The 55,719-nt window shown below is 70.0% G+C and carries 54 protein-coding genes and 4 pseudogenes (2 of these 58 cut by a window edge); 30 read left to right on the top strand and 28 right to left on the bottom strand.

All coding sequences use genetic code 11. From position 1 onward, the window contains the following. The 3 genes from QF027_RS38445 to QF027_RS38435 form a co-directional block, all read right to left on the bottom strand. Positions 1 to 548, bottom strand: partial view of an AI-2E family transporter gene (locus tag QF027_RS38445; protein ID WP_307079930.1) — the 5' end (the start) only. Its footprint begins 553 nt before the window's first position; the window shows 548 of its 1,101 coding nt (coding positions 1-548); its start codon is at positions 546 to 548; its stop codon lies beyond the left edge, outside the window. A gap of 107 nt (positions 549 to 655) precedes the next feature. Then, complete coding sequence (locus tag QF027_RS38440) at positions 656 to 1,636, bottom strand: alpha/beta hydrolase (RefSeq protein ID WP_307079928.1); 981 nt, start codon at positions 1,634 to 1,636, stop codon at positions 656 to 658. A 40-nt stretch (positions 1,637 to 1,676) separates the two neighbouring features. Next, complete coding sequence (locus tag QF027_RS38435; RefSeq protein WP_307079926.1) at positions 1,677 to 2,360, bottom strand: TetR/AcrR family transcriptional regulator; 684 nt, start codon at positions 2,358 to 2,360, stop codon at positions 1,677 to 1,679. Positions 2,361 to 2,698: 338 nt separating this feature from the next. Here QF027_RS38435 and QF027_RS38430 point away from each other — a divergent pair, with 338 nt between their 5' ends. The 6 genes from QF027_RS38430 (at position 2,699) to QF027_RS38405 (ending at position 10,017) form a co-directional block, all read left to right on the top strand. Beyond that, positions 2,699 to 3,589, top strand: coding sequence for a helix-turn-helix transcriptional regulator (locus QF027_RS38430; RefSeq protein ID WP_307079924.1), 891 nt, complete (start codon positions 2,699 to 2,701; stop codon positions 3,587 to 3,589). A gap of 233 nt (positions 3,590 to 3,822) precedes the next feature. After that, positions 3,823 to 4,476 (top strand): (2Fe-2S)-binding protein, encoded by a 654-nt coding sequence (locus QF027_RS38425; RefSeq protein ID WP_307079922.1) that lies wholly within the window; start codon positions 3,823 to 3,825, stop codon positions 4,474 to 4,476. Positions 4,477 to 4,481: 5 nt separating this feature from the next. Next, positions 4,482 to 5,462 carry an FAD binding domain-containing protein gene (locus QF027_RS38420; protein ID WP_307079920.1) on the top strand — a complete coding sequence of 327 codons (981 nt, stop codon included), beginning with the start codon at positions 4,482 to 4,484 and terminating at the stop codon, positions 5,460 to 5,462. Continuing rightward, positions 5,459 to 7,666 carry a xanthine dehydrogenase family protein molybdopterin-binding subunit gene (locus QF027_RS38415; RefSeq protein WP_307079918.1) on the top strand — a complete coding sequence of 736 codons (2,208 nt, stop codon included), beginning with the start codon at positions 5,459 to 5,461 and terminating at the stop codon, positions 7,664 to 7,666. The genes QF027_RS38420 and QF027_RS38415 overlap by 4 nt, the downstream gene beginning before the upstream one ends. A 148-nt stretch (positions 7,667 to 7,814) precedes the next feature. Next, on the top strand, positions 7,815 to 9,014 hold the full coding sequence (locus tag QF027_RS38410; protein ID WP_307079915.1) for an XdhC family protein: 1,200 nt from the start codon (positions 7,815 to 7,817) through the stop codon (positions 9,012 to 9,014). Between the two features lie 25 nt (positions 9,015 to 9,039). Beyond that, complete coding sequence (locus QF027_RS38405) at positions 9,040 to 10,017, top strand: aldo/keto reductase (RefSeq protein ID WP_307079913.1); 978 nt, start codon at positions 9,040 to 9,042, stop codon at positions 10,015 to 10,017. 603 nt (positions 10,018 to 10,620) lie between these two features. Here the strand turns inward: QF027_RS38405 and QF027_RS38400 are convergent. From QF027_RS38400 to QF027_RS49795, 5 genes and pseudogenes are all read right to left on the bottom strand, one after another. Continuing rightward, the gene (locus QF027_RS38400) at positions 10,621 to 10,794 is read right to left on the bottom strand and encodes a hypothetical protein (RefSeq protein WP_373432018.1); all 174 of its coding nucleotides are present in this window, start codon (positions 10,792 to 10,794) and stop codon (positions 10,621 to 10,623) included. 355 nt (positions 10,795 to 11,149) lie between these two features. Further along, positions 11,150 to 11,851 (bottom strand): HAD-IA family hydrolase, encoded by a 702-nt coding sequence (locus QF027_RS38395; protein ID WP_307079911.1) that lies wholly within the window; start codon positions 11,849 to 11,851, stop codon positions 11,150 to 11,152. Positions 11,852 to 11,950: 99 nt separating this feature from the next. After that, positions 11,951 to 12,151 carry a Gfo/Idh/MocA family oxidoreductase gene (locus QF027_RS38390; RefSeq protein ID WP_307079909.1) on the bottom strand — a complete coding sequence of 67 codons (201 nt, stop codon included), beginning with the start codon at positions 12,149 to 12,151 and terminating at the stop codon, positions 11,951 to 11,953. Further along, a complete protein-coding gene (locus tag QF027_RS38385; protein WP_307079907.1) occupies positions 12,148 to 13,197 on the bottom strand; it encodes an NAD(P)-dependent oxidoreductase in 1,050 nt (349 codons plus the stop codon). Before QF027_RS38385 ends, QF027_RS38390 begins: the two co-directional genes overlap by 4 nt. 349 nt (positions 13,198 to 13,546) lie before the next feature. Further along, positions 13,547 to 14,746, bottom strand: a pseudogene (locus QF027_RS49795) (MFS transporter); the annotation flags it as partial. Positions 14,747 to 14,786: 40 nt separating this feature from the next. Here QF027_RS49795 and QF027_RS38370 point away from each other — a divergent pair. Beyond that, the gene (locus QF027_RS38370; protein WP_307079902.1) at positions 14,787 to 14,909 is read left to right on the top strand and encodes a hypothetical protein; all 123 of its coding nucleotides are present in this window, start codon (positions 14,787 to 14,789) and stop codon (positions 14,907 to 14,909) included. 52 nt (positions 14,910 to 14,961) lie between these two features. Here the strand turns inward: QF027_RS38370 and QF027_RS38365 are convergent, their stop codons facing one another. The 3 genes from QF027_RS38365 to QF027_RS38355 form a co-directional block, all read right to left on the bottom strand. Then, positions 14,962 to 15,807 (bottom strand): SDR family oxidoreductase, encoded by an 846-nt coding sequence (locus QF027_RS38365; protein WP_307079900.1) that lies wholly within the window; start codon positions 15,805 to 15,807, stop codon positions 14,962 to 14,964. 86 nt (positions 15,808 to 15,893) lie between these two features. Then, complete coding sequence (locus QF027_RS38360) at positions 15,894 to 16,658, bottom strand: SDR family NAD(P)-dependent oxidoreductase (RefSeq protein ID WP_142157773.1); 765 nt, start codon at positions 16,656 to 16,658, stop codon at positions 15,894 to 15,896. A 312-nt stretch (positions 16,659 to 16,970) separates the two neighbouring features. Further along, the gene (locus QF027_RS38355; protein ID WP_307079898.1) at positions 16,971 to 18,014 is read right to left on the bottom strand and encodes an NAD(P)-dependent alcohol dehydrogenase; all 1,044 of its coding nucleotides are present in this window, start codon (positions 18,012 to 18,014) and stop codon (positions 16,971 to 16,973) included. 250 nt (positions 18,015 to 18,264) lie between these two features. On the opposite strand from QF027_RS38355, the gene QF027_RS38350 reads away from it, so the two are divergent. Beyond that, positions 18,265 to 19,155, top strand: a complete 891-nt coding sequence (locus QF027_RS38350; protein WP_307079896.1) for a helix-turn-helix transcriptional regulator — start codon at positions 18,265 to 18,267, stop codon at positions 19,153 to 19,155. A gap of 42 nt (positions 19,156 to 19,197) precedes the next feature. Further along, entirely contained in the window at positions 19,198 to 19,614 is a 417-nt protein-coding gene (locus QF027_RS38345; protein ID WP_307079893.1) for a (R)-mandelonitrile lyase, read from the top strand. 30 nt (positions 19,615 to 19,644) lie between these two features. Here the strand turns inward: QF027_RS38345 and QF027_RS38340 are convergent, their stop codons facing one another. From QF027_RS38340 to QF027_RS38310, 7 genes are all read right to left on the bottom strand, one after another. Beyond that, entirely contained in the window at positions 19,645 to 20,301 is a 657-nt protein-coding gene (locus QF027_RS38340; protein ID WP_307079891.1) for a response regulator, read from the bottom strand. Next, on the bottom strand, positions 20,298 to 21,599 hold the full coding sequence (locus tag QF027_RS38335; protein WP_307079889.1) for a sensor histidine kinase: 1,302 nt from the start codon (positions 21,597 to 21,599) through the stop codon (positions 20,298 to 20,300). The genes QF027_RS38340 and QF027_RS38335 overlap by 4 nt, the downstream gene beginning before the upstream one ends. 260 nt (positions 21,600 to 21,859) lie before the next feature. Beyond that, positions 21,860 to 22,690: an SDR family NAD(P)-dependent oxidoreductase gene (locus tag QF027_RS38330; RefSeq protein WP_307079887.1), complete on the bottom strand. Its 831-nt coding sequence runs from the start codon at positions 22,688 to 22,690 to the stop codon at positions 21,860 to 21,862. Between the two features lie 280 nt (positions 22,691 to 22,970). Then, positions 22,971 to 24,191, bottom strand: a complete 1,221-nt coding sequence (locus QF027_RS38325) for a cytochrome P450 (protein WP_307079884.1) — start codon at positions 24,189 to 24,191, stop codon at positions 22,971 to 22,973. A 94-nt stretch (positions 24,192 to 24,285) separates the two neighbouring features. Further along, positions 24,286 to 24,480 carry a ferredoxin gene (locus QF027_RS38320; protein WP_307079882.1) on the bottom strand — a complete coding sequence of 65 codons (195 nt, stop codon included), beginning with the start codon at positions 24,478 to 24,480 and terminating at the stop codon, positions 24,286 to 24,288. Positions 24,481 to 24,779: 299 nt separating this feature from the next. Continuing rightward, positions 24,780 to 25,982, bottom strand: coding sequence for an NAD(P)/FAD-dependent oxidoreductase (locus tag QF027_RS38315; RefSeq protein WP_307079880.1), 1,203 nt, complete (start codon positions 25,980 to 25,982; stop codon positions 24,780 to 24,782). Next, positions 25,979 to 26,113 carry a hypothetical protein gene (locus QF027_RS38310; RefSeq protein ID WP_307079879.1) on the bottom strand — a complete coding sequence of 45 codons (135 nt, stop codon included), beginning with the start codon at positions 26,111 to 26,113 and terminating at the stop codon, positions 25,979 to 25,981. Before QF027_RS38310 ends, QF027_RS38315 begins: the two co-directional genes overlap by 4 nt. A 440-nt stretch (positions 26,114 to 26,553) precedes the next feature. Between QF027_RS38310 and QF027_RS38305 the strand changes: the two genes are divergently transcribed. From QF027_RS38305 to QF027_RS38295, 3 genes are all read left to right on the top strand, one after another. Then, a complete protein-coding gene (locus tag QF027_RS38305) occupies positions 26,554 to 27,183 on the top strand; it encodes a TetR/AcrR family transcriptional regulator (RefSeq protein WP_307079877.1) in 630 nt (209 codons plus the stop codon). A gap of 207 nt (positions 27,184 to 27,390) precedes the next feature. Continuing rightward, the gene (locus tag QF027_RS38300; RefSeq protein WP_307079875.1) at positions 27,391 to 28,317 is read left to right on the top strand and encodes an alpha/beta hydrolase; all 927 of its coding nucleotides are present in this window, start codon (positions 27,391 to 27,393) and stop codon (positions 28,315 to 28,317) included. 200 nt (positions 28,318 to 28,517) lie between these two features. Then, positions 28,518 to 30,689, top strand: a complete 2,172-nt coding sequence (locus QF027_RS38295; protein ID WP_307079872.1) for an ABC transporter permease — start codon at positions 28,518 to 28,520, stop codon at positions 30,687 to 30,689. A 340-nt stretch (positions 30,690 to 31,029) separates the two neighbouring features. On the opposite strand, the gene QF027_RS38290 is transcribed toward QF027_RS38295, so the two are convergent. The 4 genes from QF027_RS38290 to QF027_RS38275 all read right to left on the bottom strand — a co-directional run bounded on the left by QF027_RS38290 (position 31,030) and on the right by QF027_RS38275 (position 34,674). Next, complete coding sequence (locus QF027_RS38290) at positions 31,030 to 31,755, bottom strand: SDR family NAD(P)-dependent oxidoreductase (protein ID WP_307082642.1); 726 nt, start codon at positions 31,753 to 31,755, stop codon at positions 31,030 to 31,032. Beyond that, entirely contained in the window at positions 31,752 to 31,928 is a 177-nt protein-coding gene (locus QF027_RS38285; RefSeq protein ID WP_307079870.1) for a hypothetical protein, read from the bottom strand. The genes QF027_RS38290 and QF027_RS38285 overlap by 4 nt, the downstream gene beginning before the upstream one ends. A 260-nt stretch (positions 31,929 to 32,188) precedes the next feature. Further along, positions 32,189 to 33,742: a phenylacetic acid degradation bifunctional protein PaaZ gene (gene paaZ, locus QF027_RS38280; RefSeq protein WP_307079868.1), complete on the bottom strand. Its 1,554-nt coding sequence runs from the start codon at positions 33,740 to 33,742 to the stop codon at positions 32,189 to 32,191. 71 nt (positions 33,743 to 33,813) lie between these two features. After that, positions 33,814 to 34,674, bottom strand: a complete 861-nt coding sequence (locus tag QF027_RS38275) for a VOC family protein (RefSeq protein ID WP_307079865.1) — start codon at positions 34,672 to 34,674, stop codon at positions 33,814 to 33,816. 81 nt (positions 34,675 to 34,755) lie between these two features. Between QF027_RS38275 and QF027_RS38270 the strand changes: the two genes are divergently transcribed. From QF027_RS38270 to QF027_RS38215, 12 genes are all read left to right on the top strand, one after another. Beyond that, positions 34,756 to 35,346, top strand: coding sequence for a carboxymuconolactone decarboxylase family protein (locus QF027_RS38270; protein WP_307079863.1), 591 nt, complete (start codon positions 34,756 to 34,758; stop codon positions 35,344 to 35,346). Further along, the gene (locus QF027_RS38265) at positions 35,343 to 36,191 is read left to right on the top strand and encodes a fumarylacetoacetate hydrolase family protein (RefSeq protein WP_307079861.1); all 849 of its coding nucleotides are present in this window, start codon (positions 35,343 to 35,345) and stop codon (positions 36,189 to 36,191) included. Before QF027_RS38270 ends, QF027_RS38265 begins: the two co-directional genes overlap by 4 nt. A gap of 23 nt (positions 36,192 to 36,214) precedes the next feature. Further along, entirely contained in the window at positions 36,215 to 36,757 is a 543-nt protein-coding gene (locus QF027_RS38260; RefSeq protein WP_307079859.1) for a MarR family winged helix-turn-helix transcriptional regulator, read from the top strand. A gap of 123 nt (positions 36,758 to 36,880) precedes the next feature. Further along, entirely contained in the window at positions 36,881 to 37,411 is a 531-nt protein-coding gene (locus QF027_RS38255; RefSeq protein WP_307079857.1) for a cupin domain-containing protein, read from the top strand. Then, a complete protein-coding gene (locus QF027_RS38250) occupies positions 37,408 to 38,634 on the top strand; it encodes a cytochrome P450 (RefSeq protein ID WP_307079855.1) in 1,227 nt (408 codons plus the stop codon). Before QF027_RS38255 ends, QF027_RS38250 begins: the two co-directional genes overlap by 4 nt. Positions 38,635 to 38,734: 100 nt before the next feature. Continuing rightward, the gene (locus QF027_RS38245) at positions 38,735 to 39,058 is read left to right on the top strand and encodes a 2Fe-2S iron-sulfur cluster-binding protein (RefSeq protein WP_142157804.1); all 324 of its coding nucleotides are present in this window, start codon (positions 38,735 to 38,737) and stop codon (positions 39,056 to 39,058) included. Next, positions 39,055 to 40,296 carry an NAD(P)/FAD-dependent oxidoreductase gene (locus tag QF027_RS38240; RefSeq protein WP_307079852.1) on the top strand — a complete coding sequence of 414 codons (1,242 nt, stop codon included), beginning with the start codon at positions 39,055 to 39,057 and terminating at the stop codon, positions 40,294 to 40,296. The genes QF027_RS38245 and QF027_RS38240 overlap by 4 nt, the downstream gene beginning before the upstream one ends. Beyond that, entirely contained in the window at positions 40,293 to 41,744 is a 1,452-nt protein-coding gene (locus tag QF027_RS38235; protein WP_307079850.1) for a class I adenylate-forming enzyme family protein, read from the top strand. The genes QF027_RS38240 and QF027_RS38235 overlap by 4 nt, the downstream gene beginning before the upstream one ends. A 73-nt stretch (positions 41,745 to 41,817) precedes the next feature. Further along, the gene (locus QF027_RS38230; RefSeq protein WP_307079848.1) at positions 41,818 to 42,936 is read left to right on the top strand and encodes an alcohol dehydrogenase catalytic domain-containing protein; all 1,119 of its coding nucleotides are present in this window, start codon (positions 41,818 to 41,820) and stop codon (positions 42,934 to 42,936) included. 99 nt (positions 42,937 to 43,035) lie between these two features. After that, entirely contained in the window at positions 43,036 to 44,262 is a 1,227-nt protein-coding gene (locus QF027_RS38225; protein WP_307079846.1) for an acyl-CoA dehydrogenase family protein, read from the top strand. Further along, positions 44,259 to 45,152, top strand: a complete 894-nt coding sequence (locus QF027_RS38220) for a 3-hydroxybutyryl-CoA dehydrogenase (RefSeq protein WP_307079844.1) — start codon at positions 44,259 to 44,261, stop codon at positions 45,150 to 45,152. Before QF027_RS38225 ends, QF027_RS38220 begins: the two co-directional genes overlap by 4 nt. Before the next feature lie 4 nt (positions 45,153 to 45,156). Beyond that, positions 45,157 to 46,245 (top strand): S-(hydroxymethyl)mycothiol dehydrogenase, encoded by a 1,089-nt coding sequence (locus tag QF027_RS38215; RefSeq protein ID WP_307079842.1) that lies wholly within the window; start codon positions 45,157 to 45,159, stop codon positions 46,243 to 46,245. A gap of 508 nt (positions 46,246 to 46,753) precedes the next feature. Here QF027_RS38215 and QF027_RS38210 read toward each other — a convergent pair. After that, complete coding sequence (locus tag QF027_RS38210) at positions 46,754 to 47,209, bottom strand: GNAT family N-acetyltransferase (protein WP_307079840.1); 456 nt, start codon at positions 47,207 to 47,209, stop codon at positions 46,754 to 46,756. 1,084 nt (positions 47,210 to 48,293) lie between these two features. On the opposite strand from QF027_RS38210, the gene QF027_RS38205 reads away from it, so the two are divergent. Further along, on the top strand, positions 48,294 to 49,016 hold the full coding sequence (locus QF027_RS38205; protein WP_307079838.1) for a hypothetical protein: 723 nt from the start codon (positions 48,294 to 48,296) through the stop codon (positions 49,014 to 49,016). 4 nt (positions 49,017 to 49,020) lie between these two features. After that, positions 49,021 to 50,133, top strand: a complete 1,113-nt coding sequence (locus QF027_RS38200; protein WP_307079836.1) for a hypothetical protein — start codon at positions 49,021 to 49,023, stop codon at positions 50,131 to 50,133. Positions 50,134 to 50,181: 48 nt separating this feature from the next. Here the strand turns inward: QF027_RS38200 and QF027_RS38195 are convergent, their stop codons facing one another. Next, on the bottom strand, positions 50,182 to 50,445 hold the full coding sequence (locus tag QF027_RS38195) for an integrase core domain-containing protein (protein WP_307079835.1): 264 nt from the start codon (positions 50,443 to 50,445) through the stop codon (positions 50,182 to 50,184). Between the two features lie 70 nt (positions 50,446 to 50,515). On the opposite strand from QF027_RS38195, the pseudogene QF027_RS38190 reads away from it, so the two are divergent. Next, positions 50,516 to 50,641: pseudogene (locus QF027_RS38190) on the top strand (LuxR C-terminal-related transcriptional regulator); the annotation flags it as partial. 58 nt (positions 50,642 to 50,699) lie between these two features. Here QF027_RS38190 and QF027_RS38185 read toward each other — a convergent pair. The 4 genes from QF027_RS38185 to QF027_RS38170 all read right to left on the bottom strand — a co-directional run bounded on the left by QF027_RS38185 (position 50,700) and on the right by QF027_RS38170 (position 53,509). Continuing rightward, positions 50,700 to 51,524, bottom strand: coding sequence for a hypothetical protein (locus QF027_RS38185; RefSeq protein ID WP_307079834.1), 825 nt, complete (start codon positions 51,522 to 51,524; stop codon positions 50,700 to 50,702). Next, positions 51,524 to 52,063, bottom strand: a complete 540-nt coding sequence (locus QF027_RS38180) for a SigE family RNA polymerase sigma factor (protein WP_307079832.1) — start codon at positions 52,061 to 52,063, stop codon at positions 51,524 to 51,526. The genes QF027_RS38185 and QF027_RS38180 overlap by 1 nt, the downstream gene beginning before the upstream one ends. Before the next feature lie 196 nt (positions 52,064 to 52,259). After that, positions 52,260 to 53,192: an IS3 family transposase gene (locus QF027_RS38175; RefSeq protein WP_307079830.1), complete on the bottom strand. Its 933-nt coding sequence runs from the start codon at positions 53,190 to 53,192 to the stop codon at positions 52,260 to 52,262. Further along, positions 53,189 to 53,509, bottom strand: coding sequence for a transposase (locus QF027_RS38170; RefSeq protein ID WP_307079829.1), 321 nt, complete (start codon positions 53,507 to 53,509; stop codon positions 53,189 to 53,191). The genes QF027_RS38175 and QF027_RS38170 overlap by 4 nt, the downstream gene beginning before the upstream one ends. 644 nt (positions 53,510 to 54,153) lie before the next feature. On the opposite strand from QF027_RS38170, the gene QF027_RS38165 reads away from it, so the two are divergent. From QF027_RS38165 to QF027_RS38155, 3 genes and pseudogenes are all read left to right on the top strand, one after another. Continuing rightward, entirely contained in the window at positions 54,154 to 54,282 is a 129-nt protein-coding gene (locus QF027_RS38165) for a hypothetical protein (RefSeq protein WP_307079827.1), read from the top strand. Further along, positions 54,279 to 54,914: pseudogene (locus tag QF027_RS38160) on the top strand (ThuA domain-containing protein); the annotation flags it as partial. The gene QF027_RS38165 and the pseudogene QF027_RS38160, both read left to right, overlap by 4 nt. A 30-nt stretch (positions 54,915 to 54,944) precedes the next feature. Then, a pseudogene (locus QF027_RS38155) lies at positions 54,945 to 55,719 on the top strand (Gfo/Idh/MocA family protein); it runs 366 nt beyond the window's last position.

Genomic DNA, 55,719 nt, shown 5'->3' with positions numbered 1-55,719 from the left:
AGGAAGAAGAAGAGCAGCAGGATCGCGAGAAAGCCTGTCGCGATCATCTCCGTGAGCACGCTGACGCCGCTCATCACGCCGGCGGCAGCGGTACCTCCGAACTGGGACGCCAGGTCCTTGGCGTTCTTGGCGGTCTCGTCCAGGGAGGTCCCCGCCGCCTCGAACGTCCCACTGAGCGACTGCGCCGCGTCCCGCAGCGAGGAGATGATCTGGTCGCCGGTGTCGATCAGGGCGGTCACCACGATGTAGGAGGCTCCGCCCATGACCAGGACCACGGTGGTGCAGGTCAGCCCGGCGGCAAGGGACTTGTTGATCTTCATGGCGACGAGTCGCCGGTAGAGCGGGCCGAGCAGGGCCGCACCCAGCAGCGCGAGCAGTACGGGTGTGACGACGGCCTGGAACGTGATGCAGAACCAGACGATCAGGGAAACGACACCGCTCAGGAGGAGCACCAGTGCGCTGCCTGCGGCGAGGCGCCGGGCGGGCTCCGGCAGCGGGCTCTGACGGCTTTCCGCCCGGCTCCATCCCGCTTCTGCCGACTGACTCACGGATACGACCGTGGTGCGTATCACCGGTCGCGGTCGGTGCACCTGCAGGCGCCGACGGCGCGGGTGCCGCCCGCGAAGGTCTCTTCGAGGGGTTCCCCTACGGCTGTTCATGGTGTTTCTGTCTCCGCTCGCACTCGGCCGCCGAGGCGCGGCCGGCCTCGACTCTGCTGCAGCTCGCGCGCGAGCGCCTTCACCTGCTGACGCCAGAAGTCCTGGGAGACCTCGACATCGGGAAACACCGCGTCAAACCCGTGGAAAGCCCCGGGGACGACGTGAAGTTCACACGGGACCCCGCTGTCGTCCAGTCGGCGCGCGTACTCGACGTCCTCGTCGTGGAAAAGGTCGAGGGTGCCCACTCCGATCCAGGCCGGGGGGAGCTTGGTGAGGTCCTCGCGGCGGGCTGCGGCCGCGTACGGGGAGACGTCCGGGCCCGCGACGGCGTCGCCGAGGTAGGACGACCAGCCGTATCTGTTGCTCTTGGCCGTCCACAGGCGCACGTCGAGGGCGTCCAGGTCGGTTCGCGTTGTCGTGCGGTCGTCCAGCATCGGGTAGACCAGCAGTTGGAACACCGGACGGATCTCGGCACGGTCATGGGCGAGCAGCGCGAGGGCCGCGGCGATGCCGCCGCCCGCGCTGGCACCGCCGATCGCGATGCGGTCGATGTCGATGTGGAGGTGGCGCGCCTGCGCGACCAGGCCACGCAGCGCGGCGTAGGCGTCCTCCACCGCGGCGGGTGCGGGACTGTGCGACGCCAGCCGGTAGCGAACCGCGGCGACGGTGATGCCGAGTTCACGGGCGAAGGCGATGCTCGTGCGGTCGTCGTTCTGCGGGGCTCCGAAGATGAGGCCGCCTCCGTGTACCCACAGCAGGGCCGGCGCCGTCGTCTTCAGGCCGGCCGGCTGGAAGACGCGCAGAGAGACGTCCGGCGCCCCCTCGGGGCCGGGCACGACCACTTCCTGGACAGTGATGTCCGGGCCGGGAACGACCGGGCGCGCCTTCAAGCTGCGCATGATGCGTGACGACAGGGGGCCGTAGGACATCTTGGGGATGAAGCGGCCCCGCGCGAGATCGGGATGGATGTCGTTCATCGGATCCTCGTCAGCCCGCTCGGCAGGGGGAACGATGTCATCAGGTGGTCTCCTCGTCGTGCGCGTTCGGAATCGTCAGGACACCCTGCGGGCGAACGCCGGACCGGTGGGCGGTCGTTTCACCCGCACCGACCGGGAGGCCGTCACGCAGTTGTGCCAGGTCCTCGCGGACCAGGTCCGGCAGTGTGGCGCCGGTTTCGCCTCTGGCCCCGATCTCGACCGACGTCCGCAGCACTGCGGCTGCCGTGGCGGCCAGGAGTCGCGTAGCCAGGTCCCGCTCGACATCGGTGCCGGTACGGTCGGCGATGAACTCGGCGAGTCGCTGATGGGCGTCCTCGTAGGCGACAAAATGCTGGGCCCGCATCGCCGGGTTCTCGGCCACTGCGCGCATCAACACCGCGATGTCGTCGCGCTGAACGGCGAACGTCGCCGTGAAGGCCGGAAGCACCTTGACCAGGGAATCCCACACCGGTTCCTCCGCAGGCCTGGCCCGCATGGTGTCGACGAGGGTGGTGCCCCGCGAGACCAATCCGTGGAGGATCGCCTTCTCACGGCTCCCGAAGTAGTTGCGGAACGTCCGCGGGGACCCATCCGCCGCCTCGGCGACGGCCTCCGGGGTCGCCGCGTCCAGACCCTGCTCCGCCATCAATGACCACGCGGCGTGGCTCAACGCGGAGCGCGTCGCCAGCTTCTTCCGCTGCCGCAGGCTCAACTCAGACGTCACGCCGGTGATCATCCAAGATTCTTTCTATTTTGGCAATCTTTCCTTCTTGGCAAATTTTTTCCCATGGGCCCACGCTGTGCGCACGGGTCAGCAGGCGTCCATCGGAGCTGTGCATACAGCTACTCGGCGGGGCTCTGTCACACCGATGAGGAACTGTCATTTGCCAAGGCACGACGGCGTCGATGGCGCTGGCATGGGGGCGCTGTGGGTACCCGCCGTCCAGGCAACCGCCCGCGGTCCCCACGCGCCGCCGCACCGGCCACCGCACTTCCGGGGGGGGTCTGCCAGTACCCCTTTCAGGGCCCGACGGGGCGGGAGGCCGTCCTACGGTGGTTCCCATGGACCGCAGCAGCGAGATCCGTGAGTTCCTGCGCACCCGCCGGGCCCGGATCACTCCCGAGCAGGCCGGCCTCACCCCACATCCGGGGCCCCGCCGCGTGCCGGGGCTGCGCCGCGAGGAAGTCGCCCAGCTAGCCGGAGTCAGCGTCGACTACTACGTCCGCCTGGAGCGCGGCCGCACCCAGGGCGTCTCCGAGGCCGTCCTGGACGCCGTCGCCCGCGCCCTGCACCTCGACGACGTCGAACGCGCCCATTTCTTCACCCTCGCGCAGCCCAAGCCCACCGCCCGAACCCGCCGCCAGCGCCCTCTCGCCCCCCAAAGGGTCCACCCGGTCCTCTACCGCACCCTGGACGCGCTCAGCGTTCCCGCGGTGATCGAGGGGCGACGGCTGGACATCCTGGCCGCCAACAAGCTCGCCTGCGCCCTCTACACCGACTTCGAAGCCCGACCCCATCGCGAGCGCAACTTCGCCCGCTACGTCTTCCTCGACGAGGCCGCCCGCACCCTGTACACCGACTGGGACGAGGTCGCCGAGACCTGCGTGTCCAGGCTCCGCCTGTACGCCGGCCGTCACCCCGACGACCCGCAGCTCACCGAGCTGATCGGCGAGTTGTCCCTGCACAGCGACATCTTCCGCAGCTTGTGGGCCGACCACGACGTCGTCGCGCACACCACCGGTACCAAACGCCTGCACCACCCTCTCGTCGGCGACCTCACTCTCGAATTCGCGGTCCTCGCCGTCGAAGGCGACCCCGAACAGTGCCTCGTCATCTACACGCCCGAACCCTCCTCCCCCACCGCCGAAGCCCTGGGCATCCTCTCCAGCTGGACCACCACGTCCGCCACCAACCCCCACACCACCCGACAGACACGCAACCCGGCCGGCTGACACCCGCGGCGCAACCGCAGGATCACATCCCGAGCAGCGGGGCAACGACGGCCCGCGCCGGATGGAGTGCAGCGGCCCTGCCGCCACAGCCCCTCACGCACCGAGGCAGCATCCGTCATCTCAGGCGACGGGGCGGGCCGGCCGGTTGCCACACCTGGGAGACGACACCAGTTCTCCTGCAAGCGCGCCGATGAGCAAGGCCGTTGACCTTCCACCGAGTAGAAAGCGTACGCATGTCTACTGAAGTCACTGATTCAGCTGCCCCTCCGCCGACCGCACCCCCGTCGGAACCGTCCACGTCGGAACCGTCCCGGCGCACCTTCGTCGCCACGACCGCCGTCGTCGGTGGTGCTGTGATGGCGGGCGGTCTGGCGGGACCACTCGGCCTGGGCGCCGAGGAGGCGGTCGCCGCTGACGGACCACCCAGCGGCCGTGTCTCCCTGACCGTCAACGGCAAGCGGCACACCGTCACGGTCGACAACCGGACCTCGCTGCTGGATCTGCTGCGCGAGCATCTGGAGCTGACCGGCAGCAAGAAGGGCTGCAACGCAGGTGCCTGCGGGGCCTGCACGGTCCTGGTCGACGGACGGCGGGTCAACTCCTGCCTGACGCTGGCGATACGGCTGGAGGGCGCCGAGGTCACCACCATCGAGGGCCTGTCCGACGGCGACGAACTGCACCCGCTCCAGCAGGCGTTCATCGAACAGGACGCCTTCCAGTGCGGCTACTGCACCCCCGGCCAGATCATGTCCGGCGTCGGCTGCATCCAGGAGGGCCACACCGGCTCCAAGGACGAGATCCGGGAGTTCATGAGCGGCAACATCTGCCGCTGCGGCTGCTACGTCAAGATCGTGCGCGCGGTCGAGCAGACCGCGCACGGGAAGTGAGCGCCATGTACCCCTTCTCGTACACCACGGCGGAGAACACCCGCGAGGCCCTAAACGCGGGCCGGCGCGGCGGACGCTACATCGCCGGCGGCACCACCCTGGTCGACCTGATGCGCGAGACCGTCGAACGCCCCGAGACGCTGGTCGACATCACGGCTCTGCCCCTGCGGGAGGTCACGGTCACCGAGCGCGGTGGCCTGCGCATCGGCGCGCTGGTGCGGATGGCCGAGGCCGCCGCCCATCCCAAGGTGCGCACTCTCCACCCCGTGATCTCGCAGGCGCTGGAGCTGAGCGCGTCGGCCCAGCTGCGGAACATGGCAACCATCGGCGGCAACATCATGCAGCGCACCCGGTGCACGTACTTCCGTGACGTCACCGCGAACTGCAACAAGCGCGAACCCGGATCGGGCTGCGCCGCGTTGGAGGGCTTCAACCGCACCCACGCGATCCTGGGCACCTCCGAGAACTGCGTGGCCACCCATCCCTCGGACGTGGCCGTCGCCTTCGCCGCACTCGAGGCGACCGTGCACCTGCTCGGCCCGGACGGACAGCGCACCGTGCCCTTCGCCGACTTCCTGCTCCGGCCCGGCAGCACACCCAATCGCGAACAGGCCATCCGGCAGGGCGAGTTGATCAGTGCCGTGGAGATCCCGCCGCTTCCCCGCCCCCTGAAGTCCGGCTATCTGAAGGTCCGTGACCGGCAGTCCTACGAATTCGCCCTCACCTCCGCGGCCGTCGCCCTGCACATCCGCGGCGGGCGGATCCAGGAGGCCAAGGTCGCCGCCGGAGGCGTCGGCACCGTGCCATGGAAGCTGCCCGCCGTCGAGAGGCACCTCATCGGCGAACGACCGTCGGCAAGCCTGTGGGCTGCGGCGGCCGAACGCGCGGCCGACGGGGCCCGCCCCCTGGAGCACAACCGCTTCAAAGTCGAGTTGGTGAAGCGCACCGTCGAACGCCAGCTGCGCGTCGTAGGAGGTACCAAGTGAGCCCTCAGCCGCAGGCAGCCGTGGGAGCTCCGCTGTCCCGTGTGGACGGCCGGCTGAAGGTGACCGGGAAGGCGACGTACGCCGCCGAGCACGACATCGGCGGCGTGGTCCACGCGGTCGTCGTCGACAGCACGGTCGCTCGCGGCCGGATCACCGGCATCGACACCCGCGCCGCCCTCGCCCAGCCCGGCGTCCTGAAGGTGATCAACCACCTCAACGCGCCCAAGCTGGCCTACCGCGACAACCCCGCCTCGATCGACCCGCTGGAAGGCGACAGACTGCACGTCTTCCAGGACGACCAGGTCCGCTTCCACGGGCAGCCGGTCGCCGCCGTCGTCGCCACCACGCTGGAGACGGCGCAGCACGCGGCGAGCCTGGTGAAGGTCTCCTACGACGCCCGGCAGCCGTCGACCGACATGGCCGACCCGGCCGACCGCCCGGACTGGAAGCCCATCACCTACGCGCGCGGTGACGCGGACAAGGCGCTCGCCTCCGCCGCCGTACAGCTGGATGTCACGTACCATCTGGGCCGCAACCACCACAACCCGATGGAGCCGCACGCCACCATCGCCCGCTGGGACGGGGACAAGCTGACACTGTGGGACAAGACCCAGTGGGTGCCCGGGACGCAGGTCGAGCTGGCCGCCGTGTTCGGTATCCCGCAGGAGTCGATCCGGGTCGTCTCGCCGTTCGTCGGCGGCGGGTTCGGCGGCGCGATCCGCTCCTGGCCGCACGTCACGATCGCGGCCGTCGCCGCCCGTGAGACGGGCCGCCCGGTCAAACTCGTGCTCTCGCGCAAGCAGCTCTACTTCGGGGTCGGTTACCGGCCCACGTACGAGTTCCGGCTGGGCCTGGGCAGTGACCGGCGCGGGCGCCTGACCGCCATGGTCAACGACGTCACGGCCGAGACCTCGACGTACGAGAACTTCGTGGAAGAGGGCGTCCTGGCCCCCGGCAACATGTTCTACAGCACCCCCAACGTCCGCCAGGAGTACCGGACGGTGTCGCTCGACGTGAACACGCCGTGCTGGATGCGCGGGCCCGGCTACGCCACCGGCTCCTTCGCCGTCGAGTCGGCGATGGACGAACTCGCCCACGAACTCGGCATCGACCCGATCGAGCTGCGCAGGCGCAACGAGCCGGCCGAGGACGAGTCGAGCGGACTGCCGTTCTCCACCCGGCGGCTGCGCGAGTGCTACACCACTGGCGCCCGCGAGTTCGGCTGGGACCGCCGCAACCCCAAGCCCCGCTCGACCCGCGACGGGGACTGGCTGATCGGCACCGGCATGGCCGCCGGCGTCTACCACCACCTCTACTGGGCGGCCCAGGCGTCGGTCCGGCTCGACGCCGACGGCACGGCCCTGGTCGAGGCCGCGACCAGCGACATGGGCCCGGGCACCTACACCTCCCAGAGCCAGCTCGCCGCCGACGCGCTCGGTCTGACCATGCGCAACGTGACCTTCCGGCTCGGCGACTCCCGCATGCCCGTGACCCCGCCGCACGGCGGCTCCATGACCATGGCCAACGTCGGCTCCGCCGTCCAGGACGGCTGCGACAAGCTGCGCAAGCAGGCGATCGAACTCGCCGTCGGGGACGAGGACTCGCCGCTGTACGGCGCCGACGCCGACACCGTCGTCGTACGCGGCGGGCGGCTGTACGTGAAGGACAATCCCGCGCGCGGGGAGACCTACCAGCGGCTGCTGGCCCGCAACAACCGCACCCACCTCGAGGTGCTCGGCTCCTACACTCCCGAAGAGCCCCACCGGGCCTCGGTGCACTCCTACGGCGCGGTGTTCGCCGAGGTCGCCGTCGACGCCCGCCTCGGTCTCGTCCGGGTGCGGCGGATGCTCGGCGTGTACGACGTGGGCCGCGTCATCAGCCCCAAGCTCGCCGACAGCCAGGCCCTGGGCGGCATGGTCGGCGGCATCGGGCAGGCCCTGCTTGAGCACATGGTCATGGACCAGCGCGACGGCCGGATCGTGAACGCCGACCTGGCCAACTATCTCGTCCCCGTCAACGCCGACATCCCCGACCTCAAGGCCATCTACCTCGACGGGGAGGACCACGAGGCCGACCCCATCGGCGTCAAGGGCATCGGCGAAGTCGTCCAGCTCGGGGTGGCCGCCTCCCTCGCCAACGCGGTCTTCCACGCCACCGGACGCCGCATCCGCACCCTGCCCATCACGGCGGAAGCCCTGCTCTGAGCAACCGGGCCCGCCACGACCGCCCTGCGGGCCGCCCCGCCACGCAGGGCACACCAGGGCCGCCGCCGCGAACTCCGTCCCCCCGGCGGTGCGGCGGCGGCCCGTTCACCACATCCCTCGAGGAAGACCCGGTGAGGAAGACCCGTCCATGCTGAACATCGCGGAAACGCTGTACGCCTGGTGCCGGGAAGCCCGTCCCTTCGCCCTCGCCACCGTCGTCGACGTCAGCGGCAGCGCACCCCTGCCACCCGGCACCGCACTCGCCGTGAGCGCCGACGGCGACGTGATCGGCAGCGTCTCCGGCGGCTGCGTGGAGGCAGCGGTCTACGAACTGTGCCGGGAGACCCTCGAACCCGCCGGCGCTCCGGTACTGACGCGCTTCGGCTACTCGGACTCCGACGCCTTCGCCGTGGGCCTGACCTGCGGGGGCGAGATCGAGATCCTGGTACAGCGGCTGGATCCCGCGGTGCAGCCCCAACTCACCGCAGCCCTCGCCGAGATGGCGGCGGATCGGCCCGCCGCGGTGGCCCAGATCGTGAACGGCCGGGAAGAACTCCTCGGCGGCACCCTTTACGTGCCTGCCGAGGGCCCGTACGACGGAACCCTGGGCGGGCAACGCGAGGACGAGGCCGTGGCTGCGCAGGCACATGCCCTGCTGCGGGCGGGCCGCACCGGCCGGATCGAGGTCGGCGGGGACGCCGACACCTGCCCCGAGCGGTTGTCCGTGCTCGTCCATACCAGTGCCCGCCCTCCCCGCATGCTGATCTTCGGTGCCGTCGACTTCGCCGACGCGCTGAGCGAGGCGGGGCGTTTTCTGGGCTACCGGGTCACGGTCTGCGACGCCCGCCCCGTCTTCGCCACCCGCGCCCGCTTCCCGCACGCTGACGAGGTCGTGACCGACTGGCCGCACCGGTACCTGGCCGCCACCGAAGTGGACGCCCGCACCGCCGTCTGCGTCCTCACCCACGACGCCAAGTTCGACATCCCCCTCCTGCGCCTCGCGCTGAGCCTGCCGGTCGGCTACATCGGGGCCATGGGCTCGCGGCGCACCCACGAACAGCGCCTGGAACTACTGCGGGAGGCCGGCGTACCGGAGGTGGACCTCGCCCGCCTCAACTCCCCGATAGGGCTCGACCTGGGCGCCCACACACCCCAGGAAACGGCCATCTCCATCACCGCCGAGATCATCGCCCACGCCAACGAGGGCACCGGCCTGCCCCTGTCCCGCCGCACCGGCCCGATCCATGCCCCAGTCTCGGCGTCGTGGAAGGGGGCACTGGCGGACCCCCCGAAAAGCAGTACCCCATACGCGGGCCCGGTGGCGGTCGACGGCTGGTTTTCTGGATGAGGAAGCCAAAGAACGGAGCAATCTGATGCAGCACGTCTCACTCGGTGGGCTGAACGTCTCCCGGATCGGCCTGGGCGCCATGGGGATGTCCGCCTTCTACTCCGGTGCGAGCACCGATGACGCCGAGTCGATCCGCGCCATCCACCGGGCACTGGACCTGGGCGTCACCCATCTCGACACCGCCGAGATCTACGGACCCTTCATCAATGAAGAACTGGTCGGCCAGGCCCTCCGCGGCCGCCGCGACCAGGTCGTCCTGGCGACGAAGTTCGGCATGTACTCGCACGCGGGCGGCGGACCGTACGTCCTCGACAGCAGCCCGGCGAACATCCGCACCGCCGTCGAAGGCTCCCTGAAGCGGCTCGACACCGACTACATCGACCTGTACTACCAGCACCGGGTCGACCCCGACACCCCGATCGAGGAGACCGTCGGCGCCCTGGCCGAGTTGGTCGCCGAGGGCAAGATCCGGCACATCGGCCTGTCCGAGGCCGGGGCCGAGACGATCCGCCGCGCCCACGCCGTCCACCCGGTCGCCGCGCTGCAGACCGAGTACTCCCTGTGGACCCGCGATGTGGAGGCCGAACTGCTGCCACTGCTGCGCGAACTCGGCATCGGCCTGGTTCCCTACTCGCCGCTCGGCCACGGCTTCCTCACTGGCGCGTTCCGCTCCACCGAGGACATCGCCGACGACGACTGGCGCAAGACCAACCCGCGCTTCACTGGTGAGAACCTCAAGCTCAACCTGCGCATCGTCGACGAGGTCCAGGCCATCGCCACCGAGGTCGACGCCACGACGGCCCAGATCGCCCTGGCCTGGCTTCTCGCGCAGGGCGACGACGTCGCCCCGATCCCAGGCACCAAGCGCGCCGCCCGCGTCGAGGAGAACACCGCCGCCGACGGCATCAAGCTCAGCACCGACCAGATCGAGCGGCTCAACAACCTCACCCCGCCGGCCGGCGCCCGCCATGACGAGGCGAACATGGCCTCCATCGAGCACTGACCGACCACACCGGGGCATCGGCGCCCGTCCAGCGCCGAACCGCCCTCAGGCTCACGCGGCTCAGGCTCTCTGAGCTCCCACTGCTGCCCCGGCACGTCCGCCGGGGCAGCAGCTCGTTTTCCACCACGGGCGCCGAGGTCGTGCGGGAGACGTCCGAGGCGAGGGTCATATAGGTGGTCAGGCCTCGTTCAGGGCCGTGGGGGCCGGCCCGACGGTGCCCGGCGGGATGCCCCGATGGCTGAGGGCGTCTTCGACGGCCTGGACGCAGGGCCAGTGCGGTATTGCCTGGGGTGGGCCGCGTAATCCTGGCGGGTCCAGCAGCACGGGTCCCCGAGCAGCGGGAGCAGGTCAGGGGTGGGGTTAGGAGGCACGGCGGAAGACGACGGCGGGGCCGATGACCTGCGGGCCGAACTTGTCACACGAATCCGGTCGACGGCGCCTTCCGCGGCAAGGCGGGCCTCGTGGGCGTCATCGAGGGACAGCTGCCGGGCCACCTGGTCGGCGTCGAGGAGGTCGTCGCCCTTCAGGATCAGACCGGTCAGGCGGCCGCGCTGCAGGCCGGCGGCGTCCATCAACTGGTAGGCGAGCTGGCGCAGGTCGTCCTCATGGGAGGAAGGGGCCAGCGGGTCCTGTCCCAGCTGCCGCCGTCGTCTTCTTCGCCGCCGTCTTCATGGCCGGCTGCTTCTTTGCGGTCTTCTTCTTCGGCAGCTCGTGGACGTCGGCGTCCTCGCCGCGGGAGGCCTTGGCCTGCTGGCCGGACTCGGTCAGTGCGGCCATGAGATCGAGGACCTTGCCCGGCTGCTCGGGCTCCGGGGCTGGCGCGGTTGAAGCAAAAGTGTTCGCCGAGACGCACGTCGCGCGGTCGCGGCGCGGGTGTTGGTCGCCGTGGTGGTGGCGGTGAGGGTGGCCCGGCCACCTACACGTTCGTCGGACCCGGAAGGGGTGGCGGGGGGCCGGGCAGTCCGGCATTGGAAACATCAGGAACCAGCCGCCGAGGAAGACGTGGTCGTCGAACGTCCTGATGGACGTCTCGTCGGCCGGACCCAGGTCCGGGTCGGCTGCGCTCCGCGTCCACCGCAGGTTGGCTTCACCCGCGCGTGGGGTGGGCGGTGACGCGAAGCTGCGGGTTTCGTCATCGGGTCTGCGCCGCCGAGTCGGCCGGAGGGGTCCGGGCGGGTGGCGGGACCGGTCGCAGGTGGTTCTCGGCCGACAGCAGCCCCTCCCCCGACCAACGCAGCGACCGCAGGTCGGCGACCACGACGTCCGCGTCCGTCACCAGTGCCCGTTCGCCGACGCCGACGACGCCGCCCACTCCGGCTCGGCGGGCGGCCTCGATGCCGGACGTGCTGTCCTCCAGGACGACGGTGTGCTCGATCGGGGTGCCCAGCGCCTTGGCGCCGGAAAGATACCCCTCGGGATGCGGCTTGCCGTCCGTGACGTCGTCCGCGGTGACCAGTACGGACGGCACCGGGAGCCCTGAGGCTTTCAGGCGGGCGGTGGCCAGTGCCCGGGTCCCGGACGTGACCACCGCCCACGTGCCCTGCGGCAGTGACGTGAGGAGGTCGGCGGCTCCGGGGACCGCCGTGACCTGGGCAGCGTCCTCCAGTTCGAAGGCGTCGATGGCGGTAAGTGCCTCGGCGCGCAAAGCCGGCGGGATCAACAGCCGCACGGTGTCGGCGGATCGGCGGCCGTGGACGACGGCGGCTACTTCGTCGGGAGCGAGGCCGTAGGCCTGGGCCCAGCGGCTCCAGGAGGCGATGACGCTCTGGTCGGAGTCGACCAGGACGCCGTCGCAGTCGAAGAGCAGGGCTCGGGCGGGGAGGGTGACGGACATGGCGGTCCTTGGGTGTGAAGGTGGTCGGGCGGGCCGGTGCGCTCCGGGAGGGCCGGGCCTGCCCGTGAGTCGGTTACGTGCGTGTGGTGCCGCCGGTGCTCAGTTCGCGTCCGCGTGGTCGAGCGCGTCGTCGAGGGATGGGTATCCACGGTCCGCGCCGAAGGCTTCAGCCGCGGACCGCCCCTTTTCTCCGTCCGGGCGCACCGCGGCCACCAGGTGCGCCCCGGCGCCTCGGGCTGCGCGGGTATGCACGACGGCCATGAAGCCGGCACCGGCCACGGCGACTCGCATGGCACTCATGCGTTCCTCGCACCCGCCGCGGTGGTGACCGGACGGCTGCGGTAGCGGTGGACGAGCTCCCGGGCCGCCACCTGCATACGCACCGGCGGCAGGCCCGCCCTGATCTGCAAGAGGTCGTCGAGGACCATCTCCCCGATCTTCTCGAAGGCCGCGGGGATACCGCCGGCCCGGTGGGCGGACAGCACGAGTCCTTCCACCGCACGCGCCGGGTGATCGGCAGTCACCGGCTCCTCGGGCCAGACGTCCACTGCCGCGAGGAAGTGGCCCTGGCTGACGAGTTCGATCAGGGCCGTGAAGTCGGCGACCGCGGCGCGGCTGACCAGGACCAGGCGGGCACCGGGGCGCAGTCGGCGCAGCCGTGCCTCGCTGAGCAGCCGCTCGCTCTCCTCGGTGATCGTGGCCAGGACGAACAGGACCTGGCTGGTCTCCAGTACCTCGTCGAGCGAGGCCGGGATCACTCCGTGCTCCTCCAGGTGGCGCTCCGGCAGCCACGGGTCGTAGACACGGATGGTGGCCCGGAACGGCACGAGCAGCTCGTGCAGCGCGCGCCCGAGGTTGCCGAAGCCGATAAGGCCGATCTCGGCGCCGCGCAGCAGGATGGAGTCGGTGTTGGACGCGAAGGTGTACCCCTCGGCGCCGGCCCGGAAGGCGCGGTCCTCGCGGGTGATGCCCCGGGCCAGGTCGAGCGCGAGGCCGAGGGAGTACTCGGCGACGGCCTGTGCGTAAGCGGGTCCGCAGCCGAGCACGTGGACACCGCGGTCGGCGCAGGCGGCGTAGTCGACGTTGGGGAAGAAGTTGCCCTCGACGTTGCACAGGGCCCGCAGGCTCACGGCACGCTCGACGCGTTCGGCGGGCAGTTCGGGCTGGCCGACCACGGCGAAGGCTCGGGGAAGCGCCAGGTCCAGCTGCCGTTCGGCGTCGGGATCGCCTTCGAGGTCGAGCACCTCGAACTCCTCGTGCAGTCGACGCAGGGTCTCCGGGGCGAAGATCCGCTCGGTGGACTGGGGCGCGGGGTAAAGGACGACCAGTTCCTTGGGATGTGTCATCGGGCGGCTTTCTGTGGGGGCGGAGATAAGGGGGCCGGGCGCGGTGCGTTCTTCGGAGCGCAGACGGAGCATGACGTTCTCGGCCTTTGTGGGCTTGGCCGGGCCAGGGTCGCGGCAGCAGAGGCATCAAGGGACTCGAACGGGGCCGACGGGCTCGAAATCTCATACTCACGGCAGTTTGCTCGCTGAGTACGAGGAACGGCACGTGCGGACCGTCAGGGGGTGTCCCGACGTTCCCTCCCGCCGCAGTGTCGCCCCGCAGCACGACCAGGACGACAGCGGTGATCAGCAGCCCAACTGCAGTCAACGCGGCCACGGCGATCACCGCCGTCCCCATGCCGGGGAGCAGTTCCCCGGCATGGGCCCCGCCCGAGCTCGACATGATGGCGGTGACGACGGCCATCATCACGGCCCCACCGACCTGGATGAAGGTGTTGAGCAGTCCTGAGGCCAACCCCTGCTCGTCATCCGAAACGCCTGCCGTCGCCTGCGAGTTGACCGCGGGAAACAACACCGCGAATCCGATCCCGAGCAGCACCATGGTCGGGAACATGAAGTTCCAGTAGCTCATGCCCGGTGACGTACGCAGGAACAACAGATAAGCCGCTCCGAACGCCAGCAGGCCCACCCCCACCAGGACCGTGGTGTTGAACCGGTCGAGGACGCGTTCGATCTTGATCGCGGAGATCACGACGATCAGCCCGACCGGCAGGAAGGCCACCGCCATGCTGATAGGGCTCCACCCGAGCGAACCCTGGACGTAGAGCGTGGCGAGGAACTGGAAGGCGGCATAGCCGCCGAACATCACGAAGCCGGCGACGTTCGCATGCACCAGCCGCGCCGAACGCAGGATGCCCAGGCGGAGGAGCGGGTGGGGGTGGCGCAGCTCGATGACGACGAACGACACCGCGAGCAGGGTTGAGATCGCGAAGAGGGCCAGTGTCTGGGCGCTGGCCCAGCCAACCTCGGGAGCCTGTACGACGGCATACACCAGGATCAGCAGGGACGCTGTGGAGCTCAGCGCGCCGAGCAGGTCGAACTGCGCGAAGCTGAACTTCTCCCGGGCCACCCTCGGCACGACCCGCATTCCGATCACGAGCAGGAGCAGCGCGACCGGGCCGGGGAAGAGCAGGGTGGCACGCCACGAGAGCTCGGTGAGGAAACCTCCGAAGACCAGCCCGAGCGAGAACCCGGAGGCTCCGCAGGCGGAGTAGATCGAGAACGCCTTGTTGCGGGCGGGACCCTCGGCGAACGTGGTGGTGATGATCGACAGGCCGGCCGGCACGGTGAACCCGGCACTCACACCCTTGACGAAGCGCAGCGCGATGATCAGCGCGTCCAACGTCGACAGGGCACTGATGACCGAGGCGACACCGAAGACGCCGACCGCCGCGAGGAACACCCGGCGGCGACCCAGGAGGTCCGAGACCCGCCCACCGAGGAGCAGGAAACCGCCGTAGCCGAGGACGTACGCGGAGACGATCCATTGGAGGATGGCCGTGTCCATGGCCAGGTCCCTGCCGATGGAGGGGAGGGCGACTCCGACCATGGATATGTCGAGGGCGTCGAGGAAGAGTGCCCCGCACAAGGTGACCAGAAGCAGCCAGGTCCGGCTGTTCCAGCCCGTCGACGCGGAGACCGTGAAACCCTCCGGGTCACTGGTCTGGGGGACTGGTGAGGTGGTGTTGGGCAAGGAAGGCAAGGGAGTCTGATGCCCTTCGGTACAGGGAGATACTGGTGGGCCCGCCCGGTGTGTGGGGTGGTTCAGGCGTTGGTGTCGTCGTGGCCGAGGTTGCCGCCCAGTGCGCGGAAGGCTTCGACCTGGGCGAGGAGTTCGCGGGCCTTGGCCGTGACGCCCTCGATGGCGTCGGCGCCGGCGACGAAGCGCACCGGCGGCTGCTCCTGCCCGACAACGGTCAGCAGGGCGCGGGCGAGCTTGACGGGATCACCCGGCTGCTGCCCGTTGATGCTCTTCCACGCCGTGACCGTGGCAGTGGTGCGCTCGGCGTAGTCGGCGATGGTCGGCTCGGGCCAAGTGGTGGAGGCATCCACCAGCAGCTCGGTACGGAAGTAACCGGGCTCTACGATCGTGGTGCGGATGTTGTACGGCGCGATGTCCTGGTGCAGGGCCTCCATCCAGCCCTCCACGGCGAACTTGGAAGCCGCGTAGGCGGCGGTGAACTCCGTGCCCACCTGACCGGCCAGCGAGGAGATCGACACGACGTGACCGTCGCGCTGAGCACGCATCACGGGCAGGACCGCACGCGTGACGTTCATCGGGCCGAACAGGTTGGTCTCGATCTGCTGGCGCATGTGCTCCGGGGAGACCTCCTCGAAGTAGCCGGCGAAGAAGTTCCCCGCATTGTTGATCAGGACGTCGATACGGCCGAACCGCTCGACCGCCGCCTGCGCGGCCGCCTGCGCCTCCTCCAGACTGGTCACATCCAGCCTCACGGTCAGCAGGTTGTCCTGCGGCCCGCCCAGCGTCTTCTCAACCTCCGCGGGGCGCCGCCCGGTGGCCACGACCTGGTGACCGGCCGCCAGAGCCTCACGGACGATGTCCGTGCCCAGACCGCGCCCGGCACCAGTGACAAAAATGACCTTGCTCATAACGATTCCTTTCCGGGGCCGATGCGGCCCGGGTGATGGGGTGTTGATGCGTTGCCCTGGCCGGGGAGGCCGCGCGATGGAGGCGCTCAGGCTTGCTCGGTGGGCATGATCCACAGCTCGCCGACGGCGGCGTGCCGGGGACGGGTGACCATGTAGGTGACACCGTCCGCGATGTCCTCGGGCGCGAGGACCTCGGTTCCATCGAAGAAGGGGTTGATCACCTCGTCGCGGATCTCGGGCTTGTTGTGCGTGCCCAGTTCGCTCTCCACGGCACCGGGCTCGACGACACCGACGCGTACGTGGCGCTGGGTGACTTCCTGGCGCAGGGACTCGGTGAAGGCGTGCACGCCGAACTTGGTGGCGTTGTAGACACCGAACCCGCTGCTCGCCACGCGACCGGCGTAGGAGCCGATGTTGACGATGTCGGCGACCTGGCGCGGCGCCTGTTCGGCAGCCTTCAGCAGATGCGGCAGGGCGGCGCGGGTGGTGTAGAGCAGACCCTGGACGTTGACCGCGATCATGCGGTCCCACTCCTCGGCGTCCGCCCCGACGACAGGCCCGACGAGCATCAGACCGGCGTTGTTGACCAGGGTGTCCAGCCGCCCGAACCGCTCGACGACCTGCCCCACAGCCACTTCTGCCTGGTGACGGTCGGTGATGTCCGCTTCCACCGCCAGCGCGGTGCCACCGGCTTTCTCGATCTCGGCAGCAAGAGCTTCCAGTCGGTCCTTGCGGCGAGCCACGAGCGCCACCGAGGCGCCCTGCTCGGCGAGCTCGCGGGCGGTGGCGGCGCCGATCCCGCTGCTCGCGCCGGTGACGAGAGCGACGGTTCCGGTCAGTTTCGTAGCCATCGGGGGTGTCCTCATCTCTAAACGTGGGGTGAAAGGGCAGACGGCGGGGCTGCGGCGGCGACAATCTCCTGCGTGCCGTTACGGCGCGTACTGCTCGAATGATCGATGCCGTGCATCAGGCCCGCTATCCAGGCAACCACCCGCCTGCCCTGCCCGGGCCCCTGTACGGGGCACGCCTCTTCCGGGGGTCTGCCAGTACCCCCCTCGCCGGTTCCGGCGAGGGGGGCGCCGTACGGACCCCATCGACCGCCGTGGCCAGGCGCCGGGCGCCGCCGACGACCAGGTCCAAGCGGCCACGGCCTGAGGGTCGGCTCAAGCGAGCGTGGCGGTGTCGATCACGAAGCGGTAGCGCACGTCCGAGGCGAGGACGCGCTCGTAGGCGTCGTTGATCTTCGAGGCGGGGATGACCTCGATTTCGGCACCGAGGCCGTGCTCGCCACAGAAGTCGAGCATCTCCTGAGTTTCGCGGATGCCTCCGATCGCCGAGCCGGCGTAGGAGCGTCGGCCGAGGATCAACGAGAAGGCGTTGACCGACAGCGGCTCCGCCGGGGCGCCGACGTTGACCATCGTGCCGTCGATGGCCAGCAGCGAGAGATAAGCGCTGACGTCGAGCGGCGCGCTGACGGTATTGACGATCAGGTCGAAGGTGCCGGCCAGCTTCTCGAAGGTGTCCGGGTCGCTGGTGGCGTGGTAGGCGTCCGCGCCGAGGCGCAGTCCGTCGTCGATCTTCTTCAGTGACTGGGACAGGACGGTGACCTCCGCACCCATGGCGTGGGCGAGCTTGACGGCCATGTGGCCGAGTCCGCCCAGGCCGACGACGGCGACCTTCCGGCCCGGCCCGGCACCCCAGTGACGCAGCGGGGAGTAGGTGGTGATGCCTGCGCACAGCAGTGGCGCGGCCTCGTCCAGGCCCAGGGTCTGGGGAATCCTGACCACGAAGTCCTCGGTGACCACGACGTGGGTCGAGTAGCCGCCCTGGGTGATCGTGCCGTCCCGGTCGACGGAGCCGTAGGTGAGGATGTTGCCGCGCAGGCAGTACTGCTCTTCGCCCTTGAGGCAGCTCGTGCAATCACCGCAGGAGCCGACCATGCAGCCGACGCCCACCCGGTCGCCGACGGCGTGACGGGTGACCGCGGGGCCGATCTCGGTGACGATACCGGCGATCTCGTGACCGGGGACCAGCGGATACGGGACCTCGCCCCACTCGCTGCGGACGTGGTGGATGTCGGAGTGGCAGATCCCGGCGTACTTGACCTCGATCAGGACATCGTGCGGACCCAGGTCGCGGCGCTGGATCGTGGTGGGGACGAGCGGCGCGGTCGCGGAGACCGCGGCATAGGCGTTGACGGTGAGCACAGGTTCTCCTGGTCTGGCGTGTGCGGTTCCCACGGCGGTCACACCGCGGGGGCCTGACGGACGGCCGGTCGAGGTTCCCCGCGGACGGGGCGTCACATCAGGTCTTGCGGGCCGGCGTAGCGGGCCCGATATCCACGCAACCACGCGGCGGCCCCCGCCCGAGCCCCCGTAGGGGGCACTGCTCACAGGGGGGTCCGGCAGTGCCCCTTTCCAGCACCTGACGCGTCCGGAATCGCCGTACGGTGGACCCATGGACCGCAGCAGCGAGATCCGTGAGTTCCTGCGCACCCGCCGGGCTCGGATCACCCCCGAACAGGCCGGTCTCGCCCCGCACGGCGGCGCCCGCCGCGTGCAGGGCCTGCGCCGCGAAGAAGTCGCCCAGCTCGCCGGGGTCAGCGTCGACTACTACGTCCGCCTTGAGCGCGGCCGCACCCAGGGCGTCTCCGAGGCCGTCCTGGACGCCGTCGCCCGCGCCCTGCACCTCGACGACACCGAACGCGCCCATCTCTTCGACCTCACCCAGCCCAAGGCCACCACCCGGACCCGCCGCAAGCGGCATCTCGCTCCCCAAAGGGTCCACCCGGTGCTGTACCGGACTCTGGACTCCCTCAGCGTCCCCGCGATGGTCATGGGCAGACGCATGGACGTCCTGGCCGCCAACCTGCTCGCGTCCGCTCTCTACATCGACTTCCAGGACCGTCCCCACCGGGAGCGCAACTTTGCCCGTTACGTCTTCCTGGACGAGTCCGCCCGCACGCTCTACCACGACTGGGAGAAGGCCGCCGCCGACTGCGTAGCCACGCTCCACGTCTACGCCGGACGCCACCCCGACGACCCGCAACTCACCGAACTCATAGGGGAGTTGTCGGTGCTCAGTGACACCTTCCGCCGCCTGTGGGCCGACCACGACGTCCTCGTCCACACCACGGGCAGCAAGCGCCTGAACCACCCGCTCGTCGGCGACCTCAGCCTCGACTACCTGGGCCTGGCCGTCGAGGGCGACCCCGACCAGTCCCTGATCATCCTGACCCCCGAACCCGCGTCCCCCTCTGCCGAAGCCCTCAACATCCTCGCCAGCTGGACCAGCACGTCCACCACCCGCCCTCAGACCTCCGGGCAGACACACAACCCAGCCGGCTGACACCCACGGCCATACCCCAGCGCCTTCGCCAGGAGAAGCACCATGGAATTCGCCAAGCAGCAGCCCACCGTCAAGGCACCCGCCGACTGGTTCACGGGTGACGTGTGGTTCGACGTGATCCACGCCGGCCAGGAGCCGTCCCGGATGCGCGCCAACCTGGTGCGCTTCTCGCCCGGCGCGCGCACGCACTGGCACTCTCACGCCCTGGGTCAGGCCCTGTACGTCGTCTCCGGCACAGCCCTGATCGGTACCCGCGACGGCACGGTCTTCGAGGCTCACCCGGGCGAGACCGTCACCTGTCCGCCCGGCGAGGAGCACTGGCACGGCGCCGTGTCCGACCGTTTTATGGAGCACATCGCCCTCTGGGAGGGCCTCGGCGACGGCACCCCGGAGACCGAGTGGCGGGAGCCGGTCACCGACGAGCAGTACAACGGGCCGCGCACCACCAGCCGGGCCTGAACCGGCAACCGCCCTGTGAGGGGGCCGGGTTCATGCCGGCCGGACCAGTCCCACGTCGTAGGCGAAGACCACGGCCTGGACGCGGTCGCGGGCACCGGTCTTGGCGAGGACGCGGCCGACGTGGGACTTGACGGTGGTTTCGGCGACGTGGAGGTGCGCGGCGATCTCGGCGTTGCTGTAGCCGCAGGCGATGGCGTTGAGGACCTCGCGTTCGCGGTCGGTGAGGGAGGCGAGCCGACGTTCCTGATCGCGACTGCGGTGGCTGATCTTCTGGCTGAAGACGTCGATGAGTTTCCGCGTGAGGCCGGGCGCGATGACGGCGTCTCCGGCAGCCACCGCGCGGATGGCGGCGACGAGTTCACCGGGCTTGACGTCCTTCAGGAGGAACCCGCTGGCGCCCGCACGCAGGGCCGCGTAGGCGTCTTCGTCGAGGTCGAAGGTGGTCAGGACCAGGACGTGGGAGCGGCTGCCGGAGGTGACGATGCAGCGGGTGGCCTCGATGCCGTCCATGCCGGGCATGCGGATGTCCATGATGACGACGTCGGGGCGGAGTTCAGCGGCCAGCTTGACCGCTTCGGCTCCGTTGGCGGCCTCGCCGACCACGGTCAGGTCGGGGTGCTGTTCGAGGAGCATGGCGAAGCCGAATCGGTGCAGGGCCTGGTCGTCGACGACGAGGACGGTGGTCATGACGGGCAGCTTCTCGTGAACGGTGCTGGGGCGGTGAGGACGGCTCCATGCTCGTGGGCGTCCTTTCGCTGCGGGCGAGTCCGGCGGCTTGGCGGAGGTGTCGGGGGCGTGAAGGGTGCCGCGGTGGGGATGAGGAGGGCGCGGACGGTCCAGCCGCCACGGGTGTTGGGGCCGGCGGTGATGCTGCCCTGGTAGAGGGCGGCACGCTGGCGCATGCCGACCAGACCCTGGCCTCCGCCATCGCTCCGGTCGGCCCGATGTCGGAGGCGATGGGGGCCGGTGTCCTCGATGGTGACGTGGACCAGGTCGTGGCCCACGCAGACGGCGACCTGGACCGTCGGGGCGGGTGCGGCGTGCTTGAGGGTGTTGGTGAGAGCCTCTTGCACGATGCGGTAGACGACCAGTTGGAGTCCCGGGGCGAGTCCTTCCAGGTCGCCCTCGGTGTGCAGGGTGGCGCTGGGGCCCGCGGACCTGACCCGTTCCAGCAGGGCGTCAAGGTCTGCCAGACCCGGCTGGGGGGCGAGCGGGGGGACGGGCCCGGGTTCGCCGGGCTCGTCGTGGATGACGGTGAGGAGGCGGCGGAGGTCGCCCAGGGCGCCGCGCCCGCTGTCGGCGATGAGCCGCAGGGTGTCGGCGCCGCGTCTGGGTTCGTTCTCGGTGAGTCCGGCGGCGCCGCCCGCCAGGCCGACAACGACGGAGAGGGTGTGGCCGAGGATGTCGTGCATCTCGCGGGCGATGCGGGCGCGTTCGGCGGCTGCGGCGAGGCGGGCGCGCTGGTCGCGTTCCACTTCCAGGCGCACGGCACGGTCCTGCAGGGCCGTGATGTAGGAGTTCACGAGTCGGCTGATGACACCCAGTCCGGCTATCGCCACGACGTCGAGCAGCGTGATCAGGATCAGCGCGGGGGCCTGCAGGAAGTGGTCGATCTGCCCGTCGTCCGAGTAGACCACGTACGCCGCGATCCCTTGCGCGAGGCCGACGGCCAGGGCAACGACCAGTTGGCGGGCGGTTCCACGGCGGCCCACGTTGAGCAGGGCCACCAGGCGCCCGGCGTCCGCGGCCGTCAGGATTCCCAGGGGGAGTGCCGCCACGGCGGTGGCGGCGGTGATGGCGTAGACCGTCATGGGGTGCTGCCTGCGCCAGAGCAGCGGGATGGTGAGCCCGGCGATCAGCGCCAGGACCGCCGGGACGCCGGGTCCGTCGGCCGCGTCCAGGAGGGAGGGCAGGCCGAACGCGGTGCACAGGGCCGGCACGCCCCAGCGTGTGACCTGCGGATGGGCCTTTTCCGCACGATTCATCGACGCCAGCCAGCACAGCAGAGGGCGGAACGTGCGGTGTTCCGGACCACTCAGCAGGGTCCGTGGATCTACGGGATGAGCCGTCGGTGCTGGTGCGGTCACTGTCGTACATCCTTCATGGTGTGAGCGGGCCTTCCAGCGGTCCTGGCGGTGACGGCCGAGGGCAGGATTTGGAGACCGGCCGGGGCGGTTTCCCGCCCGCGCGGCCAGCGGCCCGAACCCGCGCCCGGGGTGTCGGCCGGAGCGGGGGGGGCGGCTCGTCAGACGGCGGACCAGCCGTCGTCGACGGGCAGGACAGCGCCGTTGATCATCTCGGCGGCATCGGAGGCGAGGAAGACGATGGCGGCGGCCTGCTCCTCGGGGGTGGACCGTCGGCCGGGGTTGGTGCGGAGGAAGTCGCGCATGACGGTCGGCCCGTGCGGGGCCGGCCCGCCGTCGGGCTGGGCCTCGCCCAGCATGGTGTTCACGAGGGCCGTGATCTTGGCGGGTTCCAGGGAGTTGGTGAGGTTGTTGGTCTGTGTCCCGCCAGGGGCGATGGCGTTGGTGCGGATGCCCTGCCCCCGGTACATCACGGCGAGGCTCTTGACCAGGCCCACGACGCCGTGCTTGGAGGCGGTGTAGGCGGTACCGGACGCGCTGCCGCGGAACCCGGCCTCGGACGCGGTGAAGACGATCGCGCCGTGGCCCGCTTCAAGCATGTGCGGCAACGCGGCCCGGGTCAGCAGGAAGGGCGCCGTCAGGTTGATCCGTATGACGCGTTCCCACTCGGCGTCCTCGACGTCGGCCAGAGCCGACATGCTGTCTGTGATGCCTGCGTTGTTCACCAGGACGTCCAGGCTGCCGAAGGTCCGGATGGCGGTGGCCACGACCTCGTCCACCACCTGCGGGTCGCTGAGGTCGCCGGCGACTGCGACGGCGGTGCTACCCGCCGCCTCGATCGCCTTGGCGGTCTCCTCGGCGCCGTCCTTGTTCAGGTCCGCGACCAGGACCTTGGCTCCCTCCTTGGCGAACATCAGGGCCGCGGCCCTGCCGATGCCCGAGGCCGCCCCGGTGACGATGACGCTGCGCCCTTCAAATCCCGTGCCGCTCATGGGTATTCCTCTTCTCTATGCGCGTTTCACGCCTCTGTGCGTGCGGTCTGATCCCGCCTGATGGTCGGCGGTGGTCCTCGCGTTGCGGACCGGTGTCCGCGAGCCCGGCGGCGGTGGGACATCCGCCGCCGGGCCCGGGATGCGCGCCGTACCCCCTGTCCCCACGGAGCACGGCGCGGTGGGGCCGCCGCCGCTCAGGACGGCCCCGTTCGGTGTGCCCGGGCTCAGTGAGCCGGGGCCTGTGGTGGCTGACCGCGCAGGGCGCTGTCCGCCTCGCCGGTCACCAGGCGACCGGCAGTTCGCGGACGCCGTAGACGGCCATGTCGTGCCGGAGCCGCAACTCCTCCAGCGGCACCGCCAGCCGCAGCCCGGGCAGCCTGCGCAGCAGGGTGGGCAGCGCCACCTGCAGCTCCATCCGCGCCAGGGACTGGCCCAGGCACTGGTGGGTGCCGTAGCCGAAGGCGACGTGGCCGCGGGAGTTGCGGTCGACGTCCAGGGCATCGGGCCGGTCGAGGAAGGCCCTGTCGCGGTTGCCGGCGGGCAGGTTGACGGTCACTCCCTCACCGGCCCGGATGAGCTGTCCGCCGAGGGTGAGGTCCTCGGTGGCGACGCGCCAGACGTGGTCCTGGGGGACCGTCAGGTAGCGCAGCAGTTCCTCGATCGCGTTCGCGACCACGGCCGGATCGTCGGTGTCGCGGATGCGGGCCGCCTGGTCGGGGTGGACCAGCAGGGCCAGGGTGCTCAGGGCGGTCATGTTGGCCGTGGTCTCGTGGCCGGCGATCAGCAGCATGAGGCCGTCCATCGCCACGTCTTCACGGGTGAGTTCGCCGGTGGCGACCCGCTCGCCGATCAGACGGCTGATGAGGTCGTCGCCCTGCTCGCGCTCCTTGCGCCCCACCAGCTCCAGCAGGTAGCCGAAGAGGGCGCCGCTGGCCACCCGCCTGCCCTGCTCCGTGGTGTTCGCGTCGGTCAGGGTGTTGCTGTGCTGCTGGAAGAACTCGTGGTCGGAGTAGGGCACTCCGAGCAACAGGGAGATCACCAGGGACGGGATGGGCAGCGCGTAGTCCCGGACCAGGTCCGCCGGCTGCCCCTTGGCGATCATCTGGTCGAGGAAGTCGTCCGCCATCTTCTGGACGTCCGGGCGCATCCGCTCCACCCGTTTGATCGTCAATTCCCCGGTGAGCATCATCCGCAGCCGGGCGTGCTCGGGGTCGTCCATGCGCTGGAAACTCTGGGGCAGGTCACCGGCCTTCCCGGAAGAAGCCGGGTAGCCGGGACGCCGGTCGTCCGAGCTGAGGCGCGGGTCGCTCAGAGCCGCGCGGATGTCCGCATACCGGCTCACCACCCACAGCGGCTCGCCGTGCGACACCGCCCGCTGGAGCCCTTCGGCCGCACGCCAGTCGGCGTACTCCTGGGGCGGGTCGAAGGGGCAGCGCGCGTCACGCTTGCCGGGGAAGGCGGGTAGGCCGGTCGGGTCGTTCGTGGGGGTTGATGTACTCATGGCTACTCCTGTGGGGGGACTGCTGTGGGGGTATCGGCACCACACACGGCTGGCGGTGCCCGGCGAGGTGTCGGCGGGCGACGGTCGGCAGGCGTCACTCCGCCAGGTGGATGGCGGCGGCCGGGCAGACCATGGCCGACTCGCGGACCGCCTCGTGCACCTCCGGCGCGGGCGTCTCGTCCAGCAGTACGACCATGCCGTCCTCGTCGCGCTGGTCGAACACCTCGGGCGCGATCATCACGCACTGCCCGGAGGCGACACACTTGGGAACGTCTACTTCAACCTTCATGGCATCTCCATTCGTTGGACTGCCTCCCGCCCCGACCGGGCGGGCGGCTCTGGTCAGAAACCGGTCAGGGCCTGCGGTCGGCCGGTTCGTGTCACCAGGCGGCCGGCAGCTCGTGCAGGCCGTAGGTGACCGAGTCATGCCGCAACCGCAGTTCCGCCGGCGGCACCGCCGGCCGCAGCCCGGGCAGCCTGCGCAGGGGGCGGGAAGGGCCACCTGGGGTTCGACGCGGGCCAGGGCCGGCCCAGGCACTGGTGGATGCCGTAGCAGAAGGCGACGTCGCTGAGTCGTTGAGGTCGCGGTCAGGCGGCGGCTGCGTCACTGGCGGCCGACTCCCATGCGGTGCCGGCCGCGACGAGGGCCCGCAGGGCTCGGACGGTCTTCGGCGGCAGGCCCACGGCGAGTACGCCGGCCAGCCGGTCCCCTGCCCGGTAGGCGACGAGGAGCCGTAGCCGCGCCGGGTCGTGTTCCATGACCAGCGCTTCGTCGTGGCCGCGGAGGTATCCGTACGCCTGGATCCTCATCGTGTACTGGTCGGACCAGAAGTACGGCACCGGCGCGAACGGCCGCCGCGCGACCGGGTTCAGCAGGTTGCGGGCGACGGCCATGCCCTGCTCGGCGGCGTTGGTGCGGTGCTCGATGCGCATCGCCGTACCGAAGAGCGGGTTGTGCCAGCGCGCCACGTCCCCGACCCCGTACACGCCGGGTGCGGCCGCGCTGAACTCGTCGCAGACCAGTCCGTTGTCCACGGTGAGCCCACTGCCGGCCAGCCACTCGGTGTTGGGCAGGGAGCCGATGGCGACCAGTACGTCGTCCGCCGGGAGGACGGTTCCGTCGACCAGCCCGACGCCACGGACCTCGCCGTCGGCCCCGAGGATTCCGGCGACCTGGGCTCTGGTGTGCAGCCGGACCCCGTGGTCACGGTGGATCTGGGCCAGGAACTGACCGGCCTGTTCACCGACGGCCTGCGCCAGAGGAAGGGCAGCCGCCTCCAGGAGCGTGACCTCCACCCCGAGCCTTCGGGCCACGGCGGCCGCCTCGGCACCGATGAACCCGGCGCCGACGATCACCAGTCTCCGCCCGGGCCACAGCCGCGCCTTCAACGCCAGAGCGTCCTCCAGGGTGCGCAGCGTGTGCACTCCGGCCAGCCCTTCGGTTCCGGGCAGGCCGCGGGGACGGACTCCGGTCGCGATGACCAGGGCGTCGTACGACACGCGGGTGCCGTCGGCCAGATCCACGGTCCGCCTCGCCGTGTCCAGCCCGGTCGCGGTCATGCCCAGACGTAGGTCCAGCCCCAGCGCGTCGATGTCCTCCGGCCGACGCAGTGGCAGCCGGTCCGGCTGCCACTCCCCCGTCAGGATCTGCTTCGACAACGGCGGGCGATCGTACGGCAGATGCTTCTCGCCGCCGACGAGTGTGAGCCCACACTCGTACCCCAGCCTGCGCAGCGCCTCCGCAGTGGCCAGCCCGCCCGCCGACGCGCCGACAATGACGACCCGGTTCACGACTCCGCCAGGTGGACGGCGGCGGCCGGGCAGACCATGGCCGACTCTCGGACCGCGTCGTGCAGGTGGGGCGCGATCAGCACGTACTGCCCGGAGGCAACCCACTTGGGAACATCGACCTTCTCTTTCATCTGGATCTCCTTCGTTGAATCGCCGTTCGCGTCCGGATCGCCCAGGTGCGGTGGACACCGGTTCAGGAAGTCGCCGGCCGCGACCACTACTTACGGCTTCGTGACCTCGCACCGCTCCGGCCGAGATGGGCACGGCCCGCGCCGGGCCGACAGTGGCCCTGTGCGTTCCCGAAGAAGCGCGCTGTGGCCGCAGCGCGTCGCAGACCATGACCGCGCGTCGAAATACGGCACCGTGGGGCGCGCACGGTGAGCTGCCCCAAAGGGGGGTCGGCGACCGGCTTGCCATGGCGATGACCATCGGCGGCATGGGCGTTCGAACAGCCGTGACTGGCGTTTGGTGGAGTGCCAGGCTCATAACGAGCTGCCGCCGCGGCCCACACTAGACACGTTCACCCGATCTTGCCAAGAAGGAAAACTTGCCAAGCTGGAAAAAATCCTGGATGGTGGTCGGCATGACGAAAGAGCCGAGCCTGCGCGAACGGAAGAAGCTGGCGACCCGGGCGGCATTGAGTCGTGCGGCCTGGTCCCTGATGGTCGAGCGGGGACTCGACGCGGCCACCCCGGAGGCGATCGCTGCGGCAGTGGATGTGTCGCCGCGCACGTTTCGCAACTACTTCGCCAGTCGCGAGGAGGCGATTCTCGACGGCCTGGTACGGAGCGGCACTTCCCTGCTCGACGCCATGCGCGCCAGGCCCGTGGAGGAGCCGCCGTGGGACTCCCTGACACAGGTGCTTCCGTCCTTCGCCGCGCAATACGCCGGTCAACGGGACAACATCGCGGTGCTGATGCGCGTGGTCGGCGAGCAACCGTCGATGCGGGCACAGCACCTGGTCACGTACGAGCAGGCCGATCAGCAGCTCGCGGAACTCTTCGCCGAACGCACCGGCACCGACGCCGAGCGGGACTTGACTCCCCGCCTGCTGGCCGCCGCGGCAGCTGCCGTGCTGCGGACGTCCATGGAGATGTGGGCACAAGGCCACACCGACGTCGCGCTGCCCGATCTTGTCCGAGAGGGCCTTCTGCACGTGCGCGCCGGCCTTCCCACCGGTGCCGCCGTGGCGGCTTCCTAGCCATCCCCACCTGTGTCGCTGTCCACGCGCCGGGGGACGCGTGATCTCGCAAACCCTTGATGAGGAGGAGCGCCTCATGGTCTCGATTCCATGCGCGCTGAACCGATCCGCATTCCGTCGGCAACGGCTTGCCACCGCACCGGCCGGGCGCCACCGCGCCAACGCACACCGGTCTGCCGGTGCGGCAGAAGAGAGCCCGAGAAGTCGATGAACGACATCCATCCCGATCTCGCGCGGGGCCGCTTCATCCCCAAGATGTCCTACGGACCCCTGTCGTCACGCATCATGCGCAGCTTGAAGGCGCGCCCGGTCGCCCCCGGCCCGGACATCACTGTCCAGGAAGTGGTCGTGCCCGGCCCCGAGGGGGTGCCGGATGTCTCTCTGCGCGTCTTCCAGCCGGCCGGCCTGAAGACCACGGCGCCGGCCCTGCTGTGGGTACACGGAGGCGGCCTCATCTTCGGAGCCCCGCAGAACGACGACCGCACGAGCATCGCCTTCGCCCGTGAACTCGGCATCACCGTCGCCGCGGTTCGCTACCGGCTGGCGTCGCACAGTCCCGCACCCGCCGCGGTGGAGGACGCCTACGCCGCGCTGCGTGGCCTGGTCGCGCAGGCGCGCCACCTCCACATCGACATCGACCGCATCGCGATCGGCGGTGCCAGCGCGGGCGGCGGCATCGCCGCGGCCCTCGCGCTGCTCGCCCATGACCGTGCCGAGATCCGTCCGGTGTTCCAACTGCTGGTCTACCCGATGCTGGACGACCGCACGACAACGCGAACCGACCTGGACGCCCTCGACGTGCGCCTGTGGACGGCCAAGAGCAACAGGTACGGCTGGTCGTCCTACCTCGGCGACTCCGTCGCGGGCCCGGACGTCTCCCCGTACGCGGCCGCAGCCCGCCGCGAGGACCTCACCGGGCTCCCCCCGGCCTGGATCGGAGTGGGCACCCTCGACCTTTTCCACGACGAGGACGTCGAGTACGCGCGCCGACTGGACGACAGCAAAGTCCCCTGCGAACTCCACATTGTTCCGGGCGCGTTCCACGGGTTCGACGCGGTGTTCCCCAAGGCCGACGTTTCCCAGCAGTTCTGGCGCCAGCAGGCGCGGGCGCTGGATGCCGCGCTGTACGGCTGACACACACCGGCGCGCCACTCCGCGCCACCTACGGGACGGTCCCCTCGGCCAGCACCCGCATCGCTATCGAAGTCCTTCAGATCCCCGACGACTGCACCTGCGCCAGAGCGCTGCCACTTTCGGGCTGAACACCACACCTTTGCACAGCGCGGAGAAGGCGCCTGCGCCGTGCGCCCCAGCACATCCACCAGGAGCACATCATGGAAACACCGACCCCCGTCCGCGATGCCGGCGGGCGCGAGCCGGGTTCGCCCGAGGCGGGTACATCCGACGCGGACAGGAAGATGAAGATCGTCAAGTACGTCTTCCTCTTCGTCATGCCCTTCCTCATGGTCACGATGATGTACGCGACGTACATGGGCACCATGCACTCGCCGCAGACCCGGGACATGCCGGTCGCCGTCGTCGGCTCGGGGGCCGTGGCCCAGTCCGTCGTCGACGAGTTGGAGACCGCCAAGGACGGCGCCGCCGAACCCCGGCTGGTCGCCGACCGCACGGAGGCACTCGACCAGCTCAAGGACCGTGACGTCGCCGGCGTCCTGCAGCTCCCCGCGGACGGCGCCACCGAGGCGACTCTCTACACGGCCCAGGGAGCCGGCGCCTCACAGGCATCAACGGTCAAGCAGCTCCTCGCCCCGGTGGCAGCGGGTCACGACTGGACGACCAAGACCGAGGACATCGCGCCCCTGCCCGCCGGTGACAGCGCGGGCATCGCGGTGCTGTTCGCCGCGATCGGCATGATGATGGTCGGGTACTCGCCGCTGAGCGGCATGATCGCGGCGGTGCCCCATCTGCTCGCCGTGCGCAGGTTCCTGCCGACACTGGCCGGCTGGGCGGTGGCGACCAGCTCGCTGATCTGGCTGATCCTGGGGCCGATCGTGGGCGCCATCGACGGCCACTACCTGGAGTTCGTCGGAGTCGGCCTGCTCGCGACCGGCGCGGTGGCCCTCAGCCAGCTGCTGTTCGTGAAACTCATGGGCGGGCTGGCGGTGCTGCCCGGCATGCTGCTGTGGATGGTCTTCGGGGTGCCCTCGTCCAACCTCGCCATGCCGATCCACTCGATGCCCGGCTTCTTCGGCTTCTTGCACAACGTGCTGCCCATGCCGGCCGCGGGCGAGGCGCTGCGCTCCATCGTCTACTTCGACGGCCGCGGCGTCGGCACCCACCTGCTCACCCTCGCCGTCTGGCTCGTAGCCGCCCTCGCGCTCGCCCTGCTGGTGGAGCGCCGCAAGGGGCTCACCATTCCGAACACCGAGGCGACCGAGGACCCGCACTTCCCCCGGCCCGCGATGGCCGGTGGACCGGTGCGCTCCAAGCGGCTCCGGTACTTCGCGGTGGCCGCCTTCCCGCTGACCATCCTCACCGCCGTCATCGGCCTGATGAGCGCCTCCCTGCACGAGCCGCAGGTCCGCGACATGCCCGTCGTGGTCGTCGGCGGCTCACAGGAACAGGCCACGCAGGCGGCCCGCGGTCTGCAGGACGGCCTGGGCGACCTGCTTTCCCTGACCACCAGCACCTCCCTCGACGCGGCGACGGACCAGATCCGCGAGGGCAAGACCGTCGGCGTGTACGTCCTGCCCACCTCAAGGGGCGGCGAGGCCACGCTGTACACCTCCTCGGCCGCGGGCGTGAGCCAGCACAACGCGCTGCAGTCGATGTTCCAGCAGATCTCGGCGAGCCAGAAAGCCCCGCTGGAACTGACCGACGTCCAGCCGCTGAACGGCTCCGACTCCAACGGCAGCAACAGCATGTACGCGGCCATGGCCTGGATCATGGCCGGCTTCCTGATCATGGCGGTGCTGCGCGGCGGCGCGCCCGAGATCGACCGGCTGCGACAGCTGCTGCCGATGCTGGCCGGATGGGCGGTCGGCATGGCCGTATGGCTGTGGTTCCTCTTCGACGTCCTGATCGGCGCGATCAACGGCCACGCCTGGGCGATGATCGGCTTCGGAGCACTGACGATCTTCTGCATCTCGATGTTCACCGGAGTCTTCACCCGCACCCTCGGCATCGCCGGCATCATCCCCGTGCTGGTGATCGCGATATTGGTCGGGGTCCCCGCCTCCGGCGGAGGTATCTCGCTCTACATGGTCCCCGGACTCTTCCGCGACCTGAACGACGTCCTGCCCCTGCCGGCCGCGGTCGACATCGTCCGCGCCACGGTCTACTTCGACCACTCCGGTGTCGCCGGCCACCTCGCGACCATCGCCGCCTGGGGCGCCGTGTGCCTGCTGCTGCACGTGCTGATCGACCGGGGCATCGCCCGCCGTAACCGCACGGACGGTGCGGACGGCGGCCCCGACACTCCCCAGGGCGGTCAGGAGGCCGAGAGGCCCGCCCCCGAGCCGCTCGACCGGACCGGCATCGCCTGAGGCACCCTGCGCGCTGTCGCCCCGGGTAGCAGGCGGACCACGCGCCGACGTTCCTGACCGGGGTCCCCGTCCGACGGGACAGGGACCCCACACGATGCGCCGATGCAGCAGAAGCGGCTCCGGTGCAGGTGCACCGGGCCCGCCAGGAGGTCAACGCGGGAGCGGGCTGGTGGCCGAGGCGACGGCCCGTGCCGCCGCGACCTGTCGGACACAGAACAGCCCTGACCGCCGACCTCACCCTCCCGAGCGCAGGAAGCCTCCCGGCAGATGCCGGGAGGCTTCCTCTCGGGCCCGTCACTCTCGTTGTGCCTGAGATCGTCGATCGGCCGTCCTCCACCGCTCAGAGCACGGTGCCCACCTCCTCGCTCAACGTCCGCAGGAGGTTGTCCTGGAACGCCTCGTCGTGCACTGCGCGGTGCGGCTGCTGCCGCCGGCGGTGATACCAGTAGCCGCCGGTCGTCAGGGCCTGCGGTTCGTCGCTCGACGCAAGCCACTCTTGCGTTTGACGACCGAGCTCCAGATCATCCGGTGCGTTCGGTCCGCCCATCTTCGTCGGCACCCAGCCCGGATCCACGGCGTTGCTCAGCACTCCTGGGCGCAGACGGGCCACCGCGGCCGCAAGCGTCGTGACGAACAGCTTGCTGTCGGAGTACGAGCCCGCGCTCTCGCCCCGCCAGTCGACGCCGGCGAGCGTGGGGCGCCCACCGAAATGCGAGCCGCTGCTCAGGTACACCAGCCGACGCGGCCCGCGGAGCAGGGCCGTGAGCAGGTACGGCGCGATGATGTTGACCGGCATGACCGCCGGTCCGCTCCACACGCCGGCGTTGTGGATGACCGCGTCGAGGGGCTTGGCGTCATTCAGTTCGGCGGCGATACGCCGCACGGCGTCACGGTCGGTGAAGTCGCCCACCACAAGGTGCGCCCCACGGGCGACCAGCGCGTCGAGGCCCACCGCGCGCTCCCGGTTCCGGGCGTGCACCACCACCTCGTGGCCCGCGGACAACAGTGAAGCCGCCGCAGCGCGTCCGAGGCCGTTCGCGGAACCGGTCACCAGGATGCGACTCACCATCGCACCGCCTCTCGGACGCGCGAGATCCGGGCGGGCGCCACGACGGGGAGCGTGAGCGCCGCGCGCACTGTCGCCCGCGGCACGGTCACGCCGAGGGGCGCTTGAACGGCCGGTTTGTCCCGCTCGTCGGCGCGGACGTTGTCGGCAGCGTGCATGTCCGCTCTTCGCATGGGGGTGTCTCCTTGCTTTCATGGGGCCCAGTCGCGCTTTGCTCCGGTTCGAGGATCGAGAACGTCAGGGAAGGGCGGTCTTGTTTCCGTGACCGGCATGAGCCTCGCATTCACGGACCGAGATCAACTCACTCAACGTCGGCCACGCGTGGCGGTGGTGAGTCCGTGACGACGCTCCGCTACGCACACGCAGGTTGTTTCGTCACGGCCCTCCGCTGACGGTCACACCGCATGGACCACTCGCACCGACGGCACCGCAGTCACTTGGTACGCAAGGTGTCGAGGAGCCGGGGCGATGCCTGGAGTGCCGTGCGCTGCATCAGGTCGAGGACGCCTCGGGTGCCTGCCATCTCCGATCCCCCGCCGGCCCGGCCGGGGCCTCCGTGTCGCAGGGCGGGGAGCGGTGATCCGTGGCCGGTGGTCTGCGTCATGTTCGCCGAGTCCATGAGGTGCAGCCGGCCGTGCCAGGGGGCCGCCTCCCGTACGAAGGCGGTCGTCCAGGCGAGGTCGTCGCCGACGACCGAGGCGGCGAGGCTGCCCCGGCCGCGGGCCACCAGGTCCATGGCGTGGGCGGTGTCGCGGTAGGCCAGCACGGTCGCGGCCGGTCCGAAGGGCTCCACCTCGTGGGGCGCGGCGGCGTCCGGGTCCGCGGAGATGAGGAGGGTGTCCAGGAAAGCCCCCCGCTGCGGGTCGGCGTCGACCACTCGCACCTTGTCCGGGTCACCGTGGACGAGGTGTCCGGACTCCGCGATCCGCCGCACCGCGCGGCGTACGTCGTCGCGCTGCGCGAGGCTGACGACCGCCCCCATCCGCACTCCTTCCGCGGCGGGGTTGCCGATGGTCACCCCGGCGAGCTCGGACGCGACGGCGTCGAGCGTGGCTGCCTCGTGCTCCCGTGGGACGAGGACGCGGCGGATCGCGGTGCACTTCTGGCCCGCCTTGACCGTCATCTCGGTCACGACCTCGCGTACGAACGCCTCGAAGAGCGGCGTTCCGGGCGTGACGTCCGGGGCCAGCACGATGGCGTTGACGGAGTCGGCCTCCGCGTTGAAGCGGACGGAGCGGGCCACCAGGTTGGGATGTGTGCGCAGCGTCTGTGCGGTGGCGGCCGAGCCGGTGAAGGAGAGGATGTCCTGCTCCCCGAGCAGACCGAGTGCCGGACGCACCGAGCCGACGACCAGCTGCAGGGAGCCGGGCGGCAGGACACCGGCGTCGGTGATGATCCGCACGAGGTGTTCGGTGAGGTAGGCGGTGGGGGTGGCCGGCTTGATCACGCTGGGCAGGCCGGCCAGCAGCGCCTGGGCCAGTTTCTCCAGGGGTGCCCAGACGGGGAAGTTGAAGGCGTTCACCTGAAGCATCAGGCCCGGTGAGGGGGTAACGAGGTGGACGCCGAGGAAGTCCTCGCCCCGGGCGAGGCGTTCGGCGGGGCCTTCGAGAAGGTGGGGCGCGTCCGGCAGTTCGGTGCGTGTCCGGGTCGCGTAGTCGCGCAGGACGCGGATGCCGCCGTCGACGTCGTGGCGGGCGTCCGCCAGGGTGGCTCCGGCGCGGGTCGACAGGGCGTACAACTCCTCGCGGCGTGCGCGGACAGCCGCGGCGACCGCGTCCAGCAGGTCTGCTCGCTGGTGGAAGGTCAGCACCCGGAGTGCCTGGCCGCCGGCGCGGCGGGCGTGGTCGAACGCGGCCATCAGGTCGAGGCCCGTGGAGGAGACGCGGCAGACCAACTCTCCGGTGACGGCGTCGTGCACGTCGGCCGCGGGGGCGTCGGTGGTCGTCGGCGCGGCCCAGGTGTCCTGCAGATAGCTCTCGAGAAGCATGGGATGCGGCCCGCTTTCGTCGGAGGGGTCGGGGGTTGACTGCTGGGAGGGGCGGGTCGCCCCGCAGTCCTCTACGGGACCGGGTGGTGACCCCAGATGTCGGCCGTGTACGTACGGCTCACCCAGGTGCTCTCGTCGACCTGTACGCCGCCCGCGCCGATCTCGATGCCGAAGCCGGCCGGTGAGGTCATGTAGAAGGAGAACATCCCGTCGTTGGCGTGCTTGCCCAGCGTGGCCATGAGTTCGACGTCGTGTTCGCGCGTCCGGTCCAGGGCGCGGCCGACCTCTTCCGGGGTGGTCACCTCGCACAGGATGTGGTGGGTGCCCTCGTTCTTGTACGAGCGGATGAAGGCGATGCTGTGGTGCCGGGGGTTGCAGCCGAGGAAGTAGAACGTGCCCCAGGGGTAGTCGGCGGTGTCGCTGAGCCGGAAGCCCAGGACATCGCAGTAGAAGTCCACCGCCTCCTGGACGTGGGGCGTCTTCATCACCACGTGCCCGAGTCCCTGCTCGCCGGTCACGAAGTCGACGCCCAGCGGTGACACGAACTGGCTCGGGGCGAGACGACGGCCGCAGAACAGCTCGGTGCGGATGCCGAGGGGGCCACCGAAGTGCACCATGCGGGTCACCTGCCGGTCCCGGCATTCCTCCTCGGTGCCGGCCGTCACGTCGACGCCGGACTCCTTGAGGCGCACCGTCATCTCGTCGATTGCCGCCCCGTCACGGACCTCCCAGCCGATGACCGTGACACCACCGGTCTCCGCCTCCGTCAGCCACATGCGGAACGGATGCTGGTCCATCCGCAGGCGATGGCGCACGGGCCCGCCAGGGTCCCCGGGCTCGACCGCGAGACCTATCACCGTGCGGGCGTACTCCGCCCACGCTGTCGGATCGGGCGTGCCGATCCCCACGTAACCAAGGCTCTGGATCGTCATGCCGAGGACGATATTTGTTAGACCCTTGACGGTCAAGGCTCTGACGAATACCTTGCCGTCATCGAGCCGAGGAGGACTCCGATGCCGGAGAAACCCCGCCTGCAGCCCGTCGACGAGACCGACCTGCAGGAGAAGACACTGGCGTCGCTGGCGCCGTACCGCGACCAGGACGGCCGGATCCACACGATCTGGGCGACCCTGGCCCACCACGAGGACGCGTTGCGCCGTTACCTCGTCTTCAGCAACCATGTGCTGGGCAAGAACACCCTGCCGCTGCCGTCCCGGGAGCTGATGATCCTGCGGATCGCCGCCCGGGCGCAGGCGGCCTACGAGTGGGACCAGCACGTGCGTATCGCCCGCCGGGCCGGCCTGTCCGACGAGGCGATCCTGGCGGCCGCGACCGGCGCGTGGGACGGACTCGGCGACCTCGACCGGGTGCTGCTCACCGCCACCGACTCGCTCGTCGACCGGCAGGGCGTGGACGACGAGCTGTGGAACCGGCTGACGGACCACCTGAGTACCGAGCAGGTCATCGACGTCCTCTACACCGTCGGCCAGTACCTGACCATCGCCACCGTCATCAACACGCTCGGCGTCCAGGTCGAGGGCGACCTCACCCTGCCCCTCCCCCACCCCGCCGACCAGGCCGTTCAGAAGGAAGTGCCCGCATGAAGCTCGCCAACCTCGCCGGCCGCCCCGTCGTCGTACGCGACGACCGTGCCCTCGACATCGCCGACGCGAGCAAGGGGGCGATCGAGCCGCGCCTGGAGGTGCTGGCCGACCTGTCCCTCCAGGACGAGCTGCGCACCCTCGCCGAGCGGGCCGCGGAGGCGGACTGGCGGGAGTTCGACCCGCGCGAACTGGGCCGGGTCGCCAAGCCGTACAAGGCCATCGGGGTCGCCCTCAACTACCGGGCACACGCCGAGGAGTCGAATCTCCCGGTCCCCGACGAGCCGTCGGTGTTCGCCAAGTTCGCGTCGTCCGTGGTCGGCCCCTACGACGCGATCGTCGTGGAGCCGCAGTACGACAAGGTCGACTACGAGGCCGAACTGGTGGTCGTCATGGGCCGCACCGGCAAGAACATCCCCGAGGCCGACGCCTGGTCGTACGTGGCGGGCGTGACCGCCGGCCAGGACATCAGCGACCGCAAGGAGCAGTGGCGCAAGCCGATCAACCAGTTCACGCTGCCGAAGTCGTACGACACCTTCAGCCCGATCGGCCCCTACCTGGTGACCCTCGACGAGTTCGAGGACCCGGACGACATCGAGGTGGCCGGCTGGGTCGACGACCTCGAGGTGCAGCGGGGCCGCACCTCCGACCTCATCTTCAGCGTGCCCGAGCTGATCGCCTGGCTGTCGAAGCGGGTGACGTTCGAGCCCGGCGACCTGATCTTCACCGGCACCCCGGCCGGCTGCGGTGTGCGCCGCACCCCACGGCTGTACCTCACCGAGGGCAAGGTCCTGCGGACCGAGGTCACCGGCGTCGGCACTATGGTCAACCCGGTCATCGCCGGTTGAAATCGAACGGAAGGCGCGAGATCGTGACGGACACCGTGCGCGAGCCGGGCACCACGGGCCCCAGCCGAACCCGGGAGTTCTCCGAACTCCTGCGCCACCACCATCGTGAGCTGGGCACCACTGATCCGCGGGACCTCGACGCGATCGAGATGGTCACCGACCTCACCCGCCTCGAGGCCCGGCTGACCAAGGACTTCGAGAAGCACGTCCACCGGCCGCTGGGCCTGACCTGGGCGGGCTTCCGGATCCTGAACGCCCTGTGGATCTACGGCCCGCTCGGCCAACAGGACATCGGCCGGGTCTCGGGGTCCACCCGCGCCAGCATCTCGAGCGCGCTGGCGACCCTGGAGAGCCGTGGTCTGGTCACACGTGAACGCGTCGAGACCGACCGCCGTCAGCTGTTCGTCGAGCTCACCCCGGAGGGCCAGGAGACACTGCGGCTCGCGATCCAGGCGCAGACCAAGCGCGAGCGGGCCTGGACCGCCGTACTCCGCGACGATCAGCTCAGTGAACTGGTCCACCTGCTGCGTACGCTGGTCAACCAGGAGACCCCGCCCGCGGAGTGACCGGGCCCGGGGAACCGGCCCACCGACTCGTGCTCGGAGCCGCCGGACCGCACTCGTCGAGATCAGTAAGAACTTTTACCGTCAAGCGTCTAACAGTAGGTTGGTTTCTCAAGGGAGAGAATCATGGTCCGTCGAGTCGTCACCGGTGTCAGCCCGAGCGGCAAGCCCGTGATCGTCAGTGACGGCGAGCCGCCGCGCACCCTTCAGTTCACCCACACCGCCGGCTTCGCCCGGTCCCTCGTGTGGAACACGGCCGCACCCGCCGTCCCGTCGGCCGACCCGACGGCGTCCCTGAAGTCCTTCGTGCCCGCTCCGGGCGAGACCGTAGCGCTGACCGTCACCTTCCCGCCGGCCAGTGTCTACGCCGACCCGAGCTGGGACCCGATCGCCGCGGCGGCCGAGCAGCTGGAGGCCAGCCCCGGCCTCGCCGAGCTCTTCGAGCCCGACAACCCCGGCATGCACACCACGCCCACCGTCGACTACGGCGTCGTCCTGAGCGGCGAGATCGTCCTCGACCTCGACGGCGGCGAGACCGCGGTGCTGAAGCCCGGTGACCTCATCGTGCAGAACGCCACCCGGCACGCCTGGCGCAACCTCGGCACGGAGCCCGCCACGGTGTTCTTCGTCCTGATGGGCGCGGGAGGAACCTCATGAGCGCCCTGACGACCGCGGCGCCGGGCGCGCCCGTCGTCGAGCTCGATCTCGCCGAGCTGCGCCGCGACCCCTACCCCGCCTACGCGGAGCTGCGGCGCACCGCACCGCTCGCCTGGGTCCCCTCCGTGGGGCGGCACCTGCTCACCCGGTACGACGACATAGTCCACGCCGAGAAGCTGCCCGAGGTCTTCAGCTCCCGCGAGGAGGGCTCGCTGCTGCTGCGCACGGTCGGCCCCAACATGCTCCGCGAGGACGACCCGGACCACCGGCGTCTGCGGGCCGCGGCCGAGCCGCCCACCCGGCCCCGCCAGGTCCGCGACCAGTGGGCCGCCGCCTTCGAGCGCACCGCGCACAAGCTGCTCGACCGGATCGCCGGCCGCGGCGAGGGCGACCTCATACGCGACTTCGCCGAGCCGCTCGTCGCCGCCAACCTGGCCCTGGTACTGGGCCTGCGCAACGCGAGCGCCGCCGACATCGCCGACTGGTCGCGGGCGATGATGGACGGCAACAGCAACTACGCCGACGACCCCGACATCTGGCTGCGCGCCGAGCGCGCGACCCGGGCCATCGAGGAAGCGGTGGCCGAGATGGCGGAGGTCACACGCCGCGAGCCCGACGGCTCGGTGATCTCCTCCATGGTCCACGCGGCCGACCCGGTGGCACTCGCCGAGATCCAGAACAACGTCAAGGTCATCATCGGCGGAGGCGTCAACGAGCCGCGCGACGTGTTCGGCGTGGGCGCCTGGGCGCTGCTTCAACGGCCCGACGCTCTGGACCGGGCACTCAAGGACCCATCGGCCTGGAAGCGGGTCTTCGAGGAGACCGCCCGCTGGATCTCGCCGATCGGCATGTATCCCCGCCAGCTCACCCAGGACTACGAGATTGCCGGCGTCACCCTGCCCGCGGGCAGCCGCGTCGCCCTCGTCATCGCCTCGGGCAACCGCGACGAGTCGGTCTTCGAACGGGCCGACGAGTTCGACCTCGACCGACCGCACCGCCCCCACCTCGCCTTCGGCGGCGGACCGCACTTCTGCATGGGCGCATGGGTCGCGCGCCACGAGGTCAGCGCCATCGCCTGGCCCCTCGTCTTCAGCCGTCTGAAGGGACTCCGCCTCGACGACGGCGCGACAGCATCCGACAGCGGCTCCGCCGCGGGCAGCCTGGACGGCTGGGTCTTCCGCGGGCTCACCTCGCTCGACGTCACCTGGCAAGCAACCGCCTGACAGCCACACCCAGCACCCTGGGCGACCCAACTGCACGAATGGCTCGATCGACCGATCAAGAAGGTAGAGCCGCCTGAGCCGTCCCCATCGGGAGGACTTCATGCCCACCGTCATCTTCCAGCTGCCCGACGGGACCGAACGCAAAGTCATTGCCGCGTCGGGGACCGTGCTCATGCAGGCGGCCGTCTCAGGCGGCGTCGAAGGCATCGTCGCCGAGTGCGGCGGCAACGCCTCCTGCGCCACCTGCCACGTCTACGTCGACTCGGAACAGGCCGAGCTGGTAGGCCCACCGAACGACGTTGAGGACGAGATGCTGGACTTCACCGCCGCCGAACGCCGGCCCACCAGCCGGCTCAGCTGCCAGATCCACCTCTCCGACGCCCTCGACGGCCTGGTCGTCCACGTACCCGAGGAGCAGGTATGACGAGCACGGCGGGCGTGGTCGTCGTCGGCGGCGGACAGGCCGCATTCAGCGTCGTGTCGACACTGCGCGCATCCGGCTACGACGCTCCGGTCACCGTGTTCGCCGCCGAGCACCATCTGCCTTACCAGCGACCGCCGTTGTCGAAGAAGGCCCACACCGAGCCGGAGGGTCTCCGCGTCGAGCTGGTGCCGGAGTCCTTCTACCGCGAGCGGAACATCGACCTGCGGCTCGGGGACGACGTGGTCGCCCTCGACACCGCCGCCGCCACGGTCGTCTCCCGCACCGGGGCCCGCGTTCCCTACGCCCATCTCGTGCTGGCTACCGGTGCGCGCAACCGTCCGCTGCCCGTCCCCGGCGCCGAGCTGGACGGCGTCCACGCCCTGCGCTCGCTCGACGACGCCCTGACCATCGGCCGGGCACTGACGACGGCCCGTGACGTGGTCGTCGTGGGCGGCGGGTTCATCGGCCTCGAGCTGGCCCGGGTCGCGCTGGCACGCGGCGCACGGGTGACCGTGGTGGAACTGGCCGACCGGTTGCTGAGCCGGGCCGTGTCACCGGAGCTGGAGCTCCCCCTGCGGGAACGGCACGAGCATGCCGGTCTCCAGGTCCTGACCGGGACGGGCGTACGGGCCCTGGAGGGACCGGGCCGGCTGGATCGGGTCGTCACAGACCGCGAGCACCTGGCCGCCGACCTCGTCGTCTACGGCATCGGCGCCATCCCCCGGGATGACCTGGCCCGGGAGGCCGGACTGGCCGTGGACGACGGCGTGGTCGTGGACGAGCAGCTGCGCTCGGTCACCGATCCCCGGATCTCCGCCGTCGGTGACTGCGCCCGCCATCCGCATCCGCACGCGGAGGGGCCGGTCCGGCTGGAGTCGGTGCAGAACGCCATCGACCAGGGGACGCTGGTCGGCCGACGCATCGCCGGCTCGCCCGCCTCGTACGAGAGTCTGCCGTGGTTCTGGAGCGACCAGGGCGACCTCAAGTTGCAGATCGCTGGGCTGCGTTCCCCTGCCGATGAGGTGCGCCTCGTGCCCGGCGACTCCCCGGAGCGGCTGGCCGGGTACGCCTTCCGCGACGGTCTGCTGGTGGCCGTGGAGACCTTGAACTGGCCCGCCGAACATCTGGCCGCCCGCCGGTTGCTGGAGCGTCGGACGCCGGTCTCCGCCGGCGACCTGGCGGGGACGACTCTCGGCGCTCTCGCCCGGGCCAGACGCGCGGCGGAGGTGAGGGCATGACGAGCACCTTCGGCGCCCACCTCCTCACCACCGCGGTCGAGGCCGGGTCCCGGACCGCCCTCGTCTTCGAGGACCGGACCTGGACCTATGCCGAACTGGACCTGGCCGTACGGCGGACCGCGGCCCGCCTCGACAAGTACGGGGTGCGCAAGGGCGATCGCGTGGTGATGCAGGGCGCGGCCCGGCCCGAGGCCCTGATCACGCTGTTCGCGGTGACGCGGATGGGGGCGGTGCTCGTTCCGCTCCATCCGCAGGTGACCACGGGCGAGCTCACCGTCGTCTGCGAGGACACCGCGCCGCGTGCGGTGGTGGGCGGCGAGGGATTCCCGGACGGGACGGGCATCCGCCTGACGTGGGACGACCTGCACGTCGACGACGAACCGTCCGCGCCCGTCGCCGGAGAGCCCCCGACCGGCTCGGACATCGCGATCATCGCGTTCACGTCCGGCACCTCCGGACGCCCCAAGGGAGTCGCGCTGACCCACGACAACCTGTACTGGAGCATGGCGGGCGGCCTGTCGCGGCTGCCCGTCGGAGAGGACGACACCGCCCTCGTCTCCACGCCGCTGGCCCACGTGGCCGTGCTCGGCGGCCTTCCGCAGTACACCTGGGCGCGGCGCGGGACGGTGATCCTGGCCCCGCGCTTCGACCCGGACCTGTTCATCGACCTGGTCCTCGACCACAAGGTCACCTGTGCCTTCGCTGTGCCGGCCATGTCCGCCCTGCTGACCCGCCACCCCCGCTTCGGCAGCGGCGACCTGGACACCCTGCGGTGGATCCTGTCCGGCGGATCGCCGGCCCAGACCGCCACCCGCGAGCAGTTCCGGGCGCGCGGGATCGGTGTGGTCAACTCCTACGGGCTGACGGAAACCGCGGCCGGGGTGACGTACTCCGCGCCCGACGAGACGGCTGACTCCACCGGGTCACCGGTCCCCGACGTCGAGTTGAGGGTCGTGGACGCAACCGGGTCGACCGCGCTGGCCGGTTCCTCCGGTGAGATCTGGGTGCGGGGGCCGTCGGTGGCGGACGCGTACTGGACCGCCGCCGGAACGGTTCCCGTGATCGATCGGGCGGGTTGGTTCCACACCGGGGACCGCGGACGGTTCGACGCGGAGGGCCGCCTCTCGGTCGTCGGCCGGCTCAAGGACACCATCATCACCGGCGGGGAGAACGTCGATCCCGCCGAGGTCGAGAACGCCCTCGCCGACTTCCCCGGTGTCGTCGAGGTAGCCGTGTCCGGGGCGCCGGACCCGGTCTGGGGCGAGGTCGTGACCGCCTTCCTCGTCACCGACTCCGATACGCCGACCCTGGACGACATCCGCGGTCACCTCGACGGCCGGCTCGCCCGGCACAAGTGGCCCCGGCGCCTGTGCGTCGTACCCGCACTGCCCCGCGGGGCCACCGGAAAGCTGCAGCGCGCGCGGCTGACGACGCTGCTGGACAACTGACCCACCCTCCACACCTCCCAGAGACCGCGCCGCAGTGGGCGCCGTCTCCCCCAGCCATACCCGAGGAGACGCCATGAGTGCGACCATGCGAGCCGCGCGGATGCACGCCGTCGGCGAGCCGATGAGGATCGAGGAACTCCCCGTTCCCGAGCCCGGCCCCGGTGACGTCCGCGTGGCCGTCCACGCCGTCAACATCGTTCCGAACCTGGCCAACATCCTGAACATGTGGACGACCTGGTTCCCACACAGCCCGCTGCCGACCCTGCCGGCGATCTTCGGACTGGACCCGGCGGGCGTGGTCGAAGCCGTGGGTGAGGGCGTCCAGGCGTTCAAGCCGGGCGACCGGGTGTACGTCAACCCGGGCCGTTCCTGCGGGTCGTGCCGGTCCTGTCGAAACGACGACTCGATTAACTGCGCCAGCTACGCCTTCGCCGGGTATTTCGGCTTCTCACCGACCGCGCTCGACCTGCTCGACCGCTACCAGGGCGGCCTCGCCGAGTACATGGTGGCGCCCGCCTACAGCCTGGTGAAGCTGCCGGACGCACTGTCGTTCAACGCAGCCGCCCGCTTCGGCTACCTCGGCACCATGTACTCCGCTCTCCGCAAGGCCGGGGCCGGACCGGGCAAGACGATTCTGATCAACGGCATCAGCGGCACCCTGGGCATCGGCGCCGCGCTCCTCGCCCCCGCCCTGGGCCTGACCCACGTATACGGCACCGGCCGCGACAAGGGCCTGCTCGACCAGGTCGGCAAGCTGGCGAACGGCCGGCTGAACCTGCACTCCCTCGACGACGGCCCGGTCGACGAGTGGATCCACGAGCAGACCGACGGCTACGGCGTCGACATCTACATCGACGCGCTCGGCCCCGGCGCCCCGCACGAGACCTTCCGGGCCGGCATGCGCGCCATGGCGCGCGGCGGCATCGCGGTGAACATCGGCGCCGTCGCCGGTGACCTGCCCATCGACATCCACCGGATGATGGACCAGCAGCTGCGGCTGATCGGCTCGGCGTGGTTCACCTCCGGCGAGGGCCAGGCCATGGCCGACATGGTCGAGGGGGGCCTGCTGGATCTCGGCCCGCTGGAACACCAGGTGTTCCCGCTGGAGCAGGTCAACGACGCCATCGGCGGAATCGCCCAGCGCAACGGCGGCTTCAGCAACTTCATCATCAGCCCGACCCTCACCGCGTGAGCGACGTGACGATCTGACGACCGCCTTCCGGCCGGGGGCCGTCGGTCCTCCCCTGACCGGCGGCCTCCTCCTCCCCCCCTCCCGATCCCTGGAGACCTGATGCACACCCCACACTCCCCGCGCCCGGCCGACCCCCTCGACCTGCTGGAACTCGACAGCCTGCTGACGCCGGACGAGCGCGCCGTACGCGACGCCGTACGCACCTTCTGCGACCGACGCGTCGAACCGCACATCGCCGAGTGGTTCGAACAGGGCGAGATCGAGGACATCCGCGGACTCACCAAGGAACTCGGCGAACTCGGCCTGCTGGGCATGCACTTGGAGGGCTACGGCTGCGCGGGGATGAGCGCCGTCGACTACGGCCTGGCCTGTCTCGAACTGGAGGCCACCGACTCCGGGCTGCGTTCCCTGGTGTCGGTCCAGGGCTCGCTGGCCATGTACGCGATCCACGCCTTCGGCTCCGAGGAGCAGAAGGAGGAGTGGCTGCCGCGCCTCGCGGCGGGCACCGCCATCGGCTGCTTCGGCCTCACCGAGCCCGACTCCGGCTCCGACCCCGGCAGCATGCGCACCACCGCCCGCCGAGACGGTGGGGGCACCTCCCGCTCGAGCGGAGCCGAGAGTGGGGGAGACTGGATCCTCGACGGGCGCAAGATGTGGATCACCAACGGCTCGGTCGCCGACGTGGCCGTCGTCTGGGCCCGCACCGAGGACGGCGTACGCGGCTTCGTCGTCCCCACCGACACCCCCGGTTTCTCGGCACCCGCCATCAAGCACAAGATGTCACTGAGGGCCTCGGTGACCAGCGAGCTCGTGCTCGACTCGATACGACTGCCCGGATCCGCCGTGCTGCCTGAGGTACGAGGACTGCGCGGGCCGCTGTCCTGCCTCAACGAGGCGCGGTACGGGATCGCGTGGGGCGCGATGGGCGCCGCACGGTCCTCCTTCCGGGCGGCGCTGGCCTACTCGGGCGACCGGGTCCAGTTCGGCCGTCCGATCAGCTCCTTCCAGCTGACCCAGGCCAAACTGACCGACATGGCACTGGAGTTGGCCAAGGGCACGCTCCTGGCCTTCCACCTGGGCCGCACCAAGGACGACCGGGGCCTGCGCCCCGAGCAGGTCAGCTACGGCAAGCTCAACAACACCCGCGCCGCACTGGAGATCTGCCGCACCGCCCGCACCGTCCTGGGCGCCAACGGCATCTCACTGGAGTACCCGGTCATCCGGCACGCCAACAACCTGGAGTCGATCCTCACCTACGAGGGCACCGTCGAGATGCACACCCTCATGATCGGCCAGGCGCTGACGGGCCAGGCGGCCTTCCGGTGAGCGGTGCGCCGGGCGCCGACATCCGTCGGGTCGGTGTCATCGGCTGCGGTCTGATGGGCGCGGGCATCGCCGAAGTGTGCGCCCGGGCCGGGCTGGACGTGGTGGTCCACGAGGTGAGTCCGGGCGCGGCCGATATCGGACGGGGCCGGATCACCGCCTCGCTCGACCGGGGCGTTCGGCGCGGCAAGCTCACCGGCGAGGAACGCGACGCCGCACTCGCCCGGGTCCGGGTCACCCCCGACCTCACCGAGTTGGCCGACCGGGACCTGCTGGTGGAGGCGGCGACAGAGGATGAGAAGACCAAGGTCGAACTGTTCGCCGAGCTCGACCGGGTCGTCACCCGCGAGGACGCGCTGCTCGCGTCGAACACCTCGTCCCTGCCCATCATGAAACTGGGCATGGCCACCACACGCCCACACCAGGTGATCGGGGTGCACTTCTTCAACCCGGTCCCGGTACTCGGCCTGGTGGAGATCGTGCCGTCCCTGCTGACGAGTACTCACACCCAACATCGCGCGGAGCAGTTCGTCACCGACGTGCTCGGCAAGCAGGTGATCCGGTGCCAGGACCGGGCCGGGTTCGTGGTGAACGCCCTCCTGGTGCCGTACCTGCTCTCCGCGATCCGCATGCTGGAGTCCGGCTTCGCCTCCGCGGAGGACATCGACACCGGCATGGTCCTCGGCTGCGCCCACCCCCTTGGCCCGCTGAGCCTGGCCGACCTGATCGGCCTGGACACCCTCGGGGCGATCGCCGAGGCGATGTACGCCGACTTCAAGGAACCGCTGCACGCCGCGCCTCCGCTGCTGCTGCGCATGGTGGAGGCCGGGTTGCTAGGACGAAAGTCCGGGCGCGGCTTCCACGACTACTCGGAATCGAAGAAGGGCGACTGACCCCATGGCGCAGGAAGTACGCGGCGTGATCGCACCGGGCAAGGGCGAGCCGGTGCGGGTGGAGACGATCGTCGTGCCCGACCCAGCGCCCGGGGAGGCGGTCGTACGCATCCAGGCGTGCGGGGTGTGTCATACCGACCTGCACTACAAACAAGGCGGGATCAGCGACGAGTTCCCCTTCCTGCTCGGCCATGAGGCGGCGGGCGTCGTGGAGTCGGTCGGCGAGGGCGTCACCGATGTGGCGCCCGGGGACTTCGTGATCCTCAACTGGCGTGCGGTGTGCGGGCAGTGCCGCGCCTGTCTGCGGGGGCGCCCGTGGTTCTGCTTCGACACCCGCAACGCCGAGCAGAGGATGACCCTCGCGGGCAGCGGCCGGGAGCTGTCTCCGGCCCTCGGTATCGGTGCCTTCGCCGAGAAGACCCTGGTCGCCGCCGGGCAGTGCACCAAGGTCGACCCGGCGGTCGCGCCGCAGGTGGCCGGGCTCCTCGGCTGCGGTGTGATGGCCGGCATCGGTGCCGCCATCAACACCGGCGGCGTCGGCCGCGGTGACAGCGTCGCCGTCATCGGCTGCGGGGGTGTCGGCGCCGCGGCGATCGTCGGCTCACACCTGGCGGGTGCGGCGAAGATCATCGCGGTCGACATCGACGAGCGGAAACTGGAGACGGCCCGCACCATGGGCGCCACCCATACCGTCAACGCCAAGGAGATCGACCCCGTCGAGGCGACCCGCGAGCTGACGGGCGGCTTCGGCGCCGACGTGGTCATCGAGGCCGTGGGCCGCCCGGAGACGTACAAGCAGGCGTTCTACGCACGCGACCTCGCCGGCACCGTCGTCCTCGTCGGCGTCCCCACGCCCGAGATGAAGCTCGAGCTACCGCTGCTGGACGTCTTCGGTCGTGGTGGGGCGCTCAAGTCCTCCTGGTACGGCGACTGCCTGCCCTCCCGCGACTTCCCCCTGCTCATCGACCTGCACCTGCAAGGCCGCCTGCCGCTGGAGAAGTTCGTCACCGAGACCATCCAACTGGACGAAGTGGAGTCTGCGTTCCAGCGGATGCATCACGGCGACGTGCTGCGCTCGGTGGTGATGCTGTGACGATGGGGCTCTGCCGGGGGCCACCCCAGGACGACCCCAGCGCGGGAGCGCCATCCCAGCACCCGAGGGCTCAGACACCCCTCGGCACTCCTATGCGGCTTGCCCGCCGGCGCCCGCGCTTGTCTTCTCCGAGAGCTGGGCGCCATGTCGAGGGGCACGGGCCGCACGCCGGGTCGGTGAACATCGGCGAGTACCAGCGCGTCTCAGGGCCGGATAAACGGGCTGCGCAGCTCGGGCGGCGCCAGCAGGGCGCCGCGGCGGCGGGATCGTTCCAGCCAGTCTACGCGTGTCTGGCGGGCCAGGGGGAGCGGATTGACCGAGTTCGATCACGGCACACAACATCGTCGTGCTCCTGCCACTACAGGCACCAGGGCGCCGCGGTGGAAAAAGGGCTTGATCGCTTCCGGCTGTCGGAGACTGAGGGCTGCCGCTGTTGCTCATGGCGGACACGGCCGGCTCCTGAGGAAGCGGTCCTGGACGACTATGCCGACAGACGATGCCTGATCCTTCAGGACGAAGCTTCTACCGGTGGGCGCACCATGTCACCGGGGTAACTGCAATCCCCTGACATTTCGTCGGGTTCAGGGACGTATGTAAATCCGAGCTTAAGCCACACTCCGTACAGCTCCCGGTCCCACGCAGACAAGATGATCTCTTGATCGGGCACCCGAGCAAACAACTCATCGACCAAAGCTCGTGCCACTCCCCTTTGTCGGAACTCGGGAGAAACGTGGAGCTCATAAAGCCTGACGTAGCGGGGCTCGCCGCCTGCCGCGCGCTGCAGACTGGAGTGAAGCCATCCCATACGCACGCCTTGGTCGGAATCCTCTGCGATCAGGGCGTGCAGCGCCTCCGCCAGGGAGGCGGCCCCCTCCTGCTTCTCGACGGTGACCGTCCAGCCCTCGGTGTTGTTGCTCATCCATTCGACGTCGGCTGGATGAGCGTCACGGACCCTGATCTTCATGCTTCATAGCCTACGACTGCGCCTCTAGTGGCCATCATGGCCGTGTGAGCCTGACCAAGTGGCCGACCTCTCGGGCAAAGTAGCGATCGAGACGCATGAGACTGTCTCGCGCGGGTTCCCGATGCGGCGTTCGTAGTAGTTACGGGAGTACGGATCGACGCCCACATGGACGTCACACGTGACAGCGATGCAGCCGTGGCCTGGCCACAGGCCGAGATGGCCAGTTCAGCTGCCGGTGGCCAGCCAGTCGATCCGGCCGTAACCGCTCCCGCACTCACGCGTCCCAGTCGCGCTGGGAGGAAAACGCACCCCGGTACGGACGGATGAGCGGGTGCGATCGCAAATCAGGCACCCGAGAGAGTCACAGGCACACGGACTCCTTCGAGGCATCGACCGCATCGTGCGCGCCAGCGCGTTCGACCTCACGTCGAAGCCGCACCGGAGTGCTCCGGTGCGGCTTCGACGTCTCACGGATCCGGGCAGAGACCCCGCCAGGACGGACCTCGGCGGGGCCTCGCCATATCACCCGCGTATCACACATCCATCACCAACTGGGCAGACGCTCTCGGACCAAGAGGCTCCGACCTGCAATTTCATGCCCGCAGTGGACTGGCATAGACGCCCCTGGACGGTCTCTACAACCTGTGCCATGTGGTACCCAGGGAGGGTCCCAAGATCAGAACCGGGGCGCCTTCTGGCCCGTCAAAGCGGTATTGCAGGGTGTTCGGTGGTGTCTCGCTCACCCGTCTGAGCCTCTCATCTGTCACGAGATGTCACATCGCCGGGGTCGACCTAGCGGGCCTTGACCCGCTCCGGTCCTGCCAACGAGAACCCGGTATACATTCTCCGGTATGTACTCGTGGCCGTGTCGGCAGTGGGCCCTCCGGGCGAGTGCCCTCCTTCAGTCGCTACGAGCAACGCTTTCCTCTTTGATCACCGCCTCCAGGCGGTTCAGGAAGCAGCATCGAGTGTGGTGGCACGAATGAAGCTCGGCCTGATCCACCTGGAAACCTTCCGAAATCCCGCCCAACAGCAGCTTAAACACAACACGGTGAACGCTGGTAGACGGCGTGGCCGTAGCCGGATGCTCTCAGTTACAGCCACCGGCCCAAAACCAGCAAGCGGACTGGTCCTGCCGATGCGCATCCGCGGCAGCATCTCCCGCTCCTTCGCCTTCGAACGTGACGGCGACGCGTGGAAGACCGTCTCCTGCGAGATGGCCACCTTCATCCCGCTGCGCAAGGGCGTCTGCGACGACGTGTACACCCTCGTGCCGATGGCCGGCGAGGGCGACGTGCGCCTGGAGACGTTCAGCGAGCAGGACGTCGACCGCGAGGCCCTGCGCTCCGTCCTCGACCAGCAGCAGACCAAGATCTACACCGGGGTGAAGTTCCGGCAGGGCTCGGCGTGGGAGTGGCTGTACCTGTACCTGGCCTGCGTGCTGCCCAACGGCCTCTCCCGCCTGCCGGGCCAGCGCCCCGGGTTCACTCCGCACTTCGGGTGGGGCTCCATGGCAGCCCTCGACGCCGGGTCGCTTGCGTACCTGACCGTCCGCGAGGGCGAGGACGAGCAGGGCCGGTACTGGGAGGTCGGCGTGATCGGCCACGGCGAGGGCAGCGCCGACCTCGCCGAGCGCGTCGTGAGCGAGATCCGTGCCTGGGATGCGACCGGCGGCAACGACGCACCCGAGCCGGGCTTCCGGATGGCCGTCGCGGACTCGCGTGACCGGCTGACGGCGGACGACTCCCGCTTCGTCGTCGACAAGCCCTACAGCCGACTGGTCGTCGACTGGGCGCGCAAGGGCTGAGCCGATGATCCCCGCGATAGCCAGCCGCATTCCCCTGGTCCGCCGCACCAAGGCGCCCGCGCTCCCCTTGGAGGAGCGCATCAACCACCTCACCGGGCTGACCGTCGCGCCCGCAGGTGCGGGCCACCATGACCTGGTGGCCCGCACCTGCGGGGTCCTCAACTACGCCGCGCTCATCGCCTCCGACGTCGGCCTGCCCGACCTGGCCGCCGACCTGTGCTGGCGCCAGCACCAAGTCTTCGCCGACGCCGGACACCTGAGTGGACGGATCGCCGTCATGTCGCTGATGCCGCTGGTCAACCTCTCCCGGCTGCTGACCCGCGAAGGCCAGGGCGAGGCCGCCTACGACCTGCTGGTCCGCCTCAACCACGCCGCGCGGCAGCGGGAGAAGACCGAGATCGACGACCGCACCGTCGACCTGTCGCCCCTGACCGGCACGGACGAGGATCACCGCACGGTGTGCCAGGAGCTGTACGTCACCCTCCTCGTGGACGGCGCCCGCGCCCTCGCCCGCATCGGCCGGTGGACCGAGGCCGCCGACGCCATGACCCAGCACCGCGGCATCGGCAACCGGCTCCTCGGCGGCCGCCAGATCAAGATCATGGCCCTGATGGAGCAGGGCCTGGACCAACAGGCCCGCGACCTGATCGACACCACCCAGCCCACGGAGCCTTGGGAGGGAGCCATCGCCCTCCTCCTGCACGCCCACTGCCGGCCCGTAGACACCCTCGTCCCTGAACCCGACCTCGACCGCACCCTTGATGAGGCCGTCCAGCTCCTTGCCCACCCCGATCCGCCGACCGCCGCCTTCCAGACCCGGACGGGCCTGTCGGCCCTGGAACTGGACCGCACCGGACGTCATGCCGCCCCCATACTCGACTCCCTCGTCAGCGTCGCCCGACTCGACGCCTACGCCGCACGAGACGCACTGCACCACCCCGTCGCCGCGTCCGCCCTGGACGACGGGGCGACAGACGCGCTCAACGCGGTGATCGCCGCGGCCGGACTGGAATCCGGCGTCCTGTCCGCCCACCACCATGAGGCTCTGACGGGCGCGGTCGGCCACGCCGAGACAGAACTGGAAAGGCTGCTGCAGGCCGAACCAGATCCCGGCTAAGAGGGGAGGACCCGGGATGTCAATCCCCTGGTTCCGTAGAGACTTTGGTTATGCGGTCTGATCTTTCTGGCAGTGTCGCTCGCGCGCTTCGGCGATGATTCTTTCGAACTCCTGGGGCGGTAGGCCGCCGGCCGCGCTGTGCCTTCGTCGCGGGTTGTAGAACCCAGTGATCCATGTGGCGATCTTCAGGCGGGCCTCGGTCCGGGTCGCGAATTGTCGGCGGTGGATGTACTCGACCTTGATCAGCGAGTTGAAACTCTCCGCGGCGGCATTGTCCAGCGCGGACCCCACCCGTCCCATGGACTGCACCACGCCCAGGCGGTCACAGAGCTTGTTGTACGCCTCGGACGTGTACTCCGCGCCGCGGGCGCTGTGGAAGATCGTCGCGGCCAAGCTCCACCTCTCGGAGTCCACGGTCCGCAACTACCTCTCCTCCGCGATCGGCAAGACAGGCACCCGCAACCGGATGGAGGCGATGCGGGAGGCGCGGCAGCTGGGGTGGTTGTGACCCTGCTGCCGCGGCGGGGGTTGTGACCCCTGCCGCCGCCCTGCCCGCATCGCTCACCTCACCCCGTGGCCTCCGCCTTCTTGTAGTTCACTCCGTCCGGGCCCAGGCACACGAACCAGTCCTTCGGGGAGCCGTCCACCTCGCGGATCAGGTTCTTGAAGTCGCCGGCCCCCGCAGGGGCCCGTTCCACCCGGGTCTTCGTGCCGTCGTCCCAGGTGCAGGTGACTTCCTGGACGGTCCGGGCGACCTGGCCGATCACCAGGCGCTGCGGGGCGCCGACCCGGTCGGTGTCCAACGGCCTCGGGTACGCCTCGAGGTCCTTGCCCGCGACCACGTCGTCCTTCTTGAATGCTCTCAGGATCACCGTCGACGGCTTGCCCCCCACGGTCAGGTGCACGAAGTGCCAGCTCTCGCCCACCAGGTCCGAGGCCTTCTCCACAGCGACCGGCTTCTCCCCGTACTGGGCCATCTCGGCGAGCTGGGTGCGTGCCTTCGCCGTGGTCTTCGGCGCGGTCCAGACGGCGGCGTCGACCTTCCACTTCCTGCCGTGGTCCGTGCCCCTGGCCAGAGTCGTCACCCGCCGTTCGGGACTCTGCTTCGCCGTCCCCGCCGAGGGCCGCGCGGCCACCTGCCCCGCCCCGTGCCCGCCGCCCGTGCCTCCCGCCAGCGCCAGCGTCGTCCCCGTGGACCCCGCGATCACCGCCGCGGCCGCCGCGGCCACCGCCCAGCGGCGCGTCTTGCGGCGCCTCCCTCCCCGTACCACCGCCTGATAGGGGGCCGCGCCGACCTCCACCTCGTCCGCCGCGACCGCCAGCAGGAGGGCGATGTCCGTGTGCGCCTCGTCGTACCTCATGTCGTGGTTCGTCTCCCTGTCCGCGCTCATCACTTCTGCCCTCCGTTCGTGAGTGCCTCGGCCAGTCCCGGCAGGGCGCGGAGCTTCGCGATCCCCCTCGCCGTGTTGCTCTTCACCGTGCCGACGCTGCATTCCATGGCCTCCGCCGCCTGCGCCTCGCTCAGGTCCTCCCAGTACCGCAGGACCACCGCCTCCCGCTGGCGCACGGGCAGTGCGGCGAGCGCCGTCAGCAGCGCGCCGCGGTCGTCCGCCCGCGCGATGCGGTCGTCGGCGTCGGGCAGCTCGTGGGTGAGGCCCGCATAGTCCTTCGGCGCCAGGAACTCCTTGAGGCGTCTGCGGTGCCTGCGGGCGTGCGCGTTGATCATCACGCGCCGTACGTACGCGTCGGGGTCGTCGGCCGCGCCGACCCTGCGCCAGGCCACATAGGCCCGTTCGAGCGTCGACTGGACCAGGTCCTCCGCGGCATGCTGCTCCCCCGTGAGCAGGAAAGCCGTGCGCAGCAACCGTGGCCAGCGGCCGACGACGAAGCTCTGGAACTCCGCGTCCCGAGCCTCTTTCCGATCCAACATGGGCACCTCCTAGATGGTTGAAGGAGTCCATGAGGATCGGATTTCGTTGCACCGCCGCGCGGAGGATTTTTTCGAGCCTCGGGCCCGGAGATTGTGCGGCAGGCCCGCGCGGCCGTGGCCTCACGCCTGCCGCACCGGCACCTTCCGCGGCAGCCACAGCAGATCTGTCAACCCCCTGGTCCCGTAGAGACTTTGGTTATGCGGTCTGATCTTTCTGGCAGTGTCGCTCGCGCGCTTCGGCGATGATTCTTTCGAACTCCTCGGGCGGTAGGCCGCCGGCCGCGCTGTGCCTTCGTCGCGGGTTGTAGAACCCAGTGATCCATGTGGCGATCTTCAGGCGGGCCTCGGTCCGGGTCGCGAATTGTCGGCGGTGGATGTACTCGACCTTGATCAGCGAGTTGAAACTCTCCGCGGCGGCATTGTCCAGCGCGGACCCCACCCGTCCCATGGACTGCACCACGCCCAGGCGGTCACAGAGCTTGTTGTACGCCTCGGACGTGTACTCCGCGCCGCGGTCGCTGTGGAAGATCGTCCCATCCAGGCTGCCGCCACGTGTCACGGCCGCCACCTTCAACGACGCCCCGACCAGGGCCGCGTCGTGATGCTCGCCCATCGCGTAGCCGAGACAGCGCCGCGAGAACGCGTCGATGACCGTCGCCAAGTAGATCTTGCCCTCGTCGGTCTCGATCTCGGTCATGTCGCCGTACCACAGCAGATCCGGAGCGACAGCGTCGAACCGACGACGCACCAGGTCAGGGGCGGCTTTCCGCTTGCCCTGCCGGGTCAGTGACTTCCGCCGACGCGGGGGCTTGCGCCCCTGTAGGCCGAGCTCGGCCATGATCTCGGCGACGGTGTTCACCGACACCTGCCAGCCCTCCTCCCACAAATCCAGCGTGATCCTCGGCGACCCGTACGTCTCGCCCGACGCGCGGAAGAAGTACCTGATCCTTTCCTCCAGCTTCACGCGCCTGACCTCACGTTCCGTCGGCTCCGCGGAACGTCGCCGCCATTTGTAGAACCACGCCTCGCTCACCCCGAGCAGGCGACAGGACATCCGATGGGGCACGTTGTGCTCGGCTCTCTGGCGACCGATGAAGGCGACCAGCGCCTCCGGTTCGTTCTCGGTCACTTCACCCAGAGAGCCATGGCACGCTTGAAGACATCACGCTCCATCTCAACTTCCTTGATCCGCTTGCGGTTCTCCACGCTCTCCCGGCGCAGCCGCACGAGCTCCTCGCGTTCCAGCTCGCCCAGCGTCCCGTCCCCGCCGGCCCTCCGGACCCGCGCCACCCAGCTGCCCAGGGTGGTCTCCTTGATCCCGAGATCGGCCGCTACCTGCGTGATCGTCTTCCCCGTCTCAGTCACGATCCGCACAGCCCCCTCACGGAACTCGGCATCGTACGACTGTCGCTTCTCCGCCAGACTCTCAACTTCCCCTGCAATCACAGCCTCAACGCTACGAGGGGAAGGTCATTCCTCCACGGCCCACCGGCTGCCCGCGACGCGGATCAGCTCGCGGATGACCACGGTGCCGACCTCGGTGGTGCCGGTGAGAGGGTCGGCTCGGCGCGACATCGGACGCCTCCGGATGCCACGCGCGCGTGCGCGGCGGCCCGGACGACAGCGCGACGTCCGCGTCCAGCACTCCGTTCCGGAACGCCCTCAGGGGTCATACGCTCATAGTGCAAGGACCCCTATGAGGGCTTCCAGGATGGCCGTACTGGAAGCCCTCACCGACACCGATGGAGGGGCCTTACGGACACCACCCGTGGTTTCAGCACCCACCAGCCAACTCCCCCGACGACATCGCTCAAGGGGTTGACGTTTTCCACAGGGCTCCTACCATTTTGATGGTCGATGTTTCGACCGCAGTTCGTAATATCGAACACGGCGGAGCGTTCCTCTTTGCGCTCCCCCACCCCCTGACGCACCGACTTCCACACCGCCAACTCCTGGAGCTCTCCCAGACTTCCTGGCGCCCCCACGGCATCCGCACTCGAGGAGACACCATGGTCACCCACGGAACGTCACGCTCGCATCCACCACGTACCCTGCGACAAAGGCGATTTGAGCTGTCAGGACGAAGAAGCGTGACAGCACCCCTCAGCACCGTGCCCGGCCGCGATCTGGCCCACGCGCTCGCTACATGGCTCGCGCCTGCCGTTACCCAGGCTCCCGTGGACGTGGACCTGACCGATGCCCCCGGGAACGGCCTGTGACGTCTGTCAAGCAGGCCTTGGTAGTCCGCTGGGGCTGGGACGGGCACGTCCCCGTGGCCGCCACCGACCGCTACGTCACGGCACTCAAGGCGGACGGCTACGCAGTGACCGTCTCCGGCACGCTCGACAGCTACCTCGACGAGGAGCTGCTGGCCGCCACGGACCTGGTGGTGCAGTGCTGGACGATGGGCGAGATCACCGGCCCGCAGGCGGAGGGCCTGAGCCAGGCTGTCGGGGCGGGAACCGGCCTGGCCGGCTGGCACGGAGGCATCGTCGACGCGTTCCGCGCCGAGACCCGCTATCAGATGATGACGGACAGCCAGTTCGTGCACCACGCACGGGAATTCACGACCTTCGAGGTGCGCCCCGTCCCGGAAAAGGCCGACCATCCGGTGCTGGCAGGCGGCATCAAGCCGTTCACCGTCACCACCGAGCAGTACTACCTGCACGTGGATCCTGCGATCGAGGTGCTCGCCGTCACCGGGTACGGCCCCGATCCCGACCATCCCGAACTCCTCGGCACGCCGGTGCCGGTCACCTGGACCAGGCACTGGGACGCGGGCCGGGTGTTCGTCACCACCCTCGGACACAGCCTCGCCGACCTGGAGGTTCCCGAGGTCGACACGATGATCCGGAAGGGCATGCATCCGGAAGGGCATGGCATGGGCGACCCGTTGACGGAACGCCCCATAGCCCTGCGGATCGGGCTGGTCGGCGCCGGACAGATCAGCGGCGCCTATCTGCGCACCCTCCCCGCACTGACGCATCTGAGCGTCACGGCTGTCGCCGACCTGGACGCGGCCCGCGCCCCCGCCGTCGCGGCCACCGTCCCCGGCGCCCGCGCCACGACCGTCAAAGCTGTGCGCGGCCGACGACGTCGACCTCGTCCTCAACCTGACCGTCCCCGCCGCCCACGCCGAGGTCGCCCATGCCGCGATCGCCGCGGGCAAGCACGTCTACGGCGAGAAGCCCCTGGCCGCGACCACGGCTGAGGCCCGATCCGTCCTCGACGCGGCCGAAGCGGCGGGGGGACGGGTGGGCTGCGCGCCGGACACTGTCCTGGGCACGGGCGTGCAGACCGCCCGCGCGGTGCTGGACGCCGGGGAACTCGGCACACCCGTCGCCGCGACCGCCTTCATGGTGGTTCCGGGCCCTGAACTCTGGCATCCGGCAACGGAGTTCTACTACCGGCCGGGCGGCGGCCCGCTGTTCGACATGGGGCCGTACTACCTCACCGCGCTCGTCACCCTGCTCGGTCCGGTGCGCAAAGTGGTCGGCATGACCTCCGCCTCGCGGTCCGAGCGCACCGTCGGCCACGGTCCGCGCGCGGGCACCACGTTCCCGGTGGAGGTGGCCACGCACGTCACCGGCGTTCTGGAGCACGCGAGCGGGGCGCTGTCGACGCTGGTGATGTCGTTCGACGTCTGGGCAGCGGGC

Origin of the sequence: Streptomyces canus, from assembly GCF_030816965.1 — a bacterium.
In the GTDB taxonomy this organism is placed as follows: Bacteria; Actinomycetota; Actinomycetes; order Streptomycetales; family Streptomycetaceae; genus Streptomyces; species Streptomyces canus_E.
The sequence above is the reverse complement of the archived record's forward strand: the minus strand, read 5'-3'. Positions and strand labels throughout refer to the sequence as shown.

Excerpts from the sequence above, each read along its gene's own strand:
- QF027_RS38285 (WP_307079870.1), bottom strand. The coding sequence starts at position 31,928 with ATGCGAAGAGCGGACATGCACGCTGCCGACAACGTCCGCGCCGACGAG.
- QF027_RS38385 (WP_307079907.1), bottom strand. The coding sequence starts at position 13,197 with ATGACACATCCCAAGGAACTGGTCGTCCTTTACCCCGCGCCCCAGTCC.
- QF027_RS38405 (WP_307079913.1), top strand. The coding sequence starts at position 9,040 with ATGCAGCACGTCTCACTCGGTGGGCTGAACGTCTCCCGGATCGGCCTG.
- QF027_RS38270 (WP_307079863.1), top strand. The coding sequence starts at position 34,756 with ATGCCGGAGAAACCCCGCCTGCAGCCCGTCGACGAGACCGACCTGCAG.
- QF027_RS38255 (WP_307079857.1), top strand. The coding sequence starts at position 36,881 with ATGGTCCGTCGAGTCGTCACCGGTGTCAGCCCGAGCGGCAAGCCCGTG.
- QF027_RS38240 (WP_307079852.1), top strand. The coding sequence starts at position 39,055 with ATGACGAGCACGGCGGGCGTGGTCGTCGTCGGCGGCGGACAGGCCGCA.
- QF027_RS38310 (WP_307079879.1), bottom strand. The coding sequence starts at position 26,113 with ATGAAAGAGAAGGTCGATGTTCCCAAGTGGGTTGCCTCCGGGCAGTAC.
- QF027_RS38185 (WP_307079834.1), bottom strand. The coding sequence starts at position 51,524 with ATGAGCGCGGACAGGGAGACGAACCACGACATGAGGTACGACGAGGCG.
- QF027_RS38250 (WP_307079855.1), top strand. The coding sequence starts at position 37,408 with ATGAGCGCCCTGACGACCGCGGCGCCGGGCGCGCCCGTCGTCGAGCTC.
- QF027_RS38350 (WP_307079896.1), top strand. The coding sequence starts at position 18,265 with ATGGACCGCAGCAGCGAGATCCGTGAGTTCCTGCGCACCCGCCGGGCT.
- QF027_RS38235 (WP_307079850.1), top strand. The coding sequence starts at position 40,293 with ATGACGAGCACCTTCGGCGCCCACCTCCTCACCACCGCGGTCGAGGCC.
- QF027_RS38400 (WP_373432018.1), bottom strand. The coding sequence starts at position 10,794 with ATGGCCGCACTGACCGAGTCCGGCCAGCAGGCCAAGGCCTCCCGCGGC.
- QF027_RS38245 (WP_142157804.1), top strand. The coding sequence starts at position 38,735 with ATGCCCACCGTCATCTTCCAGCTGCCCGACGGGACCGAACGCAAAGTC.
- QF027_RS38430 (WP_307079924.1), top strand. The coding sequence starts at position 2,699 with ATGGACCGCAGCAGCGAGATCCGTGAGTTCCTGCGCACCCGCCGGGCC.
- QF027_RS38230 (WP_307079848.1), top strand. The coding sequence starts at position 41,818 with ATGAGTGCGACCATGCGAGCCGCGCGGATGCACGCCGTCGGCGAGCCG.
- QF027_RS38360 (WP_142157773.1), bottom strand. The coding sequence starts at position 16,658 with ATGGCTACGAAACTGACCGGAACCGTCGCTCTCGTCACCGGCGCGAGC.
- QF027_RS38335 (WP_307079889.1), bottom strand. The coding sequence starts at position 21,599 with ATGAATCGTGCGGAAAAGGCCCATCCGCAGGTCACACGCTGGGGCGTG.
- QF027_RS38410 (WP_307079915.1), top strand. The coding sequence starts at position 7,815 with ATGCTGAACATCGCGGAAACGCTGTACGCCTGGTGCCGGGAAGCCCGT.
- QF027_RS38275 (WP_307079865.1), bottom strand. The coding sequence starts at position 34,674 with ATGACGATCCAGAGCCTTGGTTACGTGGGGATCGGCACGCCCGATCCG.
- QF027_RS38205 (WP_307079838.1), top strand. The coding sequence starts at position 48,294 with ATGCTCTCAGTTACAGCCACCGGCCCAAAACCAGCAAGCGGACTGGTC.
- QF027_RS38295 (WP_307079872.1), top strand. The coding sequence starts at position 28,518 with ATGGAAACACCGACCCCCGTCCGCGATGCCGGCGGGCGCGAGCCGGGT.
- QF027_RS38390 (WP_307079909.1), bottom strand. The coding sequence starts at position 12,151 with ATGAGTGCCATGCGAGTCGCCGTGGCCGGTGCCGGCTTCATGGCCGTC.
- QF027_RS38345 (WP_307079893.1), top strand. The coding sequence starts at position 19,198 with ATGGAATTCGCCAAGCAGCAGCCCACCGTCAAGGCACCCGCCGACTGG.
- QF027_RS38225 (WP_307079846.1), top strand. The coding sequence starts at position 43,036 with ATGCACACCCCACACTCCCCGCGCCCGGCCGACCCCCTCGACCTGCTG.
- QF027_RS38330 (WP_307079887.1), bottom strand. The coding sequence starts at position 22,690 with ATGAGCGGCACGGGATTTGAAGGGCGCAGCGTCATCGTCACCGGGGCG.
- QF027_RS38395 (WP_307079911.1), bottom strand. The coding sequence starts at position 11,851 with ATGTCCGTCACCCTCCCCGCCCGAGCCCTGCTCTTCGACTGCGACGGC.
- QF027_RS38180 (WP_307079832.1), bottom strand. The coding sequence starts at position 52,063 with ATGTTGGATCGGAAAGAGGCTCGGGACGCGGAGTTCCAGAGCTTCGTC.
- QF027_RS38215 (WP_307079842.1), top strand. The coding sequence starts at position 45,157 with ATGGCGCAGGAAGTACGCGGCGTGATCGCACCGGGCAAGGGCGAGCCG.
- QF027_RS38320 (WP_307079882.1), bottom strand. The coding sequence starts at position 24,480 with ATGAAGGTTGAAGTAGACGTTCCCAAGTGTGTCGCCTCCGGGCAGTGC.
- QF027_RS38365 (WP_307079900.1), bottom strand. The coding sequence starts at position 15,807 with ATGAGCAAGGTCATTTTTGTCACTGGTGCCGGGCGCGGTCTGGGCACG.
- paaZ (WP_307079868.1), bottom strand. The coding sequence starts at position 33,742 with ATGCTTCTCGAGAGCTATCTGCAGGACACCTGGGCCGCGCCGACGACC.
- QF027_RS38440 (WP_307079928.1), bottom strand. The coding sequence starts at position 1,636 with ATGAACGACATCCATCCCGATCTCGCGCGGGGCCGCTTCATCCCCAAG.
- QF027_RS38300 (WP_307079875.1), top strand. The coding sequence starts at position 27,391 with ATGAACGACATCCATCCCGATCTCGCGCGGGGCCGCTTCATCCCCAAG.
- QF027_RS38425 (WP_307079922.1), top strand. The coding sequence starts at position 3,823 with ATGTCTACTGAAGTCACTGATTCAGCTGCCCCTCCGCCGACCGCACCC.
- QF027_RS38340 (WP_307079891.1), bottom strand. The coding sequence starts at position 20,301 with ATGACCACCGTCCTCGTCGTCGACGACCAGGCCCTGCACCGATTCGGC.
- QF027_RS38200 (WP_307079836.1), top strand. The coding sequence starts at position 49,021 with ATGATCCCCGCGATAGCCAGCCGCATTCCCCTGGTCCGCCGCACCAAG.
- QF027_RS38210 (WP_307079840.1), bottom strand. The coding sequence starts at position 47,209 with ATGAAGATCAGGGTCCGTGACGCTCATCCAGCCGACGTCGAATGGATG.
- QF027_RS38420 (WP_307079920.1), top strand. The coding sequence starts at position 4,482 with ATGTACCCCTTCTCGTACACCACGGCGGAGAACACCCGCGAGGCCCTA.
- QF027_RS38265 (WP_307079861.1), top strand. The coding sequence starts at position 35,343 with ATGAAGCTCGCCAACCTCGCCGGCCGCCCCGTCGTCGTACGCGACGAC.
- QF027_RS38325 (WP_307079884.1), bottom strand. The coding sequence starts at position 24,191 with ATGAGTACATCAACCCCCACGAACGACCCGACCGGCCTACCCGCCTTC.
- QF027_RS38305 (WP_307079877.1), top strand. The coding sequence starts at position 26,554 with ATGGTGGTCGGCATGACGAAAGAGCCGAGCCTGCGCGAACGGAAGAAG.